Origin of the sequence: Microbispora sp. NPDC049633 (assembly GCF_040675265.1) — a bacterium.
Classification (GTDB): domain Bacteria; phylum Actinomycetota; class Actinomycetes; order Streptosporangiales; family Streptosporangiaceae; genus Microbispora; species Microbispora maris.
In genome coordinates this window covers 1-43,465 of record NZ_JBFAOO010000052.1, presented here as the reverse complement: position 1 = coordinate 43,465, position 43,465 = coordinate 1, and the positions used below count along the sequence as shown (strand labels likewise).

The following is a 43,465-nucleotide window of genomic DNA, read 5'->3' as shown; positions in this document are numbered from 1 at the left end:
CCCGAGCAAGCACTGCGCGGAGCGCCCCGAGCAAGCACTGCGCGGAGCGCCCCGAGCAAGCACTGCGCGGAGCGCCCCGACGGATCTGCGGCGGGAGGGTTATTCGCCCTTCCAGACGGGAGCGCGCTTCTCGGCGAAGGCCGCGGCGCCCTCCATGGCGTCCTTCGAGGTGAAGACCGGGCTCACGATCTCACCCTGCTTGCGGAACATCTCGTCGAGCGACCAGTCGGCCGACTCGACGATGACCCGCTTGGTCGCGGCCAGCGCCAGCGGCGCGTTCGCGGCGATCGTGCGGGCCAGTTCGAGCGCGCCGTTGAGCGCCTCGCCGGGGTACGTGATGCGGTTGACCAGCCCCAGCTCGTACAGCCGGGCCGCCGGGTAGTGGTCGCCGGTGAGGGCGATCTCCATGGCGATGTGGTACGGGATGCGGCGCGGCAGCCGCATCACCCCGCCCGCGCCGGCCACCAGGCCGCGCTTGGGCTCCGGCAGGCCGAACTTCGCCTCCTCGGACGCGACGATGATGTCGCAGGACAGCGCCAGCTCGAAGCCGCCGGCCAGCGCGTACCCCTCGACCGCGGCGAGGATCGGCTTCTTCGGCGGCGCCTCGGTGATGCCGCCGAAGCCCCGCCCCTCGACCACCGGCATGTCGCCGGTGAGGAAGCCCTTCAGGTCCATGCCGGCCGAGAACGTGCCACCGGCGCCGGTGAGGACGATCGCGGACACGTCGGGGCTTTCGTCCAGCTCGTCCAGGGCGGCCGCGATTCCGCGCGCCACGGCGCCGTTCACGGCGTTCCTGGCCCTGGGCCGGTTGATGGTGACGACGGCCACGCCGCCGTCGACGATCTCTACGAGTACCTCGTCCGGCTCAGCGGCCGGCCCGGAGTTGACCTCGGACACCTGACCTCACTCGGCTTACTTGGGCTGGAAGCGGATGCCACCGTCGAAACGGATGACCTCGCCGTTCATGTAGTCGTTCTCGATCAGCGCGCGGACCAGGTGGCCGAACTCGGCGGCCTTGCCGAGCCGCTTCGGGAACGCCACCGGCCCGATGAGCTTGGCCTTGAACTCCTCGGCGTTCTTGTCGCCGATCTTCCCGTAGATCGGGGTGTCGATGATGCCCGGCGCGATGGTCAGCACGCGGACGCCGATGGCCGCGAGATCGCGGGCCGCGGGCAGGGTCATGCCGATGATGCCGCCCTTCGACGCCGAGTACGCCACCTGGCCCGTCTGGCCCTCGATGCCGGCGACCGACGCGGTGTTGATGACGACGCCGCGGGCGCCGTCCTCGTCGGCCGGCTCGGTCTGGGCCATGGCCGCGGCGCCGATGCGCATGAGGTTGAAGGTGCCGATCAGGTTGACGTCGATCACCTTGCGGTAGGACGCCAGGTCGTGCGGGGAGCCGTCCCGGCCGACGGTGCGCTGCGCCCAGCCGATGCCGGCGCTGCTGATCACGGCGCGCAACGGCTTGCCGGTGGCGACCGCGACCTCGACCGCGGCCTGCACCGACGCCTCGTCGGACACGTCGGTGTGGGCGAACACACCGCCGATCTCGTCGGCCAGCGCCTTGCCGCGCTCCGCGTTGAGGTCGGCCACGACCACGGTCGCGCCGACGCGGGCCAACTCGCGGGCCGAGGCTTCACCGAGGCCGCTGGCACCGCCCGAGATGATTGCTGCTGCTCCGTTCAGATCCATAGCCGGACCTTAACGCGCGAACCGAATGAAGTTCTACTCGGGGTGCTGCAAAATCGCGGTATCGACGTCGGGGTAGACCTTGATCCGCCGGTCCAGGCCGGTCGTGCGCAGGATGCGGGCCACCGGAGGCTGCGGCGAGGCGAGGGACACCGTGCCGCCCTCGCTGGTGGCCAGCCGCCAGGCCTCGATGAGCACGCTCAGCCCGCTTGAGTCCATGAACGACAGCTCGCCGAGGTCGAGCACGAGAGTGGGGCCGCCGTCACGGATGGCGTCGCGGATCTCGTCGCGCAGGAACGGAGCCGTGAACAGGTCGAGCTCCCCCTCCACAGCCACCACGACGGCATTGGAGAGCGATTGGCGCGCGAGCCGCAGCTTCATCGTCGGGACCTCCTCAGCTCCGGCCCACTTTACTTATCCATCACCCCGGCTGAGCAGGGACGGCGAACCCGTACGGGAGTTCGAGCCGGTGCGCCGTGAGCAACCGCTCGTCGGAGAGCAGGGCATTCGTCGGCCCGTCGGCGGCGATCACCCCCTCGGACATGACGAGCGAACGCTCGCACAGTTCCAGCGCGTACGGCAGGTCGTGGGTGACCATCAGCACGGTCACGTCCAGGCTCTTGAGGATCTCGGCCAGCTCGCGGCGGGACGCGGGATCGAGGTTGGACGACGGCTCGTCGAGGACGAGGATCTCCGGTTCCATCGCCAGCACGGTGGCCACGGCCACCCGGCGGCGCTGGCCGAAGGACAGGTGGTGGGGCGGCCGGTCGATGGCGTCCAGCATGCCGACCCGCTCCAGCGCGTCCCGCACACGGCGGTCGAGTTCCGCGCCGCGCAGCCCGAGGTTGGCCGGGCCGAACGCGACGTCCTCCCGCACGGTCGGCATGAACAGCTGGTCGTCCGGATCCTGGAACACCAGCCCGACCCGGCGGCGGATCTCCCGCAGGCTGTCCGCGCGCACCGGGAGCCCGGCCACCTCCACCGTCCCGTGCCCGGGGGTGAGGATGCCGTTGAGGTGCATGACGAGCGTCGTCTTGCCCGCGCCGTTCGGGCCGAGCAGGGCGACCCGCTCTCCCCGCTCGATCGTCAGGTCCACGCCGTACAACGCCTGAGTCCCGTCGGGATAGGCGTACGCGAGCCTGCTCACCGTGAGAGAAGGGCTGCCGGAGGTCACGTCGTGCTCCACGCCAGTAGGGCCGTCGCCGCGGCGAGACACGGAAGCATGCCCGCCATCGCCCAGTCTCGCCCAGTTGCCGATATATCCCTAATCGTCGGCATCTCGCCCGTGTAGCCCCGGCTCAGCATGGCGAGATGCACCCGCTCCCCCCGCTCGTACGAGCGGATGAACAGGGCGCCCGCCGACTTCGCCAGCACGGGGGCCTGCCGGAGGTCCCGCGCGACGAATCCCCGCGACTCCCTGGCGATCCGCATGCGCCGCATCTGGTCGAGGATCACGTCGAGGTAGCGCAGCATGAAGGTCGCGATCTGCACGAGCAGCCGGGGCAGCCGCAGCCGTTCGGCGCCGAGCAGCATCATCCGGGGCTCGGTCGTGGCCGCAAGCAGGATCGAGGCGACCACGCCCAACGTGGCCTTGGCCAGGATGTTCCAGGCGGCCCACAGGCCCGGGGCGCTCAGCGACAGACCGAGCACCTGGACCCGCTCACCCGTGCCGATCACCGGAATCGCCAGCGCGAACAGCACGAACGGCACCTCGATGACCATGCGCCGCGCGATCACGCCGGCCGGCACCCGGGCGGCCGCCGCGACGACGGCCAGCAGCAGCGCGTCGACGGCGAACGCCCAGAAACGCTCGCGGGGGGTGGCGACCACGAACACCGCGAACGCGACGACCGCCGCCAGCTTGCACTGGGGTGGCAGCCGGTGGACGGGCGTGTCGGCGGGCCGGTAGATCGGGTGATGGTGCCCGGCGCTCACTTCGCACTCACAGAGCCATCATCGCCGACCCGCGCCGCCCGCCCGCGCCCAGGGCGGGCGCGGGGCGGCGTCCTCACGCGGGCGCCGTGCGCTCACTGCGCGTTCGCGGGGGTCATCCCGTCGGTGATCCGCCGACGCCGGCGGATGACGTAGAACACGCCGCCCCCGGCCGCTACCGTCAGCGCGACACCCGCCACTCCGGCCAGGCCGCCGGACAGCCGCTGGTCCTCCACGCCCTTGACGGCGTAGTCGGCCAGCGGACCGTTCTCCACCGCGTGCGGCTTCTCCTGCGCGCTCAGGCCCTTGTCGGCCGCCACCTTCTCCAGCCCGTCGGGGTCGCCGGAGGCGTAGAACGAGAAGACACCGGCGAGCAGCACGGCCACGAGCCCACCGCCCACCAGCACAGGACGCAGGCCGATTCCGGCCTGGGGAGCCTCCGGGGCCGCCTGGCCCACCTGGACCTCCCCCTCGGCGGTGCGCAGCGTCAGCGCCCTGGCCATCCCGCGCGCGCCGTACACGAGATCGGGGCGGACGGCCAGCACGCTGCTCACGGTGAGCGCGGTGATGAAGCCCTCGCCGAGCCCGATGAGCAGGTGCACGCCGCCCATCGCGGCGGCCACCGAGCCCAGCTCGATCGGCGCGGTGCCGCCGAGCCAGAACAGGACCGTGAACACGAGCGCCGACGCCGGGACGGAGACCAGCGCCGCCACGAACGACGCGGCCACCAGCGTCGCCCGCCCGCGCGGCCCGCCCCGGGTGATCAGCCGGAACACCGCCCAGCCGACGACCGCGGTCACGATCGCCATCAGTGTGATGTTGACGCCCAGCGCGGTCAGCCCGCCGTCGGCGAAGAAGAACGCCTGTACGAGCAGCACGACCGCGACGCACAACACGGCGGTGTACGGCCCGACGAGTATCGCCGCCAGCGCCCCGCCGAGCAGGTGCCCGCTGGTGCCCGCCGCGACGGGGAAGTTGAGCATCTGCGCCGCGAAGACGAACGCGGCCACCAAGCCCGCCATGGGGGCGGTGCGGTCGTCGAGCTCACGTTTGGCGCCCCGCAGGCACACGGCCACCCCTGCGGCCGCGAAGGCCCCGGCGCCGACGGACACGGGGACATCAAAGAACCCATCGGGCACGTGCACGGCTATAACCCCTTCGAAACGGGCGAATTCCCTCCCACTTTAGAGCACCGAGTTGTAGTTGCAAATGATTCGCAATTAGCGCCGCCGCAGGGCCCTGACCATCCGTCTGGCCACGGTGAGCGGCGTGGCCACGCGCACCGACACGCTGAGCCGCCGGTTGACCGCCGTGGCGTACGGCCGGACGGTCCATTGGGCGGGGACCCACCGCAACGGACCGCGCGGGTCCCGGGGCTCCGCGTCCCACGGCAGCGGGCCGCGCCACCACCGCAGCGGCCGGTCGAGTGCGTCCGCGTCGGCGACCTTGACCGGAAAACGCACCGAAGGGCCACCGAGGTCGAGTTCGAGGTAGGCGTCCCAGGTGCCGGGCGGCAGGCCGGCCGTCTCGGCCGCGAACTCCCCCGGTCCGCACGCCACGGCCCGCTCGCGGTGCTCCCGCCCCGTCGTCCGCTCGCGCCAGATCAGGTGCCGTACGGCCCCGGCGGCGGTCTCGTCGCCCACCCGCGCCCGGCCCTCGACCCGCAGCCGTTTGCCCCGCCACCACGCCCGCGTGAGCCGTACGGCCGCGGGGACCCGCACGACGTGGCCCCCGATGTCGAGGCCGAGGTGGCCCTGGGACCGGGTCAGGAAGGGCACCGCGACGACCCCGCCCACCAGGTGGGCGACCGGAACGCCGGCGCCGTCGTCGCGGCGCGAGCCCAGCCGGACCAGCCTGCGCGCGCCCTCGCTCTCGACGGCGACGTGGATGTCCCACACTCCCGCCGGCAGTGCGGCCACGTCGGCCACGGCCGTGAAGGACCCGGCGGCTCCGGTTCCGCCGCGCGTCACGTGGGGCACGCGCTCCGCGCGCGTCAGACGTTCGCGCAGCACCAGGCCCACGGTGGTGTCCGCCGGGGGGACGTCCAGACCGGCGAGGGCGGCCCACCCGTCGATCACCAGGTGGTCGCCCCGCCACTCGACGCCGGTCAGCCGGTGCCGCAGCGGCGCGGCCTCGACGCGCGCGAGCCGTACGAGCCGGTCGGGATCGTCGAGCGCGGCGACGCGGGCGGCGTCCACGCCGTCGAGGTGGGCGCGCACACCCGGCGTCAGCCACTGTGCGCAGATGTCGGCGACCTCGACGGCGATCTTCTCGCGATGGGCCTCGCACGCGGCCAGGAACGGCGCCCCGAGCTGGGCGAGCACGTCACGGCGCAGGTGCCGCAGGAGCAGGCGGTCGCGCAGCGCGCCGGGCGGCACGTGCCGCGCCATGACCTCGATGGGCGTGCGGACCACGCGCAGCCAGCCGAGCGGATCACGCGCGGACGCCTCGCTCCCGCCCTCGGCGTGGTAGCAGTCCCGGTCCGCGACCACGGAGACGACCCGGGCGTGGCAGTACGCGTGGACGGCGAAGGTCATGTCCTCGCCACGCCGGTGCGTCTCGTCGAAGCGGATGGCGTGCCGATCGAGGAAGTCCCGGCGGAAAAGCTTGAAACAGGACAGATCCTCGTAGACGGCGGTTAAGGAGGCCTTGTCGGCGCTGTCCCGCAGCCCCTGACGCGCGCCGGTGAGCCTTCCCACGACGACGTCGGCGCCGGTCCGGTCGGCGGTGGCGACCAGGCGGGCCAGCCCGTCGGGGGCGAGGTGGTCCCCGGCGTCGCAGAAGAAGACGTACCGCCCGGCCGCCCGTTCGAGTCCGCGGTTTCGGGCGCGTCCGGGCGTGCCGGGCTGGGCGTCCCGCAGCACGGTGATCGACCGGGGGTGGTGCGCGGCGTAGAGGTCGAGGAGTGCCGGGGTCCCGTCCCGCGAGCCGCCGTCGACCACGATGATCTCTTTGGCGACCCGCTGCACGAGCAGCGAGGTGAGGCAACGGTCGAGTGACGCCCGGCGGTTGTACGCCGGGACGACGACGCTGACGTCGATCCCCCGATCGGCGCGCTGGCCACTCCCCGTATCCATCGCGCTTCATTATGTGCCGACGACCCGGGCGAACCCCGCCTGCGCCGCGCCGGGCGCGTCACATCGCGCCCGGTCCACCGCAGCCGCATGCGGCCGGAGCCCGCGGCGGCCGTCTGAGTGGCGATGCCGCCGCGCGAGGCGGCAGACTGAGCGCTCACCGAGTCACCGGGGGTTTCGCGTAGATGCGCACCGCGTTGTTCCCAGAGGGTTTCATCTGGGGAGTGTCCACGTCCGCGTTCCAGATCGAGGGCGCCACCGACCGTGACGGCCGGGGCCCCTCCATCTGGGACGCCTTCGCGGGCGGGAGATACGGCGACCCGGCCTGCGACCACTACCTGCGACACGCCGAGGACGTCCGGCTGATGCGGGACCTGGGCATCGCCGCCTACCGGTTCTCGGTCAGCTGGCCACGCGTGCTGCCCGAAGGGCACGGCCGCGTCAACGGCCCTGGGCTCGACTTCTACGACAGGCTCGTGGACGAGTTGCTGGCGGCGGGCATCGCGCCGTACGCCACGCTGTACCACTGGGACCTGCCGCAGGCGCTGCAGGACGCCGGGGGATGGACCGCACGAGACACCGCCCGCCATTTCGCCGACTACGCCCGCGTCGTGCACGACAGGATCGGCGACCGGGTGGACACCTGGTTCACCTTCAACGAGCCGTGGGTGGCCGCCTTCCTCGGCCACGCCTCGGGGGTGCACGCGCCGGGCCTGCGGTCGGCGGCCGACGCCTTCGTCGGCGCCCACCACATGCTGCTCGCGCACGGGCTGGGACTGGAGGCGCTGCGCGCGGGGGGCGCCGCCAAAGCCGGCATCGTGCTGAACCTCTCCCCCGTCCTCACTCCCGCGCAGCTCGGGGACATGTCCGCCGATGTCCCCGAGGAGGACGCCGAGGCGGCGGCGAGGATCGACACCCTGCACAACCGGCAGTTCCTGGAGCCGGTGCTGCGCGGCCGCTACCCCGCCGAGCTGCTGCCGCTGATCGAGAGGATCGCCGGGCTCGGCCACATCCGCGACGGGGACCTCGGCCTCATCGGGCGGCCCGTCGACCTGCTGGGGGTCAACTACTACACGCCCATCACCGTGCAGGCCCAGCCCAGCGCCGCGGCCGACCCGGCCTTTCCGGGCAGTGAGGGCGTCCTGTTCAGCAGCGTGCCCACGGCCGTCACCGCCATGGGCTGGCCCATCATGCCGAACGGCCTGTCCCTGGTCCTGCGGCGCCTGTCCGAGGACTACCCCGAGACCGAGCTGATGATCACCGAGAACGGCGCCGACTTCGAGGACGTCGTGACCGGCGACGGCATCCACGACGTCGACCGGATCAGCTTCGTCGAGGAGCACCTGCGGGCCCTGCGGACCTCGATCGACGAGGGCGCCCGGGTCCGCGGCTATCTGCTGTGGTCGCTGCTCGACTGCGTCGAATGGGCGGACGGCTACCGGCGGAAGTTCGGCATCGTCCACGTCGACTTCACCACGCAGCGGCGGCTGCTCAAGGACAGCGCGCTGTGGTACCGCGACGTGATCAAGCGCAACGGGCTCGGCTCGCAGCGGCCGAAGCGGCCCACGCTGGAGACCGTCGCCGCCCGCGCGGGCGCCTCCAGGGCCACGGTCTCCCGGGTCGTGAACGGGGATACGCGGGTCAATCCCGACGTGCGCGCCGCGGTGCTGCGCGCCGTCCAGGAGCTGGGCTACGTGCCCAACGCCGCCGCCAGAAGCCTCGTCACCCGCCGGACCGACTCGGTCGCGCTCGTCCTGTCGGTCCCCCGGCACGGCGGCGAGGCGCTCACCTCCGCCGTCGTGCAGTACGTCACCAGCGTCCTCGAAGGCGCCGGCAAGCAGATCACCCTCATGCTCGCCGACACGGCCGAAAGCCATCGGCGCATCATCCGGCACGTCGAGGCGCGGCAGGTCGACGGGGTCGTGCTCGTCCCTCCGGACGGCCCGGACACGCTCACCGAGCGACTCGCCCGCACCGGGGTGCCGGTCGTGCTGCTCGGCAAGCCCGTGATCGCCTCTCTCGTGCCGCACGTGGACGTGGACAACGCCGGCGGCGCGAGGGCGGCCACCCGCCACCTCCTCGACCGGGGCCGCCGCCGCATCGGCGTGATCTGCGGCCCCATGGACCTCGTCGCCGTTCAGGACCGCCTCAACGGGCACCTGGCCACACTCCACGAGGACGGGCTGCGGCCGGCGATCGCGCTCGCCGGCCTGGACGGCGCGTCGGGCGCCGCCGCGGCCCGCGAGCTCCTGTCCGGCGACCGGGACCTCGACGCGGTGTTCGCCACCTCGGACGAGCTGGCGATCGGCGCCATGGAGACGGCGCGCGAGAAGGGACTGCGGGTGCCGCAGGACCTCGCGGTCGTCGGCTTCGGCGACATCCACGCCGCCTCCTGCACGACCCCGCCGCTGACCACCGTCCGGGTGCCCGCCGCGGACCAGGCCCTGGCCCTGGCGCGGCTGCTCCTGTCCCGCCTCGAGGGCCGTCACACCAGCCCCGTCGTCCTCCCCACGCGCCTGGTGGTCCGCGCCACCACCTGACCGCCGGTCACCCCGCCGCGCGGGCGGCCGGTCCCCGTCCGCGCGGTCACGCGCATCGGTCAGGGGGAACGCTCCGGGAGGACCGAGCACACGAGGAGGGGTGTCATGAGCGAGACCATCGCCGGAGTCGAGGTTCCCGATTCGACGCTCGCCAGGGAGGCGACCGAACTGGTGCGGGAGGCGGCGACCGATCTGCTCTACCACCATTCACGCCGGGTGTTCCTGTTCGGCTCGTTGCGGGGCCGGCGGCTCGGGCTGCGGGCCGATCCCGAACTGCTCTACGTCGGGGCGATGTTCCACGACCTCGGGCTCACCGAGCGATACCGGCGAACGGACCAGCGGTTCGAGATCGACGGCGCCGACGAGGCCCGCAGGTTCCTCGCCTCCCACGGTGTGCCCGAGGACGGCGTCCGCAAGGTGTGGGAGGGCATCGCCCTGCACACCACGCCGGAGATCCCGTACCGGCTGGAGCCCGAGGTGGCCCTGGTGACCGCCGGTGTGGAGGCCGACGTGCTCGGCCTCGGGCACGCCGATCTCGCGCCCGAGGACATCGCCGCGGTCGTGGCCGCCCATCCTCGCCCCGATTTCAAGAGGCAGATCCTGGCGGCGTTCACCGAGGGCTTCAAGGACCGGCCCGCCACCACGTTCGGCACCGTCAACGCCGACGTGCTGGAACATTTCGTGCCCGGCTTCCGGCGCGTCGACTTCGTGGAGGTGATTCAGAGTTCCGCCTGGCCCGAGTGACCGGCCTGCTATCGATCTTTTCACCGGTACGGCATAGGTTGTCCGTGTCGTCCCCCGGTGCGAAGGCAGGTCGTTGTGACTCAGGAGCTCAGCCACGAGCGGTTCGAGGCCCTCAAGCGCGAATTCGACGCGATCGACGGCGACGGCGACGGCTTCATCACCGAGGCCGAGCTGCTGTCGCACTTCCCCGGCCTGCCGCCGGAGGCGATCGGCGCGCTCGACCGGGACGCCGACGTGGACGCCGACGGCCGGTTCTCGCTTGAGGAGTTCATCCGCCTGACCGGCGCCCGCGACTGATCCGCCGCCACCCGTCGCGACAAAAACTGCGCCTCACGCAAATTTACGGCTTACGCATCTTTGCGCCGCACGCAAGTAGCTGTATGGTGGTCCCTGTGAGCAGGGAAGGCGAACGTCCGGGGCTGCGCGAGCGCAAGAAGCAGGAGACGCGCACCGCGCTGAGCTGGGCGGCGATCCGGCTCACCGTGGAGCGTGGGCTGGAGAACGTACGCGTGGAGGACATCGCGGCGGCGGCGGGCGTCGCGCCGCGAACCTTCAACAACTACTTCTCCAGCAAGGGCGAGGCGATCGCCGCCAGGCACCTCGACCGCGCCCGCCTGATCGCACAGGAGCTGCGCCGCCGCCCGGCGTCGGAGCCCCTGTGGGAGGCCATCAAGGCCTCAGTGCTGACCCAGCTCGCCCTGGGTGAGAGCTACGGCACGGGGCAGCCGGACCAGCAGTGGCAGACCGGCATCCGGCTCATGATCAGTGAGCCCTCGCTGCAGGGCGAGATGCTCAAGGCCGACGCCATCGCCGAGGACGAACTGGCCGGGGCCATCGCCGAGCGGACCGGCACCGACGTCGCCCGCGACCTCTATCCGCGCCTGGTGGCGGGCGCGGCCGGGGCCGCGATCAGGGTGGCGATGGACCACTACCTGCGGTCCGATCCCCCGGTGCCCATCCGGCCGCTCATCGAGGACGCGCTCGGCCGGCTCGCCGCCGGACTGCCCGAGCCCTGACAGACGGACGCCCGATCCGAGGCGTCCGGAAACCCATCGTGTGACGTGCCGCACCGGCACGCCGCGCGGCTCCGCACGCCCTGACGCCGTCGCCACGACAGCCCGGCGCCGGCCCTTTCACTCGCCATGCCGAGAATCCGGCCTGCCGCGAACTCACCCTCGCCGAAGCTCGCCCTGCCACGAGTTCTGCCATCTGTCCATGCGCAATGCCCTGCCCGAAACGTCAAGGAGGACCACCATGACCGAAGACGTCGTGATCGCCGGTGCCGGACCGAACGGGCTGATGCTCGCCTGCGAGCTGAGCCTGGCCGGAGTCCGGCCGACAGTGCTGGACCGCCTGCCCGGGCGCACGCAGGAGAACCGGGCCAACGGACTGGTCGGCCAGGTCGTGCGGGCCCTCGACCGCCGCGGCCTGTACGAACGCCTGAGCGGCAGCGCCGAGCCGCCCCGGCCGAGCCCGGCCTTCGTGTTCGGCGCCATGCCCCTCGACCTGAGCCGGCTCGACGACAACCCGGTTTACGGCCTGCCGGTGCCTCAGCGCCGGATCGAGCAGGTGCTGGAGGAGCGCGCGCTCGAGCTCGGCGTCGAGATCCGCCGGGGTCACGAGCTCACGTCCCTCTCCCAGGACGAGGACGGGGTCACCGTGGAGGTCGCCGGGCCCGAGGGCGCATATCGGCTGCGCACCCGCCACCTTGTCGGCGCGGACGGCGGGCACAGCGTCACCCGCAAGCTGTGCGGCATCGGCTTCCCAGGGGTGACCAGGGACGGCTCGACATCGCGTGGTGGGCACGTCACCGTGCCGGCCGAGCTGATCGACCCGGTGACCGGCGGGCTGAACGTGCCCGGTTACGGGCCGATCCCGCCGTTCATGCACCACCGCACCGACCACGGCCTGTTCGTGTACGCGCCGTTCCCCACCGGGACGCTCGTCCACACCACCGAGTGGAGCCAGGACGGCGACGACCAGCCGATGAGCCTGGACGAGCTACGCCGGAGCATCCGGCGCGTGCTCGGCGCCGACCTGCCGTTCGGCCCGCCCGAGGGCGAGGGCCCGCACCAGCTGCGCCGTCTGACCGGTGGCAACACCCGCCTGGCGGAACGCTTCCGGGACCACAGGGTGCTGCTGCTGGGCGACGCCGCGCACGTGCACAGCGCGATCGGCGGCCCCGGCCTCAACCTGGGTCTGCAGGACGCGATCAACCTGGGCTGGAAGCTCGCCTCCGAGATCCACGGCTGGGCTCCGCCCGGCCTGCTCGACAGCTACGAGACCGAGCGGCGCCCGGCCGCGGAACGCGTCGTCATGCACACGCAGGCGCAGTCCGCGCTGATCGCTCCCGGGCCGGAGGTGACCGCGCTGCGCGCCCTGTTCGGCGAACTGCTGCGCGACGAACGCACCGTGAAGCACATCGCGGACATGATGTCCGGCGCCGACATCAGGTATGACCTCGAAGGGACCCACCCCCTCACCGGGCGTCCCGCCCCCGACCTCGTGCTGGAGACGGAGACCGGCTCCGTACGGCTCGCCGAGCTGACCCGGACCGCCCGGCCGCTGCTTTTCGACCTGACGCCCGGCGCCGCGCTGGCCGGGGCACTCGACGGCTGGCACGACCGCGTGGACCTCGTCGCCGCGAAGCCGAGCCGGGAAGGCCTCCCCACCGCGCTGCTGCTGCGACCGGACTGCTACGTGGCCTGGGCGTCGGACTCCCCCACCCCCGACGCGAAGGAGCGCGACGCCCTTCGTACGGCGCTGACCTCGGCGTTCGGCGCCGCCCGCTGAGGCATCAGGCGAAGGCGGCGAGGATGGCCTCGGTCGTGTCGATCTGCGCGATCCGCGGCAAGATCACCTCCAGAGCGTTCTCGTGCGCCGAGGCGACCAGGTCCGTGACCGCGTCGGAGGCCACCGCGATCTCATAGCCCCGCTCCCTGGCGCCGCGCGCGGTGGACTCCACCCCGATGCTGGTGGAGATGCCCGCCAGCACGATCCCCGTGATCTTCCTGCGGCGCAGTTGCAGGTCGAGTTCGGTGCCGTGGAAGGCGTCCCAGCCCCGTTTGGTGATCAGGATGTCCGTCGGCCCGTCCGGGACGCGCTCGTCGTACTCGGCGAAGTCTGGCGCGGGCGTGATCGCGGGCCCGGGCGCGTCCGTCCGGGCCCGCACCACGTCACCGCCGTCGGCGGAGAACGCCACCCGCACCCGGACGACCGGGAGGCCCGGCTCACGGGCGGCTTCCGCCAGCCGGGCGGCGTTGGCGGCCACATCGGCCGCCGGATGCACGGTGGGCAGGGCGGTGATCCCCTTCTGAAGATCGATCAGGACGACGGCCGTACGGTCGTCGAGCAGTGTGACGGGCATGTGAGCTCCTTTGGAAGTTAGACAGCCAAACTGTACAGCCTTGCTGAATAAATTACCCAGCGAGGCTGTGCATCTCGGCTACGCTGAGCCCATGAGGGACGCCTCCGAGGTCGCCGCCGAGCTGAGGCTCGTGGTCGGGCAGCTGGTCAGACGGGTGCGTGAGGACGACCCGATGCCACCGGGAGTCATCGCGGTGATCGGCCTGCTCGGCCGGGAGGGCCCGATGACCACCAGTGAGCTCGCCGCCGCACAGCGGGTGCGCCCGCAGTCGATGGCCCGCACCGTCGGCCGGCTGATCGAGCAGGGGCTCGCCGAGCGCGGCACGCACCCCGTCGACGGCCGCAAGGCCCCCGTCTCGCTGACCGCGGCAGGGCTCGCCACCCTGGAGGAGGTACGCGACCGGCGGGCCGACTGGCTCGCCGAGGCGATCGAGGACACGTTGTCCTCCTCCGAGCGGGAGACGCTGGCGAGCGCGGTGGACCTGGTCCGCCGCCTGGTCGACCGGGCGCCGTCCGCGCCGCGCCGCGGGACCTGAGGCGTCAGCCGGCGGCGCCGGACAGCTCGGGGTTCTGCTGGCGGATGGGAGTGAAGAACGCGGCGACCGCGATCAGCAGGCAGGCCACCCCGGCCAGCAGGCAGACCACCGCGACGCCGTGGTGCTGCGCGCCCCAGGTCAGCACGGCCGCCCCCGCGGGGCCCAGCGAGAAGTGGATCGTCCAGAAGGCCGCGGTGACTCTGCCCAGCAGGTGGTCGGGCGTGACCTGCTGGCGCAGCGACATCGAGCAGATCCCGGCCACGCTGACGCAGGCGAGATAGCCGGCGGCCGTCGCCGCGGCCACCGGGACGTGGGCGGACAGGCCGAGTCCCGCGATCGCGAGCCCGGCGAGCGAGATCGCCCCGATCCAGGACGCGCCGAACCCCAGCCTCCGGCGCACGAGACCGACGAGGAGCGAGCCGGCGACGGTGCCGAGCGCGCCGATCGCGAGCACCACGCCCACAGCGCCGTCGGGCTGGCCGAGGTCGTGCTTGAGGTGGTAGATCAGCACGTCGGTCAGCCCGAGGGTCAGGAAAATGAAGAACGACAGCAGGACGGTCAGGGCACGCAGCACCGGCTGCCGCCACAGGAAGCGGGCCCCGGCGAGCAGCTCGTGCCAGGGCCCCCGTGCTTCCTCCGGCGAGAGCGAGGGCGCCGGCTGCCGTCTGAGCCGGATCAGCAGGATGCCCAGCGCGGAGACCCCGAAGCTGGCCGCGTTGATCGCGATGGCGGCCGTGGGGCCGAACCAGCCCGCGACCACCCCGGCCAGCAGCGGCCCGCCGACCCCCGCCGCGGCGGCGGTGGCGCCCAGCCGCCCGTTGGCCTCGGTGATCCGGTCCGCGTCGACCAGGCCCCGCACCGCCGTGACGTACGCGACCTGGAAGACCATGCCGATCGCCTCGCAGAGCGGCAGGACCACGTAGAGCAGCCAGACCTTCGGCCCGAAGGCCCAGGCGATCGGGACGATCCCGTACAGCGCCATCCTCGCCACGTCGCACCAGATCAGCAGGCGCCTGCGGTCGAGCCGGTCGACCAGGACCCCGGCGAAGACCCCGGCCACCACCGACGCGGCGCTCGCCACGCCGGTCAGCAGGCCCATCTGCGCGACCGACCCGGTCACGTGCAGCACGAGCAGCGGGACGGCGATCAGGGCGAACGAGTCCCCCGCGACCGACAGCGTCTGGGATCCCCAGAAGAGGGTGAAGTTCCGGTCACGCCACAGTTGTGATCCTTTGCCCACCCCGCCATGCTGCCGCACCGACCTGTGAAGGGCGCCCCGGGCCTTGGGGGCACGGTGGTCATTCGGTTCGGGCCGTCAGCGGCCTTCCGGCGCGCCGGACGGGACCGTCAGGCGTTCGAGCACCACGACCGGGATGGCGCGGGCCGTGCGGGCCTGGTAGTCGCCGTACCCGGGCGCGACGCGGACGACGTGCTCGAACAATCGCTCGCGCCGCTCCCCCTCGGCCGGCACGGCGACGGCGTCGAACACCTCCTCGCCCACTTCGACCCGTACGGCCGGGTGCGCCAGCAGGTTGTGATACCAGGCAGGGTGGCGGGGCGCGCCGCCCGCGGACGCGACGACGAGCAGCGCGTCGCCGTCGCGGACGTAGCCGAGGGGAACGGTGTGCTCCCGTCCCGACCTCGCGCCGACCGTGGTGAGCAGAAGCAGGTCGCCGCCCTCGAAGGGGCCGCCGACCTTGCCCCCGTTGGCGCGGAACTCGTCGATGACGGACTGGTTGAAAGACACGCGGAGAACTCCAAGAACGATGCGGGTTTTGAGCCTGCGAGATGTCGCGCAGGCGAAGTGCGGTGCCGGCACGCCGCTTCGAGCCGGGACGGCCGAACGGGAACGGCACCGCGACGCGGCGATGCTCGGGGCGCCTGCTCCGGGGATACGATCACCCGGCGGTGCAGCGTCAGGCGGGAGGTGCGGAGTGGGCACTCACGGCGTCGGTCCCTTCACGAAGGTGCGGCCCGGCCACCGATCGGACCATCGCCGCCTCCCTTGGACGGCGTTCACGTGATCGGCGCCACGCGGCACGCCGATCATTAGAGCCGGGCCTGTCCGCACCTGTCAATGCCGGTACACACGCCGAGGAGACGGCCACATGGCGGGCCAGGACACCACGATCCGGCGCGGTGGGCCTGATACTCACCGTGATGGCCGAGGAGCTCGGGCTGCGCCGCGCCGAGGCGCACACGCGGCTGGAGAACCTGGCCTCGCAGCGGGTGCTGCGCGCCAACGGCTTCCGCCCCTGGGGCGTCGCCCATTCCCACATCTCCCTGGACGGCGCATGGCATGACGAGGTGTTCTGGCAGCGCCTGCTGGACGAGGCACCCCCGTCTTGACCATCGCCTGGTACACCAGTTGAAGATTCCCGGCGCGTCGCGTGCCACTCCTTGACCATGACGTCGAAACTCACCCTCCGTAACCGTCTCGCGGAGGAGGAGTTCGTGGTCACAATCGACCGTCGGGGATTCGCCAAACTGGCCGGGCTGGGCGCGGTGGGATCGGTCATGAGCCCGGCCCTGGGCGCGGCTCCCGCCTCGGCGGGGCGCGCGCCGTACACGGGAGAGCGCTGGCAGGCCTGTCTTCGGGTGGCGCGCGACCACCTGCTCGTCGACAAGGACGGCAACGACCTCAAGCACCACTACCTGAAGGTCCTCATCGACGAGGGCCTGCCCAGGACCCGTACGCGCAAGAGGGTGCTGATCGTGGGGGCGGGCATCTCCGGCCTCGTGGCCGCGACGCTGCTGAAGCGGGCGGGACACCACGTCACCGTCATCGAGGCCAACGGCAACAGGATCGGCGGCCGGATCAAGACCTTCCGGACGGGGTTCTCGGACCGGCGGCAGTACGCCGAGGCGGGGGCGATGCGCATCCCCGACTTCCACCCGCTGACGCTGGCGCTCATCGACAAGCTCGGCATCACGCGCAGGCCCTTCTACAACGTCGACGTGCCGCCCGGCGCGCAGCCCCGCGGACCGGTGCCGCCGGTCGTCTACACCTCCTACCAGGGGCGGGAGTGGCGTTCCGGCCCGCCCAAGGGGACCTTCACCGCCCCCGCACGGATGAACCACACCCTCATCCACGTCAACGGCCTCACCCAGCGGCGTGACGAGTACGCCAAGGACCCTCGCCGGATCAACGCCTCGTTCGGGCTCAGGGACGGCCGCACCGCGGCCCGGATCCTCGACGAGGCACTGGACCCGGCGCGGGACTACTACTCCGAGCGGAGGGGTGACAAGCGGATCGACAAGCCGCTGCCGGATCTGATCGAGGGCTGGGCCCGGCTGCTGCACGACTTCGACGGCTACTCGATGTACGCCTACCTGAAGGAGCACGCGAAGCTGAGCGACGAGGCGATCGACGCCATCGGCACGCTGGAGAATCTCACCTCCCGGCTGCCGCTGTCGTTCATGCACACCTTCCTCACCCGCAGCCTCGTCAACCCGGCCGTCACCTACTGGGAGATGGCCGGCGGCAGCAGGGAGCTGCCGTACGCGCTGGAGCCGGGCCTGCGCGAGGAGATCCGGATGGACCGCAGGGCCGTACGGATCGAGACGTCGAAGCGGGGCGTCCGCATCTCGACGGTCAGCGAGGCGGGCAGCACCGAGTCGGAGTTCACGCGGCAGACTCCGCGGGAGACGTTCGAGGGCGACGTGGCGATCATCACGGTCCCGTTCTCCGCGTTGCGCCACGTCGAGATCGCGCCGGCCATGTCCTACTCCAAGCGCCGATCGATCATGGAGCTGCACTACGACTCCGCCACGAAGGTGCTGCTGGAGTTCCGCAGGCGCTGGTGGGAGTTCACCGAGGAGGACTGGAAGCGTGAGCTCGGCTCCCGCTACCGGCCGGGGCGGGCGGCGCACGTGACGGGCGGCGGCTCGGTCTGCGACAACGCCAACCGGTTCATCTACTTCCCCTCCCACCCCGTGCCCGGCAGCGAGGGCGGCGTCGTGCTGGCCAGCTACTCGTGGGCCGACGACGCGACCCGGTGGGACTCCATGGACGACGAGGAGCGGTACGGCTACGCGCTGCGCGGGCTCCAGGAGGTGCACGGAGACCGCGTCGCGGAGTTCTACACCGGCCGGGGCCAGACCCAGAGCTGGATGCGCAACCGCTACGCCTTCGGCGAGGCCGCGGTCTTCACGCCCGGCCAGATGACCGAGATCCACCCCGCCATCGCCGTTCCCGAGGGCCCGCTGCACTTCGCCGGGGAGCACACCTCGCTCAAGCACTCCTGGATCGAGGGCGCGCTGGAATCGGCCGTACGCGTGGCCCTGGAGGTCAACGGCTGACCCGTGCTCCCGCGGGGTCCTCGTGCCCGGGGCCCCGCGGGTCTCCCCACGGCCGGTGCCGGGACGTCCGGGAACGACCGGTCGCCCGGTACGCGCCGGCCCTACCGTTCCGGGCTCGCGGGATCCGGCTCGATCTCGGCTCTCATCGGCTGCCAGGGCGAGGCGTCGAACACCAGCATGATCGAAACGATCTTGCCGTCGTCCAGGCGGAAATGCTCGGCGGTCCGCTGCGTGCCGGCGGGCGTCGCGGTGTGCACGTCGTACACCAGCGTCGCCTCGGCGTCGCCGTACAGCTCGCTGATGAGATCGACCCCGGTCACGATCGACACGAATCCGGGCAACGTCGCCAGATGCCCCTCCCGGTCGGTGGAGCTGAAGAACGGGCTCTGGAACCGGAAGGGCTCTCCCAGGTGCGCGGCGGCCGCGGGCACGTCCCCGCGGAAACGAGCCTCGTGATACTCGCGTACCGCGCGGTGTGTCTGTTCTCGGGTGGACATGGTCATGACGGAGATCCCATCTGACGGAGGTGGGCGGCGAGGCGCCGCTGGTTGGCGGCCAGGCGCAGGCACAGATCGCGGAGCACGGCCAGCTCCTCGGACGCGAACCCCTGGAACAGCGCCTTCATGGCCTGCTGCGACGGCTTGCGGAACGCCTCGACCCAGTCCCGGCCGGCCGGGGTGATCTCGGCGAGGACCGAACGCCGGTCTCCCGGGTCGGGGACCCGGCGGACCAGCCCGTCGCGTTCCAGCGTGTCGACCAGTCCGGTGACGTTGCGGGAGCTCACCCCGGCCGCCCTGGCGAGCTCGCCGATGCTGATCCCCCGGTCGCTCCCGGCGAGCCGGATCAGCAGGTCGAGAGCGCCCGCGCTGACCCCTCTGCCCTCGGAGCCGTGGGCCCGCAGCCGCTCGACCGCATGCGACGCGGTGCGGACGGCCGCGCTCGCCTCGAACGCGGGCAGATCGCCGTCGTCACCGGCGATCCACGCCATCGCCGCCCTGGCTCGCGGGTCGTAGAGGAAGCCGTCAGGATCGCGCTCGAAAGTATCTACGTCCTTCATAGTAAGAACGTAGATTAGTACGTACTTCCATATTTTGCGATCTCTTGCCGCGGGCAGCCCGCCTCGCCCTCAGCAGGGCGGGGCTTCGTCGCAGGCGGCCACCTCCGTACAGGCCGTCTCCGCGCCGCCCGTGGCCAGCTGCTGGAGCAGGCCGTAGAGGGTCTCGCGCTGGTCGTGGTCGAGCGCGCCGAGCACCTCGTCCTCGACCGCCGCCAGCGCGAACTCGGCCTTCGCGAGCCGCTTCGCCCCGGCCTCGGTGAGTTCGACGATGTGCCTGCGGCGATCCTCCGGCGACCGCCGCCGCTCGATCAGCTTCTCGGCCTCCAGGTCGTTGAGCAGTCCGACGACGTTCGTCCCGTCCATTTCCAGCGTGCTCGCGAGCGCCTGCTGGGTGCTGCCGCCGCGGTCCCGCAGCACCGTGAGGGCGACGAGGTGGCGGGGACGCAGGCCGAGCGGCGCGAGCACCGACTCGGAACGAAGGCGCAGACGGCGCGCGAGGTGATCGAGCAGCGCGCCACACCGGTGCACCGGCTGGTTGACGACGGGGAGGGACGTCATGGTCCAACTCTAGACGACTTGACCTCTGATAAGCAGAGGACTAATCATTGGTGCAGCATCAATCATCTGCGAAAGGCCAGAAGATGTCTCATCTGCTGCACATCGACGCGAGCATCCAGGGCGAGCGTTCGGTCAGCCGCAAGCTCACCGCGCGGGCCGTCGCCGCCTGGCGCGCCACGCATCCCGGGGGCACCGTCACCTACCGCGACCTGGGCGGCTCCCCGCTCCCGCATCTCGACCAGGACAGCGGCCTGGCCCGGATGCTCCCGCCGGAGCAGCACACCCCCGCCCAGGCGGCCTCGTGGAGGTTGACGGAACAGTTGGTCGGCGAGGTGAGGCAGGCCGACACGATCGTGCTCGGGCTCCCGCTCTACAACTACGGGGCGCCCAGCGCCGTCAAGGCCTGGGTCGACCACCTCATCGCCCCCGAGCTGTCGTACGACCCCACGACGGGGCAGGGTCTGCTGGGCGGCCGTGACTTCCTGGTCCTCGCGAGTCGCGGGGGCGGCTACGGAGCGGGAACCCCCCGCGAGGGGTGGGATCACGCGGAGCCGTGGCTGCCGCACGGCCTCTCCATGACGGGCCTGCAGCCGCGCTTCATCACGGCCGAGCTCACCCTCGCCTACGTCACCCCCTCGATGACCGAGCTGATTCCGCTGGCCGACAAGAGCCTCGCGGCGGCGGAGCAGGCGATCGACGGCCTCTGGGCTCCCGTCGCCGCCGCATAAGGGCCCCCGGCGGAAGCGGGCATCCGCCCGGCGAAAGGCCCCTTCCCCGGCGCGGGAAGGGGCCTTCGCCGTCGAGGGCGCCCCGATGGCCGCGTCAGCCGCCGATGCCGGAGTTCTCCGCGGCGGTGACGATCGTGGTCGCGTCCTCCGGCAGGAGATATCCGGCGTTCACCGACGCCTGCGCGGCCGACCGCACCCTGCTCACGTAGTCGGCGTGCGTCGGATAGAGCCGGCCGAGCACCGGCTCGGCCGTACGCGGCAGGAACGGGTCGGACGGGTCGCCCGCGTTGTGCCGGTCCCACGAGTCGGCGTCGCCGTTCCACGGATCGCGGGCGCCGTAGAGGCCGCAGAAGACGCCGCTGCCGCGGGTGTCGCGCTCTCCCGTGAGCGTGCGCGTCGGCACCGCCACGTCGGGGAGCCGGATGCCGCCCACGGCCAAACCCGTGCTCGGGTCGCGCAGATCGGGGTGCAGTGCCGCCCCGCTCGGCGGCCGGGGCCCGCCCCTCGCCCAGGTGGCCAGGTGACGCAGCGCCGCGTTCATGGAGTAGTGGCCGGGTCCGTCGTTGAACGGAGCCGACCCGGCGGCGCAGTCGGCGCTCGGCGCGGCGGAGCCCGCCGACTTCCGCACCGTCGCCTCACCGAGGTCGTACGCCCACTGGTCGCCGTGCGCCGTACCGGCCAGTTCCCAGTGCACGATCCGGTCGGTGTCCGGTTGCCGGGCGGCAAACGCCGTCGGGACGTCGGTCTCGGTGAGCACGACGAACGTCGGCACCGGCAGGTCCGTACGGATCCTGCTCGGGTTCGGCATCGTCAACACGTCGAGCAGCTCGCCGCTGATCGGAGAGCCGACCGCACCGTTGCTGTGGATCAGGAAGCCGTCGTACACCTTCGACACGGGCTGAACGGCGTTGACGTACGTCGTCATGAAGCCGGCCGACTGCGACTCGCCGTCGGCGAGCAGCGTCGTGACGTGCAGGCCGCCGAGCGGGTCCGGCCCGTCCGGCGTACGCAGCGCCTGCCCGGCTTGGGAGAAGATGTCGTACGCGTAGGCGTCGCCGGGGTGGACGAGGCTGCCATACCGTGCCGGGTCCCAGCCCTTGAGACCGCGTATCTCGCCGAGGCCGCCGTTGACGCCGACCTCCTGCGCCGAGACGCCGACCCACGCGTAGCCCTTGCGCAGCAGTTCGTCGCGCTCGAACCAGTAGTCCGGGGACAGTTCAATCTGGCCGCTCACGTTGAGCCACTCCACCACGACCGCGCCGTTGAACCTCGCCGGGTCGGCAGGCCGGCGGACCAGGAGCCGGGTCTTGTACGCGGCGCGGCTGGAGGCCCGGACGTTCCACCGGCCGTCCGAGGTCCAGACGCCGGACTTGGCGTAGGAGGTGGCGGTGCCCTCGATGAAGTACTCGCTCTCGGTGAAGCCGAACGAGCCGAGATCCTCCGCCGCGGCGAGGAACGGGAAGCCGCGGTCGCCGGCGGCCGGGACGCTGACGACCGGGTTCGCCGCGGCGGCCTGGGCGGCCGGTGGGGCGCCGAGGAGGGCGGCGGCGAGCGCCGCCCCCAGCGCAGCGGCGGTGATACGCCGCCGGGGGGACCGGACGGGTACGCGCACGGGTTACCTCCGTGAGACGAGTGCCGGGAAGGCTTGGACGAGTGCCGGGAAGGCTTGGACGAGTGTCCGGAAGGCACAGTGTCACCCGCTCTGCAGGTCCCGTAATCGGCGGAATCACCGGCGTTTCCTACTGGGCCTGAGTGTCGCCCGCCTGGGCCTGCCGGCGGCGGAACTCGTCGAACGACGCGCGGCCGAGGGCGATCCGGGTGGACGCTGTCGTTTCCGAGGGGACGCTCCCTGGCGGGTCGAATGAGAACTATCGTGACCAACATGGAAAACGCCCCTCAGCGCCGCGACTCCCCGACGTCTCACCTGCGCGCCTCCGACAGCGACAGGGAGCAGGTCGCCGCCATACTCGGTGAAGCCCTGAGCACCGGGCAGCTGAGCCACGAGGAGTACTCCGAACGCCTCGACACCCTCTACCAGGCCAAGACGGTCGGGGAACTCGATGTCCTCACCCACGACCTGCAGGTCGAGCGGCAGCGCCCGGCCGCGAGCCCGGTGTCCTACGCGCCGAGCGCGACCACCGATCCGGACAACATCATCGCCGTCTTCGGCGGCGCCGACCGCAGGGGCCGCTGGCGGGTGCGACGTCAGACCAAGGCGCTGGCCGTCTTCGGCGGCGTGCGGTTCGACCTGACCGAAGCCGAGTTCGAGGCCAAAGAGGTCGAGATCACGATCAACGCGGTCTTCGGCGGGGCCGAGATCATCCTGCCCGAGGGGGCCGAGGTGCGCTGCAAGGGCGTCGGCATCTTCGGCGGCTTCGACGTGGCCAACAGCCCGACCGTCGACCCGTCCGCGCCGGTCATCGTGATCAAGGGCCTGGCGTTGTTCGGCGGAGTGGCCGGCAAGGTCCGGCGCCGGCGCGACGGCTGAGCGGCCCGCCCCGGGCGCTTCCCCAATCAGCGGCGAATGGATGAGGTGACCTGTCCTGGCCGAGCCGGACTTCCTGCTCTCCGCACGAGCGTCGTACGACGCGGTGGCCTCGGCGTACGAGGGGCGCTTCCACGACGAACTGGCGGCCAAGCCCGTCGAACGCGCGATGCTCGGGGCGTTCGCGGAGCTGGTGCCGCCTGCCGAGCCGGTCGCCGACATCGGTTGCGGCACCGGTCACGTGACGGCGCACCTGCGCGACCTGGGGCTGCCGGTGTTCGGGATCGATCTGTCGCCCCAGATGGTCGCGCTGGCGCGGCGGCAGCATCCCGGGCTGCGGTTCGACGAGGGAACCATGACGGCGCTGGATCTGCCGGACCGGACCCTCGGCGGCATCCTGTCCATGTATTCGATCATCCACATCCCGCGAGAGCGTCTGCCGCAGGTGTTCGCCGAGTTCCACCGGGTCCTGGTGCCGGGCGGCCGTGCGCTGCTCGTGTTCCAGGTCGGCGACGCCCACGAGCGTCGCACGGAGGCGTTCGGCCGGTCGATCTCGCTCGACTGCTACTGGCGGTCCCTGGAGCACATCGCCGGGTTGCTGGGCCGGGCCGGGTTCGCCGAGGACGCCCGCCTGCTGCGCGAGCCCGACGAGCACGAGAAGCTCCGGCGCGGCTGTCTCCTCGTCCGCCGACCGGCGGACGGCGTCTGATCGGGATCGCCCCCTTGTGACGTCGCCGTCACCGCTCGCCAGGCGGCTTGCGCCAGATCATGATCTCGGTCGCGGGAAGACGCTCGGCGAAGCGGTCGCCGGGTGACGCCTGCCGCAGCACCGTACGCAGGTCACGCTCGAAGTCCCCCAACCTGTCGCCGAACAGGTGCGGCGCGGAATCGGATCGGGAGAACACCCACGCCACGATGTCGTCCGCGGTGCGGTCGACCACTTCCCCGGCCGGCACGACATGTCGTTCGAAGTCCTCGAACCCGGCCCGCGCCAGGACGAGGTCCTCCCGGTCCGGCGTGCCGGCGGCGAGCGTTCCCTGCCCCGCGCGGCGTACCGGGCCGAGGTGCCGGCGCACCAGGTCGCCGATCCGCGCGTACGGAGGAGCGGGCAGCGGCAGTGGCGCCGGTTCGGCGAGCGGCGTCTTCAGATCGCTCATGTGGACGAACGCGCCTCCCGGCTCCAGCATGTCCCGCACTGTCCCAGCGACGCGATCCCGATCCGTCCAGTGGAAGGACTGAGCGAACAGAACGGCCCGGAACGTCCCCAGACCGGCCGGCAGGTCCTCCGCACGGGCAGCCACCCAGCGCGCGTTGGTCACCCCGCGACGCTCGGCCTGCCGCTCGGCCTCGGCCAGCATGTCCTCGTCCGGGTCGATGCCGACCACCTCGGTGAAGAACCGCGCGAGAGCGAGTATCACGGTGCCCGGTCCGCAGCCGACGTCGAGGAGCCGGCCCCGGCCGTCCAGGCCGAGGACCGCGGCCAGTGTTTCCGCGAACCCCGGAGCGTACGGAAGCCTGCCGCGCTCGTAGAAGGCCGCGCAGCCCTGAAACAGGGTGTTGTCCCACTGCCACCGGTCGGGCATGTCGATTCCTCCACAAGTCACAGGACGTCGGCGCTCGCCCGCACGAACCGGAGTTCCACCCGTCAAGGTACCCCTTACTTCTGCAGGAGGGAAAAAGGAGCCGAGAGCCGTTTGCGGCCCTGCCGAGCGGAAAAGCAAGCCCAATAAGAATGGCCCGCCCGGCGTTCTCGAAAAGACGCCGGAATGCTGGACAGCCGCACGCTCAATGGGGAGAAAATGGCCAAGTGTCCTAACATTGTCGGGTTCGTTGCGATGTTCTCCGCTCTCACCGGAGGGGCCGTACCCTTGGGCACTCCCGCCGTCGCCGAATCCACTGTCGACACCACCCTGACCAGCCAAGACGGCGATCACCCGGCAGCCCATAAGCGTCAACACGACAAGCAGCGGCAGTCGGTACGCGAGCGGCAGCGCCAACGTCAGAACCTGCTCCGCGACGTCACGCTCGCCGTTACGCCGGTGCAGAAAGGCGGCACGGATTCACGGGCCCTGCCGTACAACTGGCAGAAATCGGATGCGGTCGCGAATTCTTACAACAATCAGGACAGCCGGTCGGAGATCACAAGCCAGCCCGCACAGAACGCGGATTCGTCCTCGACCACGCCGGACGCCTCCCCCGGCGCGAAGATGCTGGCGTACCTGCGGGATCAGGCCGCGGACGAGAAGTTCACCGGCTCGGTGCTGGTGATGCGACGTGGGGAGGTGCTGGCGCGCTTCGCCGCCGGCGAGGCCGACGAGGAAAGGCACATTCCCAACCGGCCGGACACGATCTACCGGGTCATGTCGATCACCAAGCAGTTCACCTCGATGCTCGTGCTGAAACTGCGCGACCGCGGGCTGCTCAAGCTGGACGACCCGGTCTGCCCGTATCTCGTCCCGGCCTACATCAAGGCCTGCCCGGCAGCGTGGCGGCCCATCACGATCCGGGAGTCGCTCACACACACCTCGGGCATCCCCAACGTCGAGAAGCTGCCCAGCTACCTCGCCGATGTCACGCGGCCGACCACGACCCGGGAGCTCATCCGGAAGTTCGCGAACCTGCCACTGGACTTCAAGCCCGGCACCAGCTGGAAATACACCAACTCCGGTTACGTCCTGGCCGGCGCGATCATTCAGGCGGTGACGCACAAGCCGTACGGCGACGTACTGCAGGAGCTGATCACCGGCCCGCTGCACCTCCGGAACACCGGTTACAGCAGGAGATATCCGCCCGAGGGATACGCGAAGGGCTACTTCACGCTCGGGTCACCGGCCCCGCTCCTCAACGGCTCCGAACTGTTCGCCGCGACCGGCATCTACTCCACCGTCGACGACATCGCCCGCTGGGATCGGGCGTTCGGCTCCTACCGAGTCGCACCGCCCGCCACCGTCAAGCAGGCGTTCACGCCACAGGCGCCGTGCCCCTCCACCGGCTGCCTCGACCTGCCGTCGACCGCGTACGCCTTCGGCTGGCTCGTCGACCGGCTCCAGGGGCACCGACTCCGGTACCACCCGGGTCTCTTCATGGGCTACACGGCCAGCAACATGTACCTGCCCGACGACGACATCCAGGTCGTCGTGCTCAGCAACGTGCAGGACACCGACACCGCCGGTATCGCCCGCCACCTCGCCACGCTTGCCCTCGACAGTTGAGCGCGGGCTGCCGTCACGACGGCGGCCGCCGCGTGGTCACGCCGTACCGGCGAGTGCGGGGGATGCCGGGCCGATCAGGGCCGACATGCGGGCCAGTACGGCGGGCTTGATCCAGTAGTACACCCACGTGCCCCGGCGTTCGGAGTCGATGAGCCCGGCCTGCTTGAGCACCTTGAGATGGTGGCTGATCGTCGGCGGGGTCAGGTCGAAAGCCTCCGTCAGGTCGCACACGCAGGTCTCGCCGCCCTCGTGACAGGCGATCAGGGACAGCAGGCGCAGCCGTACCGGGTCGGCGATCGCCTTGAACAGCGGCGCCAGCTCGACGGCCTCGCTCTCCGACAGGGGCGCGCACGCCAGCGGTGCACAGCACGCCGCGTCCGCGTCGACGATGGGCAGCACTTGCTTCGACATGCTTCTAATTTGACACATATCTATGCGTGGGCACAAACTGCGGGTACACGTTGATTAGAAGTCCATCGAAGCAGGTGGGATGTGGCCACGGCTGCCCGCCGCTTCCGGCCAAGGAGGGCCCATGTCCCGCGTCCAGCTCGCCCTGCGCGTCGCCGACCTGGAAGGTTCGATCGCCTTCTACTCCAAGCTGTTCGGCGTCGAGCCCGCCAAGCGGCGGCCCGGCTACGCCAACTTCGCCATCGCCGAGCCCCCGCTCAAGCTCGTCCTCCTCGAGGGCGAGGAGGGCGAGCCGACCCGGATGGATCACCTCGGCGTCGAGGTCGACGACAGCGCTCAGGTCACCACCGCGACCGACCGCCTGAAGGAGGCCGGCCTCGCGACCTTCGAGGAGAACGACACCACCTGCTGCTACGCGCTGCAGGACAAGGTGTGGGTGCACGGCCCCGGCGGCGAGCCCTGGGAGGTGTACGTGGTCAAGGCCGACGCCGACACCCTCATCAAGCAGGCCGACCCCGTCTGCTGCGCCACCGACGACGCCGAAGAGGAGACTGCGAGCGCGAGCAAGTCCTGCTGTTAGGCAAGACAGCAAGACGCCCGGCGGCCATCTCCAGTGTGATCGCCGGGCGCTCCTGTGCGACCGGTCGAAGGGCCGCAAATGGCGCTTGGCATTGTCGAGTGGCTGCCGCTGTCAGCAGGCCCATCAGCGGGAGAGCCCTTTCGACAGTCGAGGGAGGCTCCGACCCCAGTGCCTTCTACTCCTCGACGGTCCATCCTCGGTCGAGGCTGCGGAGCAGTTCTCGAATCAGTCCGCGCGCCTGCGTGTCGTGCTCTGCGATAACGCGAAGGGTGTCGGCTGCTTGTCCTACCTGCCGCATAATCCCGGAGATGACCTCGACGCGGTTTCCGTTCTGATCTGTGTACGCCTCGAAGCCCGGTTCAGGCTGGAAACATCCCCACCAATCCAACAGGACACATAGGGCGGCGTTCCTTGGCGCACCGGGGCAGTTGATGGTGATGTGGAGCAATACACCCGTGCCTGCGACGGCGGCCGGGTAGAGCGTCCCACCATGGTCATTACCGACGGCTGGTCATTACCGACGGCTGAGCGAATACCGCGACCCGGATCCTCGCCACCCCAAGTTGTACGAATCAAGGCCCTGAACGCCTCCGCCGCGCAGTAGGGCGAATACCACTGCGGGCCGGGAATCGCAGCCCAGTTCACAGCTTGGAGCGCCGCACAGACAGGGTACGAGGGGATACCGCCTGCGGTGTGCACGGCGTATATTCCGCCGTCCTGACCTCCCGCCTGCTGTCGACCCGCCGGAATCGAATGGCACCGGCCTTCCGCGCGGTCCACTGGAGCTTCGCAAGTGCCATCTCTCGCACGGGCGAGCTGTTGTCGCCCTGCTCGAACTCCAGGCAGACCGGGCACTGGTAGTCCTCGTAGATTTGCAGCGTCGGGCCTGGCACGTCAGGCTGAGCTATCCGGACGGTGCCATCCCACTCCAGCGTGACCAAGTCGTCGACGGCACCGGCGCGTACCGGTTCAGGGGAGGCTTCTGGCGACCTCAATCCAGTACGCGCGTCATCCAGACCGTGTTGCCGCGTTCGGCGTCCTCGGTGATGCGATCGCTTCGGTGGAAACCGAGCTTCTCGAGAACCCGGAACGAGGGTGCGTTCCATTCCCGCACGGTCGCCCAGAGGCGCCGGCGTCCTGTTCGCCTCGCGGCTTCGAGGACGGCACGGGCGGCTTCCGTCGCATAACCATGACCGTGAAATCGTTGTGCCAGCTCGTACGCGATCTCAGGTTCGTCGAAAGACGCCTGGCCGACAGTCAGTCCGCAGTACCCGATGAACTCGCGGGTGTCTCGCAGCTCGATCGGCAGCAACCCGAGCCCCTGATGCGCCATCAGCGGATTGTCGAGGAGCCGGCCGCGCATGTCATCGACCATCGGGCGTCCCTCGTCGTCGATCCGCCGTGCCGGCGGCACTCGTGGGTCCCGCTCAAGCCATAGCCCGCGGTACTCCTCGGCATCCGACGGCGCCCACCGCCGCAACCGCAGCCGCTCGGTCACCAGCTCCGTCGGCAGATCCTCGTAGGTCCCCACTCGACCAACCTAATCCGGTACCGACCAAGACCGGAGATCACCGCAGGAGACGGACGAAGGGTGGGCACGGCGGTCGAACCAGCCACGGTGAGACGTCGCGGTGAGGACAGCACCACATCGGGCGTTCGCCCCGGGTCGCGATGCGCATCCTGCGGCGCTAAAGATCTCTCTAGCAATGCAAGAGGCCCTCACCGCATTGGAGAGGGCCTCTGAGCTGGAGCCGCCTTGGGGAATCGAACCCCAGACCTTCTGTTTACAAGACAGATGCTCTGCCGATTGAGCTAAGGCGGCCTGCTACCCAGACGAGTTTAATGGGCCGAGGGCCCTACCGTCACGGTGAAATCACCGGCGGCGGTGGCGTGCGACCTCGTAGAGGGCGATCCCCGCGGCCACACCGGCGTTCAGCGACTCGGCGGCGGCGTTCATGGGGATGCGGGCGATCTGGTCGCATGCCTCCCTGACCAGGCGGGACAGGCCCTTGCCCTCCGAACCGACGACCACGACGAGCGGCTCGGTCGCGAGCTCGACGTCCGCGATGTCCGCCGTGGCGGTGCCGTCGAGGCCGACCACGAACAGGCCCTCCTCCCGGTACGTCTGAAGGGTCTGGGTGAGGTTCGACGCGCGGGCGACGGGGAGGGTCGCGAGGGTGCCGGCCGACGTCTTCCAGGCGCCGGCGGTGACACCCGCCGAGCGGCGGGACGGCACGAGCAGCCCGTGCGCGCCGAAGGCGGTCGCCGAGCGCGCGATGGCGCCGAGGTTGCGCGGGTCGGTCACGCCGTCCAGGGCGACGATCAGCGGCACCTCGGCCGCGTCCCTGGCCCGCTCGACGAGCTGCTCCGGGTGCGCGTATTCGTACGCCGGAACCTGCAGGCCGATGCCCTGGTGGACCGTGCTCTCGGTCAGCCGGTCGAGCTTGTCCCGCGTGACTTCGAGCAGCGCGATGCCACGGTCGGCTGCGATCTTGATGGCCTCACGGACCCGGTCGTCGTTGTCGACCCGCTGCGCCACGTACAGGGCGCTGGCGGGGACGCCGGCACGCAGCGCCTCGACCACGGGGTTGCGGCCGCCGATGACCTCGGGGGCGTCCTCCCGGCGCGTACGGCTCGGCGCACGGGAGGCCGAGCTCCCACCACCCCGCGACTCGCGCTCGATCCGCTCGGCGCGCGCCTTGTCCTTGTACCAGTGCCGCATATGCGCGGGCGGCGTCGCTCCCTTGCCCTCCAGAGAGCGCCTGACCTTGCCGCCCGTGCCCTTGGTCGGCCCCTGCTTCTTCGACGGCTTCCCTGAAGCCCTTCCCGCCATGGTCTCTAGCGTAGGGCCACGCCTACTGTGCCAGCTCCCACCGCGGGCCCTGCGGGGTGTCCTCGACCACGATTCCGGCCGCCGCGAGCTGGTCGCGGATCGCGTCGGCCGCCGCGTAGTCCTTGCGGGCACGCGCGGCCTGCCGCTGCTCCAGCGCCACGGCCACCAGCGCGTCCACGACCTCCCGGAGCCCCGAGTCGCCGGTCGACCGCCACTGCTCCGACCTGGGGTCGAGGCCGAGCACGTCGAGCATGTTCTGCGTCTCGGCGAGCAGCCGGGCGACCTGCTCCTTGTTGCCCTGGGCCAGCGCGACGTTGCCTTCGCGGACGACCTCGTGGATCACGGCGAGCGCCTGCGAGACGTTCAGGTCGTCGTCCATGGCGTCCACGAACGCCTGGGGCAGCGGCGCGGCGGCGTCCACGTCGTGGATCACCTCGGCCGCCCGTGTGACGAACCCCTCGATGCGGCGGTATCCGGCCGCCGACTCCTGCAGCGCCTCGTCGGAGTAGTCGATGACCGAGCGGTAGTGCGCCGCGACCAGGTAGTACCGCAGCTCGACCGCGCGCACCTTGCGCAGCATGTCCGGGATCAGCAGCGAGTTGCCGAGCGACTTGGCCATCTTCTCGCCGCCGAGCGTCAGCAGACCGTTGTGCATCCAGTAGCGCGCGAAGCCGTCGCCCGCCGCCTGTGACTGGGCGATCTCGTTCTCGTGGTGCGGGAAGATGAGGTCGACCCCGCCGCCGTGGATGTCGAAGGTGCCGCCGAGGTACTTGGTCGCCATGGCCGAGCATTCCAGGTGCCAGCCGGGCCGGCCCCTGCCCCACGGCGTCGGCCACGTGGGCTCGCCGGGCTTGGCGCCCTTCCACAGCGCGAAGTCGCGGGGGTCGCGCTTGAGCGAGTCCGTGTCGGTGTCGGCGGCCGCCCGCATGTTCTCCAGCTTCTGGTTGGAGAGCTTGCCGTACCGGTCTTCGTAGGAAACCACGTCGAAGTAGACGTCGCCGCCCGACGCGTACGCGTGCCCCTTGTCGATCAGCCGCCGCATCAGCTCGATCATCTCGGGCACGTGGCCCATCGCGCGCGGCTCGACGGTCGGCGGCAGGCAGCCGAGTTGGTCGTACGCCCAGCTGAAGGCGCGCTGGTTGCGCTCGGACACCACGAACCAGGGCACGCCCTGCTCGCCGGCAACCCTGATGATCTTGTCGTCGAGATCGGTGACGTTGCGGCAGAAGGTCACGTCGTAGCCCTGCCGCGTCAGCCACCGGCGGAGGACGTCGAAGTTCACGCCGGACCTGATGTGCCCGATGTGCGGTGGAGCCTGAACGGTCGCACCACACAGATATATCGAGACCCGGCCGGGCTCGACCGGTACGAAATCACGGACCGTACGCGTGCTGGTGTCGTAGAGGTGCAGGCTCACGAAGGCAAGGCTAACGCCTGACGGCATGGCACAGGGCTACTTGGGCGCCTGTGAACGGCATGGTGTGGGCGATCATGGAAACTTCTGGCACATAAGTCCCGATATAACCGGAAACAAATTCCGTAACGATCCCGTACGGCCGTCGGAGTGACCAACGCGCGTCCGGCACGGGCCCGGCCGACACGCACCGTCACGGGACCGCGCGCCGCAACCCGAGGCGTCCGGCGGAAGACGCGGGCGGAAGCGCCCCACGGATGCCGCGTCGATTCCCAGCGAGACCCCCGTGAGGCTCACGCCCGGCGTGTCGGGCCGGAGGATTCCGCCGTAGCCCCCGGTTCCGACACGAAACGGGTGATCACGCAGGTGCGATCAATCGTCACTCCGATTCTGTAGGCTCGAAACGCCATGGACGTGACTCCCCCCGGCGCGGCAGGCACGGCCTCCCGCCCGTCCCGAACCACCCCCTCCGGAATCCCGCTGGTGCTGCGGCGTCTGGCCATCGGCCTCGCGGGCGCCGCCCTCGCGGTGCTCGCCGGGGTGGCCTGCGCGCTGTCCTTCGACGACCTGCGGGCTCTGGCCGTCTCCGGGCGGGCCGAGCCCCGGCTCGCCTACCTGTATCCCGCGGCCTTCGACGTCCTGCTGGTCGTCGCCCTGGTCAGCGTGCCGTTGCTGCGGACCGCACGGTTCCTGGTCCGGCTGCAGGCGGGCTTCGTCCTGATCCTTCTCCTGGTGTCGGCCGCCGCCGCGAACGCCGCGACCGCCGCCGGCGTCTCCTTCGATCCCGACGTCACCGCTCTCGTCGTCGCGCTGCTGCCCTGGGTGATGCTCGCCGTCGGGTTGTGGCTGCTGCTGCTCCTGCTGAAGCACGTGCGCACCAGCCGGGCCGATCTGGACGGCGACACCGACGACGACCTGGTGCCTTTCGACGGCGAGCGGGAGCCCCGGACCGCCGCCACCGCCCCCTATCCGGTGGCCGTGCGGGAGCGGCCGGCCCCCGCGCACGCCCTCACCCAGGACCACGGCGTCGGCCATGAGTACGGCGCCAACCAGGAGTACGGCGCCGGCCGGGAGCACGCCGTCACTCAGGAGCACGGGGCGCCGCCCCTGCAGCCGGTCCCCGAGGCCGTGGCGCCCCCCGACTATGTCCCCCCGCTGCCGGTCAGCCCGGTCTCCGAGACCGTCGCGCCTCCCGAGTACGCCCCGCCGTTGCCCGTCACTCCTCCACAGAACGAGGACGAGGCCGCGCCCTCCGACCCCGACGAGGACGGCGTACGACGGCCGCACGTGGTGAGCGGGGAAACCACCCCCGCGGCCGAACCGCAGACGACGGGCCAGACGACGGGCCAGGCGACGGACGAGGCCGAGACCCTGCCGGTCGTACCTCCGACGGCGGCGCCCGGCACCCCGCCCGTGACCGAGCCGGCCCCGCGACCCGCTCCGCGAGCGGACGCCGAGCCCGTGACCGAGCCCGTGACCGAGCCCATGGCCGAGCCGACGGCCGACGCTGTGGCAGACGAGACGGCGACGGACGAGCACGCTCGCGACGCGGAGCCCGCCGACACGCCCGCCGCACCCACCCCGGACACCGAGACGCATGCCGAGACGCCTGCCGCACCCACGCCGGATACCGGCACGGATGCCAGCGCGGATGCCAGCGCGGATGCCGAGAAGGATGACCGCCCGGCGCCGCAGCCGCGCCGGAATCGCCCGGTGCGCTGGGGCGACCTCGTACGGCCGCACACCGGCGACGTCCTCGTGCACCCGCGGCCGAAGCCGGAAGACCCCGCCGACATCGAGGCGGATCGGCCCGAGGACGAGTCGGGCGTCGACACCCAGCCGCTCCGCCAGATCCGGGACGTGCCCGATCCCGCCCATGCGCAGGACAGCGCCGACCCGGACGAGGTGAGCGGGAGACTCGCGCCGCAGGCCGCGGAGTGCGGCGACCAGGACGCCGCGGAGGAAGCCGGTGAGGGCAACGTTCCGCTGGCACCTCCCTCCGGCCGGATGCGCAGCACGCCGCGCCCGCCAGCCTGACAGCCCGTCGCACACCGGCCCGCCTGACAGCCCCTCACACACCAGCCCGCCCGGCAGCCCCGGCAGACCCGCCGCGCCTGACGCGCCTGACACGCCGCCCTTCGGGGCATCCCGCACGCGGTCGCAGGCGGCATCCGCGGGCGCACCCTCGCCCCCACCCACCCTGCGGCCGGGGACCGGGGACTGGGGGACTGGGGGCCGGGGTGGACATATGCTCACGCTGCCGTCCGAGGGGACGGGCCCGACGCTCCGGAGCCGGGCCGTACAGCGCGCAGGCCCGCCCGGCTGGGGAGCCGGACGGGCCTGCGCGCGCTATGGGGTGAGGGCGGGGGCCGCCCTACCGAGCGGGTGCCTTACACTCGCGTTCCTCGCTTGAGGCCGGCGACGATGCCGACACCCACGACGGCCAGTACGACCTGCATGACCAGTTCGATCCAGTCGATGCCATCCGTCGTGGCCACACCCATGACCTGGGCGATCACCGTACCGATGAGCGCCGCGACGATACCGACGACGATCGTGAGCAGCCAGCCGATCGGCTGGCGGCCCGGCAGGAACAGGCGGCCCAGAGCGCCGATGACCGCACCGATGACGATGGCGCCGAGAATGGACTCGATTGTCATATCGACCTCCCGATGAGGGTGACCCTTTCATCCTCGGACTGTGGGATACCCCATGGAACGGAAATATGCGTCCCATGAAAGAAAAAAGAGGGCGGCGGCTCGATTCCGCGCCTTGGTCCGAGCCGCCGCCCACGTGTTAGTGAGACGCTCCTGGTCTCGTTCAGGTTGGCACGTCCGCTTGGAACGAGACATTCACGCCGGGAGTATCAGGGCGGTCGCGATGGCCGCCACACCCTCGCCGCGCCCCGTGAGCCCGAGACCGTCGGTCGTGGTCGCGCTGACGCTCACCGGCGCCCCTGCGGCGGCCCCGAGGACCTTCTCCGCCTCCGCACGGCGAGGCGCGACCTTCGGCCGGTTCCCGATGATCTGGACGGCCAGGTTGCCGATCTCGAATCCGGCCGCCCGCACCTGGCGGGCCGCCTCCTCCAGGAGGGTCACGCCCGCGGCGCCCGCCCAGCGCGGGTCGGAGGTGCCGAAGAGCGCCCCCACGTCTCCGAGCCCGGCGGCCGACAGCAGCGCGTCGCAACAGGCGTGCGCCGCCGCGTCACCGTCGGAATGGCCGGCCAGTCCGGTCTCGCCCGGCCAGAACAGTCCGGCGAGGTGAAGTTCCCTGCCAGACGCGAAAGGGTGGACATCGACCCCGATGCCCACCCTTGGCGATGTGATGTTCAGGAGTTCAGCACCTCGTCGAGCAGGGCCTCCGCCTTGTCCTCGTTGGTCTTCTCCGCGAGCGCGAGCTCGCTGACCAGGATCTGGCGGGCCTTCGCGAGCATGCGCTTCTCACCGGCGGACAGGCCGCGCTCCTTGTCGCGCCGCCACAGGTCGCGCACCACCTCGGCCACCTTGTTGACGTCCCCCGACGCCAGCTTCTCAAGGTTGGCCTTGTAGCGGCGGGACCAGTTGGTGGGCTCCTCCGTGTGCGGCATACGCAGCACGTCGAACACCCGCTCGAGTCCTTCTTGGCCGACGACGTCGCGCACACCGACGAGCTCGGCATTTTCCGCTGGTACCTGTACGGTCAGGTCGCCCTTGTCGACCTTCAGCACCAGGTAGGTCTTTTCCTCACCCTTGATGGTTCGGGTCGTGATGGCCTCGATCCGAGCAGCCCCATGGTGGGGGTAGACGACAGTGTCGCCGACCTGGAAAGTCATGTGACGAGTACCCCTTCCGCTGTACTCCAGAGTACCACGCGGTTACCGCCTCCCGGAACAGTGAAAGAAACATAACTGCAGGTCAAAGCCTCGTTTTGGGGCTTGACAAGCCATCCACTCTGTGAATCGACATAGAGGACGTACCGGGTGACCTGCACTGCTGCGACGTATGGACCGGGAGCCGACGCCGGACCGGTGACCGGCGCGGATAAGGTGATTGCTGCCCATACACGTGCGTACCAAGGAGACCTCGAACCGTGACCAGTAGCAGCCGTCGCAGGGCGATCGCCGTTGCCGCGCTCCTCGCCGCCGCCATCCCTGCACTGGCCGCGTGTGGCGCCGGTTTCGACGCCAACACCAGCGCGCCGTACGCCCCGAACGAGGCGGGCGTCCTCTATGACGGCGACGGCCCCGGCAAGGCCTACGGCAAGAACGGCGTCATGATCCCGCAGGCGTTCATCCTGGGGCCGGACTCCGGTGAGCAGCTCGCCACCGGGGGGTCGGCGCCGCTCTACCTGACTCTCCTGAACAGCACGGAGACCGCCGACCAGCTCACCAGCATCGTCCCCGAGGAGCAGAAGGCGACCTCGGTCAAGGTGCAGAGCCCCATCGACCTCCAGCCGGGCACGCTCGCCAAGACCCCCGGGGTCACGGTCGAGGGCCTGAAGACGGCGCTGCGCGGCGGGGAGAGCATCAAGCTCACGCTCCAGTTCAAGAACGCCGGCGACGTCGCGCTCGACGTGCCGGTCGTGGCCCGCAGCCGCGAGTTCGCGACGCTCCCGCCCGCGCCGACGGCCGCGCCCACGGCGGCACCCACCGCCTCGCCCCTCGCCACGGGCAGCCCGGCGCCGTCGGACACCGCGCTCCCGGAGGCCACCGAGTCGCCCGCCCCGGGCGCCGAGTAGCGATCCCTGAGCGACGACGCACAGGAGCCCCCGTCCCGGACGGACAGGGGCTCCTGTGGCGTCGAGAGGGCCCGTACGGGACTCAGTCGTCGGCGGGGTCGAACTTGTAGCCCAGGCCGCGCACGGTGAGGATGCAGCGGGGGTTGGACGGGTCGGCCTCGACCTTGGCCCGCAGCCGCTTCACGTGCACGTCGAGCGTCTTGGTGTCGCCGACGTAATCGGCGCCCCAGACCCGGTCGATGAGCTGCCCGCGGGTCAGCACCCGGCCGGCGTTGCGCAGCAGCACCTCGAGCAGCTCGAACTCCTTCAGCGGGAGCTGCACTTGCCGGCCGCGCACGGCCACGATGTGCCGGTCGACGTCCATGCGCACCGGTCCGCCGGTCAGGACGGCCGACTCCACCTCTTCCACGTCGCCCTGTCTGCGCAGCACCGCGCGGATGCGCGCCACCAGCTCGCGGGACGAGAACGGCTTGGTCACGTAGTCGTCCGCGCCCAGCTCCAGGCCGACGACCTTGTCGATCTCGCTGTCCTTCGCGGTCAACATGATCACGGGCACCTTGGAACGCTGCCGCAGCGAGCGGCACACCTCCGTTCCGGGCAGGCCCGGGAGCATCAGGTCGAGCAGGACGAGGTCGGCGCCGTTACGGTCGAACGCGTCCAGGGCCTCGGGGCCGGTGGCCGCGACCGCGACCTCGTACCCCTCTTTCCTGAGCATGTACGACAACGCGTCCGAGAACGACTCCTCGTCCTCGACGACGAGTACCCGAGTCACTTAGCGGCCTCCTGGGGGATGGTCGTGCTTGGTACGGGGACCGCCTGACCGCCGAACGCGGGAAGGCGAAGAGTGAAGGTCGAACCGGAGCCTTCCTTGCTCCACACCGCGACCTCGCCGCCGTGCGCGACCGCCACGTGCTTGACTATCGCGAGGCCGAGGCCGGTGCCGCCGGTGGCCCGCGACCGGGCGGCGTCGACACGGAAGAACCGCTCGAAGATGCGCTCCTGCGCGCTTTCCGGGATGCCGATGCCCTGGTCGCTCACGCTCAGCTCGACGGCGTTCCCGGCCGGCCTGGCGCTGATGACGACGCGGGTGTGCTCGGGGCTGTAGGCGACGGCGTTGTCGATGAGGTTGCGCAGCGCGGTGACGAGCAGCTCCTCGTCGCCCCAGACCTTGAGGCCCTCGGTGCCGCCCGCGACGAGCGTGATGTCCTTGGCCGAGGCCTTCGTGTTGCACCGGTCGATGGCCTCGTGCACGGTCTCGTCGACCGGCACCTGCGCGGGCGCCGGTATGGGCTCGCCGCCCTGGATCCGCGACAGCGTGATCAGGTCCTGCACCAGGTAGGTCAGGCGGGCCGCCTCGTGCTGCATGCGGCCGGCGAACCGCTTCACGGCCTCGGGATCGTCGGCCGCGTCCTGAACGGTCTCGGCGAGCAGGCTCAGCGCGCCGACGGGAGTCTTGAGCTCGTGGCTGACGTTCGCGACGAAGTCCCTGCGCACCGCCTCGACGCGCTGCCGCTCGGTCTGGTCCTCGGCGAGCACGAGCACCTGCCCGTGGGAGCCCAGCGGGGCCACCCGCACCGCGAACGACGTGGACTCCTGTCCGAACTTGCGGCCCGCCGTCTCTATCTCGCTCTCGCGGATCTCGCCGTCCCTGCGGACCTTCCTGGCCAGCGCGAGGAGTTCGGCGGCCATGAGGGACTCCCCGCGTACGAGGCCGAAGGCGCGGGCGGCCGAACTGGCGCGCAGGACCCGGTCCTCGCGGTCGAGCACGACCGCCGAGGAGGGCAGCACGGCGAGCACCGACGCCACTCCCGGAGGCAGGCCGTCGTCCACCGGCTCCTGGATCCGAGGCTTGTCCGCCTGCCGCCGGATCGCGAGCATGACGAAGGAGCCGGCGACGAATCCGCCCATCGCCGCCAAGCTCGCCAGCAACTCGTTCACATTCAGCAGCCTAAGCGGCATTTCCGGTTGGTCCACCTGCCCGACCTGGCCGGACTCCCTCTTTCCGGAAAAGTTCATCCGGCGGTCGGAATTCGTTCATCGGCCCGCGCGTAGCGTGGCGGCCATGCGCGACGCCTATCACGAAGATCTTGCGGCCCTGACCGACCGCCTGGTGGAGATGACCCGCCTGGTGCGGTCGGCCATGTCGAGGGGGACGACCGCCCTGCTCGACGCCGACCTGCAGCTGGCGGAGAGCGTCATCTCTCAGGACAACGAGGTCGACCGGCTGCACCAGGAGCTCGAGGCCTCGATCTTCGAGCTGATGGCCACGCAGCAGCCGGTGGCGGTCGACCTGCGCACCGTCATCACCGCGCTGCGGATGGCCGCCGACCTGGAGCGTATGGGCGACCTGGCCGAGCACATCGCCAAGCTCGCCCGGATGCGTCACCCCGAGTCCGCCATCCCGGCCGAGCTGCGTGACACATTCGTCGAGATGGGCGCCATCGCCGAGAACCTGATCACCAAGGCGGGCAGCTGCATCGCCTCCCGCGACATCGATCTCGCCAAGGAACTGGAGGATGACGACGACGCGATGGACCGCCGTCACCGGCGGCTGTTCCGCGTCCTGCTCTCCAAGGACTGGGACCACGGCATCGAGGCCGCCATCGACATCACTCTGGCGGGCCGCTACTACGAGCGGTACGCCGACCACGCCGTACGCGTCGCGCGCGACGTCGTGTACCTGGTCACGGGTACGCGCGACGCGGACGCCCTCGCCGGCTGACGCGGCGGCGTACGGGGGGCGCGAAAGCCCCGGTCCTCGGGGGGCCGGGGCTTTCCGCGTTCGATCGCGCTCGATCTGTCGCACATGCCGAATAGTCTTCGCTCTCGTGCCGAGACGATCATGGGCGCTCTGGGCGGCGGCGGCGCTGACCGCGGCGGCTCCCGCCCTCTACCTCCGGGTCGCGTCGCTGCTGACAGGCGACGACGGCGTCGAGAGCTACATCTCGATGCTCGTGTTTCCGGGCTCCTGCCCGGGCTGGGACACCTACGATCTGGTCTATTCCAGGGCACACGCGGTCGCCGACTTCCCCCTCTTCTCGTACGGCGGGGGACCGCTGATCGTCCTGGGCTTCGCGGGCTGGTATCTGAGCGTCCGGAGGGCCCGGCCCGGGGTCGGCAGGATCGTCGCCCGTTGCGTCGCGGCCGTGCTGGTCGTCCTCAACCCGATCCCCGAGGCACTGCTCCCCGCCCTCGACGCGGCGCTCGGCCCCGGCTGCGCGGAGATGTGGGGGCCGCCCGAGCTGATGTCCCGGCAGGTCTGGTGGGGGCTCTACGACTGCGTCCCGCCGTTCCTCGTCCTGCTCGCTGTACGGGCTCCCCGGCGCCCGTACGTACGGCGCGGCCCGCTCGTCCGTACGACCGCCGCCGTTCTGGCGGTGACCGCGGTCGTCCTCGTCCCGGCGGCGTCGGCCGCACCCGGCGGGGTGAGCACCGAGCGGGAGCTCGACTGCGCCGGCTTCGGCGACGGCACGGTCAAGGGGCTCAGCGAGACGGACAAACGCTTCCTTTGCGCGGTCCGGGGTTACGACCGCCCGTACGACTCCGGCGTGGAGGGATGGGACGAGGTCTCCGACCAGGACGTCCTGGCCCAGGGGCACCACCTGTGCGCGCTGGCGACCCGGCACGGAGGAGACATCCGCGCCCGGGCGGTCCAGGAGGCGCCCCAGGCGTCCCTGGCGGGCCTGCTCGCGGGCCTGTGCCCGGCCGTGGCCCGCGCGCAGCAGGCGGAGGCCGACCGTCAGCAGGCGGAAGAGGACGCGTACGTCGCCCAGAAGGAGCGGGCCTGCGCGGCACACCCCCGGCACCGGCCGAAGATCCGGCCGGTACGACAGCGCCGGGCCACGCTGTGGACGGAGTTCTGGACCATCGACGGCTGGGAGGAAGGCTACGAGGGCGATCCCCCGGAACTGGTCGAGGAGCTGGTGGGGAGCGGCCTGGGCACGCTGGCCATCTGGGCGGCCGACGAGATCGGGCACGCGTGCGTGACCGTCGAGTCCTACACCCGGCGCCCGCCGCTGGAGACCAGAGGCTGGGAGGAGGTGGTCGAGGTGGGATACGAGAGCCCGTCCGGGTCCCTGGAACTGGTGGACGGCGACGGAACGAGCTTGACCGGGCTCACCACCCGCGGCCCGGGTTCGTACCGGGTCAGGGTGCATCTGCGCGGCCGCGAGCTCGTGACCCAGGTGATCGACGCCCCGGACGGCGCCGTCGAGCTCCTGGTCCAGGTGTTCCCCGGTGAGGCGAAGAAGCCGGTCGTCTACAAGTAAGGCCGCGCCCCGTGCGCATTCGCCGCGCCTGCGGCGCTCGGGGCGCTCACAGTCCGTGGGGTCGTGCCGGAGGCGCGCGATGGGCGCTTCCCTCGTCGCGCTTGGTCGCTTCGCTCCCGCGCGCTCCTCAGTCCAGACACGGCCGCGCCCCTCACGGGGGGGCGCGGCCTTCGTGACAGACGTGAGGGTTACTTCTTGCCCTGGTTGGCGACGGCCTCGATGGCGGCCTTGGCGGCCTCCGGGTCGAGGTACTCGCCCTTGCCGACCGGGCGGAAGTCGGCGTCCAGCTCGTAGCGCAGCGGGATGCCGGTGGGGATGTTCAGGCCCGCGATGTCCTCATCACTGATGCCCTCCAGGTGCTTGACCAGCGCGCGCAGCGAGTTGCCGTGCGCCACCACCAGCACCGTGCGGCCCGCGGCCAGGTCCGGGACGATCTCGTCGTACCAGTACGGCAGCATGCGCCCGACAACGTCCTTGAGGCACTCGGTGCGCGGCAGCACCTCGGAGGGCAGCAGGGAGTAGCGGCCGTCGCCGACCTGGGAGTACTCGTCGTCGTCGGCGATCGGCGGCGGCGGCACGTCGTACGACCGGCGCCACAGCATGAACTGCTCGTCGCCGAACTCGGCGCGGGTCTGCGCCTTGTCCTTGCCCTGGAGCGCGCCGTAGTGGCGCTCGTTCAGCCGCCAGGAGCGCTTGACCGGGAGCCACAGCAGGTCGGCCGCCTCAAGCGCGATGTTCGCGGTCCTGATGGCCCGGGTGAGCACCGAGGTGTGCACCACGTCGGGCCGGATCCCGGCCTCCAGCAGCAGCTCCCCGCCGCGCCGCGCCTCCTCCTCGCCGGTCGGCGAGAGTGTGACGTCCACCCAGCCGGTGAACAGGCCTTTGACATTCCATTCGCTCTCGCCGTGCCGCAGCAGCACCAAAGTCGCCATGCCGCCAATCCTATCGGCGTACGGCAGACGTCCCGTTGGTCAGGACTCGACCACCCGTGCGAACGCGCGGAGGTTGGCCAGCGACTCGCCGCGCTTGACTCGCCACTCCCACTCGCGCCTGATGGACGTCGCGAAGCCCAGTTCGAGGGCGCGGTCGAACGACTCGTCCGAGTAGGTGAGCACGCACCCGAGGACCCGGTCGATCTCCTCCTCGGTGACCGCGTCCAGCGGCAGCCGGCCCACCAGGTGCACGTCACCCGTGTCGTCGACGGCGAAGTGCACGCCGTACATCGAGCCGTTCTTGTGCAGCAGCCAGCGGTAGAACTCGGCGTGGTTCTCGTCGGGCTGCCGGCAGAAGAACGCCTCGATGTTGAGCGCCTGGTCGCCGACGACGAGCCAGGTCAGGGTGGCGAGCTTGTGCTGGCCCGGCAGCTTGACCAGGAACGCGCCCGGCTTCGGCCGCTCGTAGGACAGCTCGGCGGACTCCAGCGCCGACGCGATGACGGCTTCCAGATCCGGTCTCATGGTCACCACCCTACGAGTTGACCGCGATGGGGGTCTGGTGGAGCTGGGCCATGGCGCCGGCGTACACCTCGGCCAGCCGGGCGGCGGTCGCCGACCAGCCGAAGGCCGTGGCGTGCCCCACGGCGCCTGCGGCGAGCCCGGCGAGCCGGTCGGGCCGCCCGGCGAGCAGGGCGAGCTCGCGGGCCCAGTCGTGCGGGTCGTGTCCCTCCACCAGTACGCCGGACACGCCGTCCTTGACGGCCGTGCGCAGGCCGCCGACCGCGGCCGCGACGACCGGCGTGCCGCACGCCTGCGACTCCAGCGCGACGAGGCCGAACGACTCGTTGTACGACGGCACCACGGTCACGTCGGCGGCCCGGTACCAGTCGGCCAGCTCCCGCTGTGGCGCGGGCGGCGCGAGCCGTACGACGTCGGCGATGCCCAGCTCGGCGGCGAGGTCGCTGAGCAGGGAGGGACGCGCGAGGCCGTTGCCGCTGGGCCCGCCCACGCAGGCCACGACGAGCCGCGACCGCAGTGAGGGATTCTCCACGAGCATCCGGGCGGCGGCCTTGAGCAGCACGTCGGGGGCCTTGAGCGGCTGGATGCGGCCCACGAACAGCAGCACGTGGGCGTCCTGCGGCAGCCCGAGGCGATGGCGGGCGGCGCCTTTGGACTCCGGCTGGAAGACGGCGAGGTTCACGCCGGGGTTGACGACCGCCACCCGTTCGCGCGGCGCCCCGTAGAGGCTGATCAGCTCCTCGGCCTCGGCGGCGGTGTTGGCGACCAGCCGGTCGGCGACCTCCACGACCTGTTCCTCGCCGAGCACGCGCATCGCCGGCTCGGGCTTGTCGCCCTTGGCGAGCAGGAGGTTCTTCACCTTGGCCATGGTGTGCATGGTGTGCACGAGCGGCACGCCCCAGCGTTCCTTGGCCAGCCAGCCCACCTGGCCCGACAGCCAGTAGTGCGAGTGGATCACGTCGTACCGGCCGGGGTCGTACATCGCCTCGGTGCGGAGCACGCCGGACAGGAAGCCGCACAGCTGCCCCGGAAGGTCGGCGCGGTCCAGCTCCTCGTACGGCCCGGCCGTGACGTGGCGCACGAGCACCCCCGGGCTCAGCTCGGCGACCGGAGGCAGGTCACGGGCGGTGCGCCGGGTGAAGATCTCCACCTCGATGCCCAGCGCCGCGAGACGTTTGGCGACCTCGAGGATGTAGACGTTCATGCCGCCCGCGTCCCCGGTACCCGGCTGGTCCAACGGGGACGTGTGCACGCTGATGGTCGCGACGCGGTTGACCCGACGCCGTAACACCGACACCCGAACCACCTCCGAAAGGGTTATAACCATCAAAATCATCACTGGATTCCCCGACAGCGGTGAGCACCGGGGGTCCTGAGAGGATGTCGGCTGCCCATCGGGGCAGCGTGGAAGGACGGAAGCGTGACGATGACCAATCCCGCGGCGACCAATCCCGCGGTCAGGACCGCGGTGGTGACCGGGGCCAGCAGCGGCATCGGCGAGGCGACGGCCCGCCGGCTCGCCGCGGAGGGATACCGGGTCGTGGCGGCGGCGCGGCGGCGGGACCGGCT

The 43,465-nt window shown here is 71.1% G+C and carries 45 protein-coding genes and 1 tRNA gene; 18 read left to right on the top strand and 28 right to left on the bottom strand.

Features of this window, described 5'->3' with window-relative positions; genetic code table 11:
• Positions 1–99: 99 nt before the first annotated feature.
• The 7 genes from AB0J39_RS16415 to AB0J39_RS16385 form a co-directional block, all read right to left on the bottom strand.
• The gene (locus AB0J39_RS16415) at positions 100–897 is read right to left on the bottom strand and encodes a crotonase/enoyl-CoA hydratase family protein (RefSeq protein ID WP_363465020.1); all 798 of its coding nucleotides are present in this window, start codon (positions 895–897) and stop codon (positions 100–102) included.
• Between the two features lie 15 nt (positions 898–912).
• Positions 913–1,692 carry an SDR family NAD(P)-dependent oxidoreductase gene (locus tag AB0J39_RS16410; RefSeq protein WP_363465017.1) on the bottom strand — a complete coding sequence of 260 codons (780 nt, stop codon included), beginning with the start codon at positions 1,690–1,692 and terminating at the stop codon, positions 913–915.
• A 33-nt stretch (positions 1,693–1,725) separates the two neighbouring features.
• Positions 1,726–2,070 (bottom strand): STAS domain-containing protein, encoded by a 345-nt coding sequence (locus AB0J39_RS16405; RefSeq protein WP_363465015.1) that lies wholly within the window; start codon positions 2,068–2,070, stop codon positions 1,726–1,728.
• A 40-nt stretch (positions 2,071–2,110) separates the two neighbouring features.
• Positions 2,111–2,875: an ABC transporter ATP-binding protein gene (locus AB0J39_RS16400; RefSeq protein WP_363465013.1), complete on the bottom strand. Its 765-nt coding sequence runs from the start codon at positions 2,873–2,875 to the stop codon at positions 2,111–2,113.
• The gene (gene cbiQ, locus AB0J39_RS16395) at positions 2,860–3,624 is read right to left on the bottom strand and encodes a cobalt ECF transporter T component CbiQ (RefSeq protein ID WP_363465011.1); all 765 of its coding nucleotides are present in this window, start codon (positions 3,622–3,624) and stop codon (positions 2,860–2,862) included. Before cbiQ ends, AB0J39_RS16400 begins: the two co-directional genes overlap by 16 nt.
• Positions 3,625–3,716: 92 nt before the next feature.
• Positions 3,717–4,766, bottom strand: a complete 1,050-nt coding sequence (locus tag AB0J39_RS16390; RefSeq protein ID WP_363465008.1) for an energy-coupling factor ABC transporter permease — start codon at positions 4,764–4,766, stop codon at positions 3,717–3,719.
• A gap of 75 nt (positions 4,767–4,841) precedes the next feature.
• Complete coding sequence (locus tag AB0J39_RS16385) at positions 4,842–6,698, bottom strand: glycosyltransferase family 2 protein (RefSeq protein ID WP_363465005.1); 1,857 nt, start codon at positions 6,696–6,698, stop codon at positions 4,842–4,844.
• Between the two features lie 182 nt (positions 6,699–6,880).
• Between AB0J39_RS16385 and AB0J39_RS16380 the strand changes: the two genes are divergently transcribed.
• From AB0J39_RS16380 to AB0J39_RS16360, 5 genes are all read left to right on the top strand, one after another.
• Positions 6,881–9,235, top strand: coding sequence for a GH1 family beta-glucosidase (locus tag AB0J39_RS16380; protein ID WP_363465003.1), 2,355 nt, complete (start codon positions 6,881–6,883; stop codon positions 9,233–9,235).
• 105 nt (positions 9,236–9,340) lie between these two features.
• The gene (locus tag AB0J39_RS16375) at positions 9,341–9,979 is read left to right on the top strand and encodes an HD domain-containing protein (RefSeq protein ID WP_363465000.1); all 639 of its coding nucleotides are present in this window, start codon (positions 9,341–9,343) and stop codon (positions 9,977–9,979) included.
• A gap of 75 nt (positions 9,980–10,054) precedes the next feature.
• Complete coding sequence (locus AB0J39_RS16370) at positions 10,055–10,276, top strand: EF-hand domain-containing protein (protein ID WP_363464998.1); 222 nt, start codon at positions 10,055–10,057, stop codon at positions 10,274–10,276.
• A gap of 95 nt (positions 10,277–10,371) precedes the next feature.
• Positions 10,372–10,995 carry a TetR family transcriptional regulator gene (locus tag AB0J39_RS16365; RefSeq protein WP_363464995.1) on the top strand — a complete coding sequence of 208 codons (624 nt, stop codon included), beginning with the start codon at positions 10,372–10,374 and terminating at the stop codon, positions 10,993–10,995.
• A gap of 238 nt (positions 10,996–11,233) precedes the next feature.
• On the top strand, positions 11,234–12,772 hold the full coding sequence (locus AB0J39_RS16360) for an FAD-dependent monooxygenase (protein WP_363464992.1): 1,539 nt from the start codon (positions 11,234–11,236) through the stop codon (positions 12,770–12,772).
• A gap of 4 nt (positions 12,773–12,776) precedes the next feature.
• On the opposite strand, the gene AB0J39_RS16355 is transcribed toward AB0J39_RS16360, so the two are convergent.
• Positions 12,777–13,346, bottom strand: a complete 570-nt coding sequence (locus AB0J39_RS16355; protein ID WP_363464989.1) for an isochorismatase family protein — start codon at positions 13,344–13,346, stop codon at positions 12,777–12,779.
• Between the two features lie 91 nt (positions 13,347–13,437).
• Here AB0J39_RS16355 and AB0J39_RS16350 point away from each other — a divergent pair, with 91 nt between their 5' ends.
• A complete protein-coding gene (locus AB0J39_RS16350; RefSeq protein ID WP_363464987.1) occupies positions 13,438–13,881 on the top strand; it encodes a MarR family transcriptional regulator in 444 nt (147 codons plus the stop codon).
• Positions 13,882–13,885: 4 nt separating this feature from the next.
• Here AB0J39_RS16350 and AB0J39_RS16345 read toward each other — a convergent pair whose 3' ends face one another.
• Together AB0J39_RS16345 and AB0J39_RS16340 are read right to left on the bottom strand one after the other, a co-directional pair.
• Positions 13,886–15,121: an MFS transporter gene (locus tag AB0J39_RS16345; protein WP_363464986.1), complete on the bottom strand. Its 1,236-nt coding sequence runs from the start codon at positions 15,119–15,121 to the stop codon at positions 13,886–13,888.
• 75 nt (positions 15,122–15,196) lie between these two features.
• Positions 15,197–15,628: a nitroreductase family deazaflavin-dependent oxidoreductase gene (locus tag AB0J39_RS16340; RefSeq protein ID WP_363464983.1), complete on the bottom strand. Its 432-nt coding sequence runs from the start codon at positions 15,626–15,628 to the stop codon at positions 15,197–15,199.
• Positions 15,629–16,020: 392 nt separating this feature from the next.
• Here AB0J39_RS16340 and AB0J39_RS16335 point away from each other — a divergent pair, with 392 nt between their 5' ends.
• Together AB0J39_RS16335 and AB0J39_RS16330 are read left to right on the top strand one after the other, a co-directional pair.
• Positions 16,021–16,230 (top strand): GNAT family protein, encoded by a 210-nt coding sequence (locus AB0J39_RS16335; protein ID WP_363464980.1) that lies wholly within the window; start codon positions 16,021–16,023, stop codon positions 16,228–16,230.
• Positions 16,231–16,335: 105 nt separating this feature from the next.
• Positions 16,336–18,183, top strand: a complete 1,848-nt coding sequence (locus AB0J39_RS16330) for an FAD-dependent oxidoreductase (RefSeq protein WP_363464977.1) — start codon at positions 16,336–16,338, stop codon at positions 18,181–18,183.
• Positions 18,184–18,284: 101 nt separating this feature from the next.
• Here the strand turns inward: AB0J39_RS16330 and AB0J39_RS16325 are convergent, their stop codons facing one another.
• The 3 genes from AB0J39_RS16325 to AB0J39_RS16315 all read right to left on the bottom strand — a co-directional run bounded on the left by AB0J39_RS16325 (position 18,285) and on the right by AB0J39_RS16315 (position 19,798).
• Positions 18,285–18,686, bottom strand: coding sequence for a nuclear transport factor 2 family protein (locus tag AB0J39_RS16325; RefSeq protein WP_363464974.1), 402 nt, complete (start codon positions 18,684–18,686; stop codon positions 18,285–18,287).
• The gene (locus AB0J39_RS16320; protein ID WP_363464971.1) at positions 18,683–19,240 is read right to left on the bottom strand and encodes a MarR family transcriptional regulator; all 558 of its coding nucleotides are present in this window, start codon (positions 19,238–19,240) and stop codon (positions 18,683–18,685) included. The genes AB0J39_RS16325 and AB0J39_RS16320 overlap by 4 nt, the downstream gene beginning before the upstream one ends.
• Before the next feature lie 69 nt (positions 19,241–19,309).
• The gene (locus tag AB0J39_RS16315) at positions 19,310–19,798 is read right to left on the bottom strand and encodes a MarR family winged helix-turn-helix transcriptional regulator (RefSeq protein ID WP_363464969.1); all 489 of its coding nucleotides are present in this window, start codon (positions 19,796–19,798) and stop codon (positions 19,310–19,312) included.
• Positions 19,799–19,881: 83 nt separating this feature from the next.
• On the opposite strand from AB0J39_RS16315, the gene AB0J39_RS16310 reads away from it, so the two are divergent.
• Positions 19,882–20,526: an NAD(P)H-dependent oxidoreductase gene (locus tag AB0J39_RS16310; RefSeq protein WP_363464967.1), complete on the top strand. Its 645-nt coding sequence runs from the start codon at positions 19,882–19,884 to the stop codon at positions 20,524–20,526.
• A gap of 94 nt (positions 20,527–20,620) precedes the next feature.
• Here the strand turns inward: AB0J39_RS16310 and AB0J39_RS16305 are convergent, their stop codons facing one another.
• A complete protein-coding gene (locus AB0J39_RS16305; RefSeq protein ID WP_363464964.1) occupies positions 20,621–22,138 on the bottom strand; it encodes an alpha/beta hydrolase domain-containing protein in 1,518 nt (505 codons plus the stop codon).
• A 270-nt stretch (positions 22,139–22,408) separates the two neighbouring features.
• On the opposite strand from AB0J39_RS16305, the gene AB0J39_RS16300 reads away from it, so the two are divergent.
• Positions 22,409–23,014, top strand: coding sequence for a DUF1707 domain-containing protein (locus tag AB0J39_RS16300; protein WP_363464962.1), 606 nt, complete (start codon positions 22,409–22,411; stop codon positions 23,012–23,014).
• Between the two features lie 103 nt (positions 23,015–23,117).
• Entirely contained in the window at positions 23,118–23,720 is a 603-nt protein-coding gene (locus tag AB0J39_RS16295) for a class I SAM-dependent methyltransferase (RefSeq protein ID WP_363464960.1), read from the top strand.
• A 28-nt stretch (positions 23,721–23,748) separates the two neighbouring features.
• On the opposite strand, the gene AB0J39_RS16290 is transcribed toward AB0J39_RS16295, so the two are convergent.
• Positions 23,749–24,594, bottom strand: coding sequence for a class I SAM-dependent methyltransferase (locus AB0J39_RS16290; protein ID WP_363464958.1), 846 nt, complete (start codon positions 24,592–24,594; stop codon positions 23,749–23,751).
• Positions 24,595–24,777: 183 nt separating this feature from the next.
• Between AB0J39_RS16290 and AB0J39_RS16285 the strand changes: the two genes are divergently transcribed.
• A complete protein-coding gene (locus AB0J39_RS16285; RefSeq protein WP_363464956.1) occupies positions 24,778–26,223 on the top strand; it encodes a serine hydrolase domain-containing protein in 1,446 nt (481 codons plus the stop codon).
• A 36-nt stretch (positions 26,224–26,259) separates the two neighbouring features.
• Here AB0J39_RS16285 and AB0J39_RS16280 read toward each other — a convergent pair whose 3' ends face one another.
• Complete coding sequence (locus tag AB0J39_RS16280; RefSeq protein WP_363464954.1) at positions 26,260–26,634, bottom strand: metalloregulator ArsR/SmtB family transcription factor; 375 nt, start codon at positions 26,632–26,634, stop codon at positions 26,260–26,262.
• A 121-nt stretch (positions 26,635–26,755) separates the two neighbouring features.
• Between AB0J39_RS16280 and AB0J39_RS16275 the strand changes: the two genes are divergently transcribed.
• Positions 26,756–27,211 carry an ArsI/CadI family heavy metal resistance metalloenzyme gene (locus AB0J39_RS16275; RefSeq protein ID WP_363464952.1) on the top strand — a complete coding sequence of 152 codons (456 nt, stop codon included), beginning with the start codon at positions 26,756–26,758 and terminating at the stop codon, positions 27,209–27,211.
• 991 nt (positions 27,212–28,202) lie between these two features.
• Here AB0J39_RS16275 and AB0J39_RS16270 read toward each other — a convergent pair.
• The 4 genes from AB0J39_RS16270 to cysS form a co-directional block, all read right to left on the bottom strand.
• Complete coding sequence (locus AB0J39_RS16270; protein ID WP_363464949.1) at positions 28,203–28,742, bottom strand: GNAT family N-acetyltransferase; 540 nt, start codon at positions 28,740–28,742, stop codon at positions 28,203–28,205.
• A 215-nt stretch (positions 28,743–28,957) separates the two neighbouring features.
• Positions 28,958–29,033 (bottom strand) — tRNA-Thr (locus AB0J39_RS16265).
• Positions 29,034–29,084: 51 nt separating this feature from the next.
• Positions 29,085–30,044, bottom strand: a complete 960-nt coding sequence (gene rlmB, locus AB0J39_RS16260) for a 23S rRNA (guanosine(2251)-2'-O)-methyltransferase RlmB (RefSeq protein WP_363464948.1) — start codon at positions 30,042–30,044, stop codon at positions 29,085–29,087.
• A gap of 22 nt (positions 30,045–30,066) precedes the next feature.
• The gene (gene cysS / locus AB0J39_RS16255) at positions 30,067–31,461 is read right to left on the bottom strand and encodes a cysteine--tRNA ligase (RefSeq protein WP_363464945.1); all 1,395 of its coding nucleotides are present in this window, start codon (positions 31,459–31,461) and stop codon (positions 30,067–30,069) included.
• Positions 31,462–31,866: 405 nt separating this feature from the next.
• Between cysS and AB0J39_RS16250 the strand changes: the two genes are divergently transcribed.
• Positions 31,867–33,495 carry a DUF2637 domain-containing protein gene (locus AB0J39_RS16250; protein WP_363464942.1) on the top strand — a complete coding sequence of 543 codons (1,629 nt, stop codon included), beginning with the start codon at positions 31,867–31,869 and terminating at the stop codon, positions 33,493–33,495.
• A gap of 353 nt (positions 33,496–33,848) precedes the next feature.
• On the opposite strand, the gene AB0J39_RS16245 is transcribed toward AB0J39_RS16250, so the two are convergent.
• The 3 genes from AB0J39_RS16245 to AB0J39_RS16235 form a co-directional block, all read right to left on the bottom strand.
• On the bottom strand, positions 33,849–34,118 hold the full coding sequence (locus AB0J39_RS16245; RefSeq protein WP_363464939.1) for a GlsB/YeaQ/YmgE family stress response membrane protein: 270 nt from the start codon (positions 34,116–34,118) through the stop codon (positions 33,849–33,851).
• A 192-nt stretch (positions 34,119–34,310) separates the two neighbouring features.
• The gene (ispF, locus tag AB0J39_RS16240; protein ID WP_363464937.1) at positions 34,311–34,769 is read right to left on the bottom strand and encodes a 2-C-methyl-D-erythritol 2,4-cyclodiphosphate synthase; all 459 of its coding nucleotides are present in this window, start codon (positions 34,767–34,769) and stop codon (positions 34,311–34,313) included.
• A 17-nt stretch (positions 34,770–34,786) separates the two neighbouring features.
• Positions 34,787–35,269, bottom strand: coding sequence for a CarD family transcriptional regulator (locus AB0J39_RS16235; RefSeq protein WP_030510364.1), 483 nt, complete (start codon positions 35,267–35,269; stop codon positions 34,787–34,789).
• A gap of 257 nt (positions 35,270–35,526) precedes the next feature.
• Between AB0J39_RS16235 and AB0J39_RS16230 the strand changes: the two genes are divergently transcribed.
• The gene (locus tag AB0J39_RS16230) at positions 35,527–36,174 is read left to right on the top strand and encodes a copper chaperone PCu(A)C (protein WP_363464935.1); all 648 of its coding nucleotides are present in this window, start codon (positions 35,527–35,529) and stop codon (positions 36,172–36,174) included.
• Between the two features lie 82 nt (positions 36,175–36,256).
• On the opposite strand, the gene AB0J39_RS16225 is transcribed toward AB0J39_RS16230, so the two are convergent.
• Together AB0J39_RS16225 and AB0J39_RS16220 are read right to left on the bottom strand one after the other, a co-directional pair.
• On the bottom strand, positions 36,257–36,946 hold the full coding sequence (locus AB0J39_RS16225) for a response regulator transcription factor (protein ID WP_363464933.1): 690 nt from the start codon (positions 36,944–36,946) through the stop codon (positions 36,257–36,259).
• Positions 36,943–38,052, bottom strand: a complete 1,110-nt coding sequence (locus AB0J39_RS16220) for an ATP-binding protein (RefSeq protein ID WP_363465028.1) — start codon at positions 38,050–38,052, stop codon at positions 36,943–36,945. Before AB0J39_RS16220 ends, AB0J39_RS16225 begins: the two co-directional genes overlap by 4 nt.
• A 184-nt stretch (positions 38,053–38,236) precedes the next feature.
• Between AB0J39_RS16220 and phoU the strand changes: the two genes are divergently transcribed.
• Complete coding sequence (phoU, locus tag AB0J39_RS16215; RefSeq protein WP_363464931.1) at positions 38,237–38,896, top strand: phosphate signaling complex protein PhoU; 660 nt, start codon at positions 38,237–38,239, stop codon at positions 38,894–38,896.
• A gap of 106 nt (positions 38,897–39,002) precedes the next feature.
• Positions 39,003–40,442, top strand: a complete 1,440-nt coding sequence (locus AB0J39_RS16210) for a hypothetical protein (RefSeq protein ID WP_363464928.1) — start codon at positions 39,003–39,005, stop codon at positions 40,440–40,442.
• Between the two features lie 188 nt (positions 40,443–40,630).
• On the opposite strand, the gene AB0J39_RS16205 is transcribed toward AB0J39_RS16210, so the two are convergent.
• The 3 genes from AB0J39_RS16205 to mshA are packed head-to-tail and all read right to left on the bottom strand — an operon-like array spanning position 40,631 to position 43,223.
• Entirely contained in the window at positions 40,631–41,374 is a 744-nt protein-coding gene (locus AB0J39_RS16205; RefSeq protein ID WP_363464925.1) for a phosphoglyceromutase, read from the bottom strand.
• A gap of 39 nt (positions 41,375–41,413) precedes the next feature.
• Positions 41,414–41,899 carry a YbjN domain-containing protein gene (locus AB0J39_RS16200; protein ID WP_030510371.1) on the bottom strand — a complete coding sequence of 162 codons (486 nt, stop codon included), beginning with the start codon at positions 41,897–41,899 and terminating at the stop codon, positions 41,414–41,416.
• 10 nt (positions 41,900–41,909) lie between these two features.
• Positions 41,910–43,223, bottom strand: a complete 1,314-nt coding sequence (mshA, locus tag AB0J39_RS16195; protein WP_363465025.1) for a D-inositol-3-phosphate glycosyltransferase — start codon at positions 43,221–43,223, stop codon at positions 41,910–41,912.
• A gap of 99 nt (positions 43,224–43,322) precedes the next feature.
• Here mshA and AB0J39_RS16190 point away from each other — a divergent pair.
• Positions 43,323–43,465: SDR family NAD(P)-dependent oxidoreductase (locus AB0J39_RS16190; RefSeq protein WP_363465022.1), on the top strand; the 143-nt coding region annotated here is incomplete at its 3' end.

Coding starts and splice junctions, on each gene's coding strand:
- AB0J39_RS16410 (WP_363465017.1), bottom strand. CDS start 1,692: ATGGATCTGAACGGAGCAGCAGCAATCATCTCGGGCGGTGCCAGCGGC.
- AB0J39_RS16405 (WP_363465015.1), bottom strand. CDS start 2,070: ATGAAGCTGCGGCTCGCGCGCCAATCGCTCTCCAATGCCGTCGTGGTG.
- AB0J39_RS16385 (WP_363465005.1), bottom strand. CDS start 6,698: ATGGATACGGGGAGTGGCCAGCGCGCCGATCGGGGGATCGACGTCAGC.
- AB0J39_RS16380 (WP_363465003.1), top strand. CDS start 6,881: ATGCGCACCGCGTTGTTCCCAGAGGGTTTCATCTGGGGAGTGTCCACG.
- AB0J39_RS16375 (WP_363465000.1), top strand. CDS start 9,341: ATGAGCGAGACCATCGCCGGAGTCGAGGTTCCCGATTCGACGCTCGCC.
- AB0J39_RS16360 (WP_363464992.1), top strand. CDS start 11,234: ATGACCGAAGACGTCGTGATCGCCGGTGCCGGACCGAACGGGCTGATG.
- AB0J39_RS16355 (WP_363464989.1), bottom strand. CDS start 13,346: ATGCCCGTCACACTGCTCGACGACCGTACGGCCGTCGTCCTGATCGAT.
- AB0J39_RS16350 (WP_363464987.1), top strand. CDS start 13,438: ATGAGGGACGCCTCCGAGGTCGCCGCCGAGCTGAGGCTCGTGGTCGGG.
- AB0J39_RS16325 (WP_363464974.1), bottom strand. CDS start 18,686: ATGACCATGTCCACCCGAGAACAGACACACCGCGCGGTACGCGAGTAT.
- AB0J39_RS16320 (WP_363464971.1), bottom strand. CDS start 19,240: ATGAAGGACGTAGATACTTTCGAGCGCGATCCTGACGGCTTCCTCTAC.
- AB0J39_RS16315 (WP_363464969.1), bottom strand. CDS start 19,798: ATGACGTCCCTCCCCGTCGTCAACCAGCCGGTGCACCGGTGTGGCGCG.
- AB0J39_RS16310 (WP_363464967.1), top strand. CDS start 19,882: ATGTCTCATCTGCTGCACATCGACGCGAGCATCCAGGGCGAGCGTTCG.
- AB0J39_RS16300 (WP_363464962.1), top strand. CDS start 22,409: ATGGAAAACGCCCCTCAGCGCCGCGACTCCCCGACGTCTCACCTGCGC.
- AB0J39_RS16290 (WP_363464958.1), bottom strand. CDS start 24,594: ATGCCCGACCGGTGGCAGTGGGACAACACCCTGTTTCAGGGCTGCGCG.
- AB0J39_RS16285 (WP_363464956.1), top strand. CDS start 24,778: ATGCTGGACAGCCGCACGCTCAATGGGGAGAAAATGGCCAAGTGTCCT.
- AB0J39_RS16280 (WP_363464954.1), bottom strand. CDS start 26,634: ATGTCGAAGCAAGTGCTGCCCATCGTCGACGCGGACGCGGCGTGCTGT.
- AB0J39_RS16275 (WP_363464952.1), top strand. CDS start 26,756: ATGTCCCGCGTCCAGCTCGCCCTGCGCGTCGCCGACCTGGAAGGTTCG.
- rlmB (WP_363464948.1), bottom strand. CDS start 30,044: ATGGCGGGAAGGGCTTCAGGGAAGCCGTCGAAGAAGCAGGGGCCGACC.
- AB0J39_RS16250 (WP_363464942.1), top strand. CDS start 31,867: ATGGACGTGACTCCCCCCGGCGCGGCAGGCACGGCCTCCCGCCCGTCC.
- AB0J39_RS16245 (WP_363464939.1), bottom strand. CDS start 34,118: ATGACAATCGAGTCCATTCTCGGCGCCATCGTCATCGGTGCGGTCATC.
- AB0J39_RS16235 (WP_030510364.1), bottom strand. CDS start 35,269: ATGACTTTCCAGGTCGGCGACACTGTCGTCTACCCCCACCATGGGGCT.
- AB0J39_RS16220 (WP_363465028.1), bottom strand. CDS start 38,052: ATGCTCGCGATCCGGCGGCAGGCGGACAAGCCTCGGATCCAGGAGCCG.
- phoU (WP_363464931.1), top strand. CDS start 38,237: ATGCGCGACGCCTATCACGAAGATCTTGCGGCCCTGACCGACCGCCTG.
- AB0J39_RS16205 (WP_363464925.1), bottom strand. CDS start 41,374: ATGGCGACTTTGGTGCTGCTGCGGCACGGCGAGAGCGAATGGAATGTC.
- AB0J39_RS16200 (WP_030510371.1), bottom strand. CDS start 41,899: ATGAGACCGGATCTGGAAGCCGTCATCGCGTCGGCGCTGGAGTCCGCC.
- mshA (WP_363465025.1), bottom strand. CDS start 43,223: ATGGTTATAACCCTTTCGGAGGTGGTTCGGGTGTCGGTGTTACGGCGT.